At 42.8% G+C, this 55,384-nt stretch carries 59 protein-coding genes, 2 tRNA genes and 2 rRNA genes; 1 reads left to right on the top strand and 62 read right to left on the bottom strand.

What is annotated here, in order from left to right:
• The 48 genes from LWH95_RS18940 to metG all read right to left on the bottom strand — a co-directional run.
• Positions 1-102: ribosomal RNA gene (locus tag LWH95_RS18940) — 16S ribosomal RNA — on the bottom strand; the annotation flags it as partial.
• Positions 103-409: 307 nt separating this feature from the next.
• On the bottom strand, positions 410-1,909 hold the full coding sequence (gene lysS, locus LWH95_RS18935; protein ID WP_232920150.1) for a lysine--tRNA ligase: 1,500 nt from the start codon (positions 1,907-1,909) through the stop codon (positions 410-412).
• 91 nt (positions 1,910-2,000) lie between these two features.
• Positions 2,001-3,002 (bottom strand): tRNA dihydrouridine synthase DusB, encoded by a 1,002-nt coding sequence (gene dusB / locus LWH95_RS18930; RefSeq protein ID WP_003242073.1) that lies wholly within the window; start codon positions 3,000-3,002, stop codon positions 2,001-2,003.
• Between the two features lie 12 nt (positions 3,003-3,014).
• Positions 3,015-3,233 (bottom strand): helix-turn-helix domain-containing protein, encoded by a 219-nt coding sequence (locus LWH95_RS18925; protein WP_232920149.1) that lies wholly within the window; start codon positions 3,231-3,233, stop codon positions 3,015-3,017.
• Complete coding sequence (gene folK / locus LWH95_RS18920; RefSeq protein WP_232920148.1) at positions 3,185-3,688, bottom strand: 2-amino-4-hydroxy-6-hydroxymethyldihydropteridine diphosphokinase; 504 nt, start codon at positions 3,686-3,688, stop codon at positions 3,185-3,187. The genes LWH95_RS18925 and folK overlap by 49 nt, the downstream gene beginning before the upstream one ends.
• A complete protein-coding gene (gene folB, locus LWH95_RS18915; protein WP_003242079.1) occupies positions 3,685-4,047 on the bottom strand; it encodes a dihydroneopterin aldolase in 363 nt (120 codons plus the stop codon). Before folB ends, folK begins: the two co-directional genes overlap by 4 nt.
• Complete coding sequence (gene folP / locus LWH95_RS18910) at positions 4,040-4,897, bottom strand: dihydropteroate synthase (protein ID WP_133489355.1); 858 nt, start codon at positions 4,895-4,897, stop codon at positions 4,040-4,042. Before folP ends, folB begins: the two co-directional genes overlap by 8 nt.
• Complete coding sequence (gene pabC, locus LWH95_RS18905; protein ID WP_133489386.1) at positions 4,879-5,760, bottom strand: aminodeoxychorismate lyase; 882 nt, start codon at positions 5,758-5,760, stop codon at positions 4,879-4,881. The genes folP and pabC overlap by 19 nt, the downstream gene beginning before the upstream one ends.
• Positions 5,760-6,344 (bottom strand): aminodeoxychorismate/anthranilate synthase component II, encoded by a 585-nt coding sequence (gene pabA / locus LWH95_RS18900; protein ID WP_100276434.1) that lies wholly within the window; start codon positions 6,342-6,344, stop codon positions 5,760-5,762. Before pabA ends, pabC begins: the two co-directional genes overlap by 1 nt.
• Before the next feature lie 13 nt (positions 6,345-6,357).
• A complete protein-coding gene (locus LWH95_RS18895; protein ID WP_060397780.1) occupies positions 6,358-7,770 on the bottom strand; it encodes an anthranilate synthase component I family protein in 1,413 nt (470 codons plus the stop codon).
• 163 nt (positions 7,771-7,933) lie between these two features.
• Positions 7,934-8,860, bottom strand: a complete 927-nt coding sequence (gene cysK / locus LWH95_RS18890) for a cysteine synthase A (RefSeq protein WP_003242091.1) — start codon at positions 8,858-8,860, stop codon at positions 7,934-7,936.
• A 75-nt stretch (positions 8,861-8,935) separates the two neighbouring features.
• Complete coding sequence (locus tag LWH95_RS18885; RefSeq protein ID WP_060397779.1) at positions 8,936-9,829, bottom strand: peptidyl-prolyl cis-trans isomerase; 894 nt, start codon at positions 9,827-9,829, stop codon at positions 8,936-8,938.
• 47 nt (positions 9,830-9,876) lie between these two features.
• On the bottom strand, positions 9,877-10,752 hold the full coding sequence (hslO, locus tag LWH95_RS18880; protein ID WP_003242095.1) for a redox-regulated molecular chaperone HslO: 876 nt from the start codon (positions 10,750-10,752) through the stop codon (positions 9,877-9,879).
• Positions 10,753-10,763: 11 nt separating this feature from the next.
• Positions 10,764-11,540: a type III pantothenate kinase gene (locus tag LWH95_RS18875; protein WP_232920147.1), complete on the bottom strand. Its 777-nt coding sequence runs from the start codon at positions 11,538-11,540 to the stop codon at positions 10,764-10,766.
• Between the two features lie 190 nt (positions 11,541-11,730).
• Complete coding sequence (gene ftsH, locus LWH95_RS18870; RefSeq protein ID WP_003242099.1) at positions 11,731-13,644, bottom strand: ATP-dependent zinc metalloprotease FtsH; 1,914 nt, start codon at positions 13,642-13,644, stop codon at positions 11,731-11,733.
• A 97-nt stretch (positions 13,645-13,741) separates the two neighbouring features.
• Positions 13,742-14,284, bottom strand: a complete 543-nt coding sequence (gene hpt, locus LWH95_RS18865) for a hypoxanthine phosphoribosyltransferase (protein ID WP_003218388.1) — start codon at positions 14,282-14,284, stop codon at positions 13,742-13,744.
• Complete coding sequence (gene tilS / locus LWH95_RS18860) at positions 14,281-15,699, bottom strand: tRNA lysidine(34) synthetase TilS (protein WP_232920146.1); 1,419 nt, start codon at positions 15,697-15,699, stop codon at positions 14,281-14,283. Before tilS ends, hpt begins: the two co-directional genes overlap by 4 nt.
• A 103-nt stretch (positions 15,700-15,802) precedes the next feature.
• On the bottom strand, positions 15,803-16,819 hold the full coding sequence (prkT, locus tag LWH95_RS18855) for a protein kinase domain-containing protein (RefSeq protein WP_232920145.1): 1,017 nt from the start codon (positions 16,817-16,819) through the stop codon (positions 15,803-15,805).
• A complete protein-coding gene (locus tag LWH95_RS18850; RefSeq protein WP_003242107.1) occupies positions 16,785-17,522 on the bottom strand; it encodes a VWA domain-containing protein in 738 nt (245 codons plus the stop codon). Before LWH95_RS18850 ends, prkT begins: the two co-directional genes overlap by 35 nt.
• Before the next feature lie 84 nt (positions 17,523-17,606).
• Positions 17,607-20,090: a stage II sporulation protein E gene (gene spoIIE / locus LWH95_RS18845; RefSeq protein ID WP_232920144.1), complete on the bottom strand. Its 2,484-nt coding sequence runs from the start codon at positions 20,088-20,090 to the stop codon at positions 17,607-17,609.
• Positions 20,091-20,289: 199 nt separating this feature from the next.
• A tRNA-Glu gene (locus tag LWH95_RS18840) sits at positions 20,290-20,361 on the bottom strand.
• Positions 20,362-20,370: 9 nt separating this feature from the next.
• Positions 20,371-20,447, bottom strand: a tRNA-Met gene (locus tag LWH95_RS18835).
• Between the two features lie 168 nt (positions 20,448-20,615).
• Entirely contained in the window at positions 20,616-21,002 is a 387-nt protein-coding gene (locus tag LWH95_RS18830) for a S1 domain-containing RNA-binding protein (RefSeq protein ID WP_003218379.1), read from the bottom strand.
• Between the two features lie 80 nt (positions 21,003-21,082).
• Positions 21,083-21,460 (bottom strand): cell division protein DivIC, encoded by a 378-nt coding sequence (divIC, locus tag LWH95_RS18825; protein WP_003242110.1) that lies wholly within the window; start codon positions 21,458-21,460, stop codon positions 21,083-21,085.
• 17 nt (positions 21,461-21,477) lie between these two features.
• Positions 21,478-22,113 carry a spore cortex biosynthesis protein YabQ gene (gene yabQ, locus LWH95_RS18820; protein WP_003242112.1) on the bottom strand — a complete coding sequence of 212 codons (636 nt, stop codon included), beginning with the start codon at positions 22,111-22,113 and terminating at the stop codon, positions 21,478-21,480.
• Positions 22,110-22,412, bottom strand: coding sequence for a sporulation protein YabP (yabP, locus tag LWH95_RS18815; RefSeq protein ID WP_003242114.1), 303 nt, complete (start codon positions 22,410-22,412; stop codon positions 22,110-22,112). The genes yabQ and yabP overlap by 4 nt, the downstream gene beginning before the upstream one ends.
• Positions 22,413-22,490: 78 nt before the next feature.
• Positions 22,491-22,751: an RNA-binding S4 domain-containing protein gene (locus tag LWH95_RS18810; protein WP_003226716.1), complete on the bottom strand. Its 261-nt coding sequence runs from the start codon at positions 22,749-22,751 to the stop codon at positions 22,491-22,493.
• Positions 22,752-22,753: 2 nt separating this feature from the next.
• Positions 22,754-24,223: a nucleoside triphosphate pyrophosphohydrolase gene (gene mazG / locus LWH95_RS18805; RefSeq protein ID WP_232920143.1), complete on the bottom strand. Its 1,470-nt coding sequence runs from the start codon at positions 24,221-24,223 to the stop codon at positions 22,754-22,756.
• A complete protein-coding gene (locus tag LWH95_RS18800; RefSeq protein ID WP_232920142.1) occupies positions 24,213-25,811 on the bottom strand; it encodes a putative polysaccharide biosynthesis protein in 1,599 nt (532 codons plus the stop codon). The genes mazG and LWH95_RS18800 overlap by 11 nt, the downstream gene beginning before the upstream one ends.
• Positions 25,812-25,994: 183 nt before the next feature.
• On the bottom strand, positions 25,995-26,531 hold the full coding sequence (spoVT, locus tag LWH95_RS18795) for a stage V sporulation protein T (RefSeq protein WP_003218365.1): 537 nt from the start codon (positions 26,529-26,531) through the stop codon (positions 25,995-25,997).
• Positions 26,532-26,667: 136 nt separating this feature from the next.
• Positions 26,668-30,201, bottom strand: coding sequence for a transcription-repair coupling factor (gene mfd / locus LWH95_RS18790; RefSeq protein ID WP_232920141.1), 3,534 nt, complete (start codon positions 30,199-30,201; stop codon positions 26,668-26,670).
• A gap of 69 nt (positions 30,202-30,270) precedes the next feature.
• On the bottom strand, positions 30,271-30,501 hold the full coding sequence (fin, locus tag LWH95_RS18785; protein WP_019257254.1) for an anti-sigma-F factor Fin: 231 nt from the start codon (positions 30,499-30,501) through the stop codon (positions 30,271-30,273).
• A gap of 59 nt (positions 30,502-30,560) precedes the next feature.
• Positions 30,561-31,127, bottom strand: coding sequence for an aminoacyl-tRNA hydrolase (pth, locus tag LWH95_RS18780; protein ID WP_003242126.1), 567 nt, complete (start codon positions 31,125-31,127; stop codon positions 30,561-30,563).
• Positions 31,128-31,233: 106 nt separating this feature from the next.
• On the bottom strand, positions 31,234-31,851 hold the full coding sequence (locus LWH95_RS18775) for a 50S ribosomal protein L25/general stress protein Ctc (RefSeq protein WP_014112303.1): 618 nt from the start codon (positions 31,849-31,851) through the stop codon (positions 31,234-31,236).
• Positions 31,852-31,934: 83 nt separating this feature from the next.
• Positions 31,935-32,888: a ribose-phosphate diphosphokinase gene (locus tag LWH95_RS18770; RefSeq protein WP_003218353.1), complete on the bottom strand. Its 954-nt coding sequence runs from the start codon at positions 32,886-32,888 to the stop codon at positions 31,935-31,937.
• 22 nt (positions 32,889-32,910) lie between these two features.
• Positions 32,911-34,281 carry a bifunctional UDP-N-acetylglucosamine diphosphorylase/glucosamine-1-phosphate N-acetyltransferase GlmU gene (gene glmU / locus LWH95_RS18765; RefSeq protein ID WP_232920140.1) on the bottom strand — a complete coding sequence of 457 codons (1,371 nt, stop codon included), beginning with the start codon at positions 34,279-34,281 and terminating at the stop codon, positions 32,911-32,913.
• Positions 34,282-34,472: 191 nt separating this feature from the next.
• Positions 34,473-34,766 carry a septation regulator SpoVG gene (spoVG, locus tag LWH95_RS18760; RefSeq protein WP_003218346.1) on the bottom strand — a complete coding sequence of 98 codons (294 nt, stop codon included), beginning with the start codon at positions 34,764-34,766 and terminating at the stop codon, positions 34,473-34,475.
• 195 nt (positions 34,767-34,961) lie between these two features.
• On the bottom strand, positions 34,962-35,339 hold the full coding sequence (gene ridA / locus LWH95_RS18755) for a 2-iminobutanoate/2-iminopropanoate deaminase (RefSeq protein ID WP_003226738.1): 378 nt from the start codon (positions 35,337-35,339) through the stop codon (positions 34,962-34,964).
• A complete protein-coding gene (gene purR, locus LWH95_RS18750; RefSeq protein WP_003242134.1) occupies positions 35,336-36,193 on the bottom strand; it encodes a pur operon repressor in 858 nt (285 codons plus the stop codon). Before purR ends, ridA begins: the two co-directional genes overlap by 4 nt.
• A 55-nt stretch (positions 36,194-36,248) precedes the next feature.
• Positions 36,249-37,118 (bottom strand): 4-(cytidine 5'-diphospho)-2-C-methyl-D-erythritol kinase, encoded by an 870-nt coding sequence (gene ispE, locus LWH95_RS18745; RefSeq protein WP_088111678.1) that lies wholly within the window; start codon positions 37,116-37,118, stop codon positions 36,249-36,251.
• A 147-nt stretch (positions 37,119-37,265) separates the two neighbouring features.
• A complete protein-coding gene (locus LWH95_RS18740; RefSeq protein WP_003218333.1) occupies positions 37,266-37,451 on the bottom strand; it encodes a small, acid-soluble spore protein, alpha/beta type in 186 nt (61 codons plus the stop codon).
• 159 nt (positions 37,452-37,610) lie between these two features.
• Positions 37,611-37,871, bottom strand: coding sequence for a biofilm formation stimulator Veg (veg, locus tag LWH95_RS18735; protein ID WP_003218330.1), 261 nt, complete (start codon positions 37,869-37,871; stop codon positions 37,611-37,613).
• Between the two features lie 210 nt (positions 37,872-38,081).
• Entirely contained in the window at positions 38,082-38,954 is an 873-nt protein-coding gene (prtG, locus tag LWH95_RS18730; RefSeq protein ID WP_003242140.1) for a sporulation-specific protease PrtG, read from the bottom strand.
• Between the two features lie 160 nt (positions 38,955-39,114).
• Entirely contained in the window at positions 39,115-39,993 is an 879-nt protein-coding gene (gene rsmA / locus LWH95_RS18725) for a 16S rRNA (adenine(1518)-N(6)/adenine(1519)-N(6))-dimethyltransferase RsmA (RefSeq protein ID WP_232920139.1), read from the bottom strand.
• Entirely contained in the window at positions 39,986-40,546 is a 561-nt protein-coding gene (rnmV, locus tag LWH95_RS18720) for a ribonuclease M5 (protein ID WP_133489371.1), read from the bottom strand. The genes rsmA and rnmV overlap by 8 nt, the downstream gene beginning before the upstream one ends.
• Before the next feature lie 144 nt (positions 40,547-40,690).
• Entirely contained in the window at positions 40,691-42,004 is a 1,314-nt protein-coding gene (locus LWH95_RS18715; RefSeq protein WP_119913293.1) for a ubiquitin-like domain-containing protein, read from the bottom strand.
• A 155-nt stretch (positions 42,005-42,159) separates the two neighbouring features.
• The gene (locus tag LWH95_RS18710) at positions 42,160-42,927 is read right to left on the bottom strand and encodes a TatD family hydrolase (protein WP_084993276.1); all 768 of its coding nucleotides are present in this window, start codon (positions 42,925-42,927) and stop codon (positions 42,160-42,162) included.
• A 78-nt stretch (positions 42,928-43,005) separates the two neighbouring features.
• On the bottom strand, positions 43,006-45,000 hold the full coding sequence (gene metG / locus LWH95_RS18705; protein ID WP_232920138.1) for a methionine--tRNA ligase: 1,995 nt from the start codon (positions 44,998-45,000) through the stop codon (positions 43,006-43,008).
• Positions 45,001-45,494: 494 nt separating this feature from the next.
• Between metG and abrB the strand changes: the two genes are divergently transcribed.
• Positions 45,495-45,785: a transition state genes transcriptional regulator AbrB gene (abrB, locus tag LWH95_RS18700; protein WP_003226760.1), complete on the top strand. Its 291-nt coding sequence runs from the start codon at positions 45,495-45,497 to the stop codon at positions 45,783-45,785.
• Positions 45,786-45,833: 48 nt separating this feature from the next.
• On the opposite strand, the gene rsmI is transcribed toward abrB, so the two are convergent.
• The 14 genes from rsmI to rrf all read right to left on the bottom strand — a co-directional run.
• Entirely contained in the window at positions 45,834-46,712 is an 879-nt protein-coding gene (gene rsmI / locus LWH95_RS18695) for a 16S rRNA (cytidine(1402)-2'-O)-methyltransferase (RefSeq protein ID WP_232920137.1), read from the bottom strand.
• Positions 46,687-46,986 (bottom strand): GIY-YIG nuclease family protein, encoded by a 300-nt coding sequence (locus LWH95_RS18690; RefSeq protein WP_003242154.1) that lies wholly within the window; start codon positions 46,984-46,986, stop codon positions 46,687-46,689. Before LWH95_RS18690 ends, rsmI begins: the two co-directional genes overlap by 26 nt.
• Positions 46,973-47,716 (bottom strand): tRNA1(Val) (adenine(37)-N6)-methyltransferase, encoded by a 744-nt coding sequence (locus tag LWH95_RS18685; protein ID WP_232920136.1) that lies wholly within the window; start codon positions 47,714-47,716, stop codon positions 46,973-46,975. The genes LWH95_RS18690 and LWH95_RS18685 overlap by 14 nt, the downstream gene beginning before the upstream one ends.
• A 58-nt stretch (positions 47,717-47,774) precedes the next feature.
• Positions 47,775-48,134 carry a replication initiation-control protein YabA gene (yabA, locus tag LWH95_RS18680; protein ID WP_003218308.1) on the bottom strand — a complete coding sequence of 120 codons (360 nt, stop codon included), beginning with the start codon at positions 48,132-48,134 and terminating at the stop codon, positions 47,775-47,777.
• 14 nt (positions 48,135-48,148) lie between these two features.
• Positions 48,149-48,976: a competence/sporulation regulator complex protein RicT gene (ricT, locus tag LWH95_RS18675; protein ID WP_003242158.1), complete on the bottom strand. Its 828-nt coding sequence runs from the start codon at positions 48,974-48,976 to the stop codon at positions 48,149-48,151.
• Positions 48,977-48,978: 2 nt separating this feature from the next.
• A complete protein-coding gene (holB, locus tag LWH95_RS18670; protein ID WP_084993281.1) occupies positions 48,979-49,968 on the bottom strand; it encodes a DNA polymerase III subunit delta' in 990 nt (329 codons plus the stop codon).
• 11 nt (positions 49,969-49,979) lie between these two features.
• Positions 49,980-50,420: a YaaR family protein gene (locus LWH95_RS18665; protein WP_003242162.1), complete on the bottom strand. Its 441-nt coding sequence runs from the start codon at positions 50,418-50,420 to the stop codon at positions 49,980-49,982.
• Positions 50,421-50,432: 12 nt separating this feature from the next.
• Positions 50,433-50,762, bottom strand: a complete 330-nt coding sequence (gene darA, locus LWH95_RS18660) for a cyclic di-AMP receptor DarA (RefSeq protein ID WP_003218295.1) — start codon at positions 50,760-50,762, stop codon at positions 50,433-50,435.
• Between the two features lie 74 nt (positions 50,763-50,836).
• Positions 50,837-51,475 carry a dTMP kinase gene (gene tmk, locus LWH95_RS18655; RefSeq protein WP_133489378.1) on the bottom strand — a complete coding sequence of 213 codons (639 nt, stop codon included), beginning with the start codon at positions 51,473-51,475 and terminating at the stop codon, positions 50,837-50,839.
• Positions 51,472-52,914, bottom strand: a complete 1,443-nt coding sequence (locus LWH95_RS18650) for an aminotransferase class I/II-fold pyridoxal phosphate-dependent enzyme (protein ID WP_232920135.1) — start codon at positions 52,912-52,914, stop codon at positions 51,472-51,474. The genes tmk and LWH95_RS18650 overlap by 4 nt, the downstream gene beginning before the upstream one ends.
• 81 nt (positions 52,915-52,995) lie before the next feature.
• The gene (locus tag LWH95_RS18645) at positions 52,996-54,153 is read right to left on the bottom strand and encodes a toxic anion resistance protein (protein WP_232920134.1); all 1,158 of its coding nucleotides are present in this window, start codon (positions 54,151-54,153) and stop codon (positions 52,996-52,998) included.
• 18 nt (positions 54,154-54,171) lie between these two features.
• The gene (locus LWH95_RS18640; RefSeq protein ID WP_232920133.1) at positions 54,172-54,786 is read right to left on the bottom strand and encodes a 5-bromo-4-chloroindolyl phosphate hydrolysis family protein; all 615 of its coding nucleotides are present in this window, start codon (positions 54,784-54,786) and stop codon (positions 54,172-54,174) included.
• Between the two features lie 132 nt (positions 54,787-54,918).
• Complete coding sequence (gene csfB, locus LWH95_RS18635) at positions 54,919-55,113, bottom strand: sigma factor G inhibitor Gin (protein WP_232920132.1); 195 nt, start codon at positions 55,111-55,113, stop codon at positions 54,919-54,921.
• A gap of 178 nt (positions 55,114-55,291) precedes the next feature.
• Positions 55,292-55,384: ribosomal RNA gene (gene rrf, locus LWH95_RS18630) — 5S ribosomal RNA — on the bottom strand; the annotation flags it as partial.

Below are 55,384 nucleotides of genomic sequence, written 5' to 3'. Positions count from 1 at the left end.
GCCGCTAACATCAGGGAGCAAGCTCCCATCTGTCCGCTCGACTTGCATGTATTAGGCACGCCGCCAGCGTTCGTCCTGAGCCAGGATCAAACTCTCCGATAAAGTAGTTTGACTGACTACGCACATCACTGTGCGATTTATTTAAAAATGAATTAACAGGTACGTTTTGTCTTGTTTAGTTTTCAAAGATCATTTTCGTTCACTTCGTTCAAGCGACTTTATTATTATAACTCGATGACTCAGTGAAGTCAATAAATTTTTTGAAGTTCTTTTTTTCGTTATCGCCTTGTTTAGCGGCAACGAATAATAATATACCACCTTGTAAATAATAGTGCAATAGTTTTTTTGAAGAAATACTTAGGAATTTAAAAAGAGCGGCATCCTAGAGAAAGGATGCCGCTCTTCTTTATTAGCGCTGTCTCATTTGCGGGAATAACAGCACATCGCGAATAGAAGGAGCATTCGTCAGCAGCATAACCAGACGGTCGATACCGATGCCTAAGCCTCCTGTTGGCGGCATACCGTATTCTAGAGCTTCAACAAAATCTTCATCCATTAGATGAGCTTCATCGTTACCAGCTTCACGCTCTTTTAATTGCGCTTCAAAGCGTTCTCTTTGATCAACAGGATCATTCAGCTCTGTAAACGCGTTTGCGTGTTCACGGCCAACGATAAACAGTTCAAAACGGTCTGTGAAGCGCGGATCCTCTGGGTTTTTCTTAGCTAGAGGAGAAATTTCTACAGGATGTCCGTAGATAAACGTTGGCTGAATAAGCGTTTCTTCAATTTTTTGTTCGAAGAACTCGTTGATGATATGGCCTACTGTCATTGAGTCTTTAATCTCTACTCCATGTTCTTTTGCATATTCACGCGCCTGCTCAACAGTAACCTCTTCCCAGAAATCAACACCAGTCGCTTCTTTAACTGCGTCAACCATATGGATTCTTTTCCACTCAGGTTTAAGATCGATTTTTTCATCGCCGTATTGGATCGTAGTCATTCCAAGCACTTCTTGGGCGATATGAGCGACAAGGTTTTCAGTTAAGCTCATGATATCTTTATAGTCTGCATACGCTTCATACAACTCAATCATCGTGAATTCAGGGTTATGGCGTGTAGAGACACCTTCATTACGGAAAACACGGCCGATTTCATATACTTTTTCTAAACCGCCGACGATCAGGCGTTTTAGGTGCAGTTCAATGGCAATACGCATATAGAGCGGAATATCTAACGCATTGTGATGGGTGATAAACGGACGTGCAGAAGCCCCCCCGGGAATGCTGTGCATTGTTGGTGTTTCTACTTCTAAGTATCCATGATCATCAAGGTATCTTCTCATAGCTTGAATGATCTTGCTGCGTGTAATGAACGTATGTTTGCTGTCTGGATTTACGATAAGATCCAGGTAGCGCTGACGGTAGCGCTGCTCAACGTCTTTTAAACCATGGTATTTGTCAGGTAGCGGACGTAGCGCTTTTGTCAGCAATTCAAAAGAAGTGGCTTTAACAGACAATTCGCCTACATTTGTTTTGAAGACTTTTCCGGTTACACCGATAAGATCACCGAGGTCAGAAGACTTGAAGATTTCATATTGGTCGTCACCGACACTGTCTTTTCTTACGTAGATTTGGATTTGGCCTTCTAAGTCCTGGAGATGCGCAAAGCCGGCTTTTCCTTTGCCGCGTTTTGTCATCATGCGGCCTGCGATTGTGACTTCAATTGCTTTTTCTTCTAACTCTTCTTTGGTTAGATCTTGATATGCCGAAATAACTTCCTGAGACTGATGAGTTCTTTCAAAACGTGCGCCGAACGGATCAATGCCGTTATCTCTCAGCTGATTCATTTTATCGCGTCTGACTTGCAGCTGGTCGTTCAATTCTTCATGGTTATGCTCTTCTTGACTCATTGTTATCACTCCATTACAGATATTGTTTCATGCAAAAAGCAGAAAAACTGCCAGCGCAAAACTGGCAGTGAGCAGCAAATAGAGGTTAGTATTATCCTACTTTTGCGTCTTGAAGCTCTTTTGCCTCAACTTCAACAGTAAATGCATCTAAAAGCTGTACAAGCTCTTCTCTTGTCTCGCAATGGTTGATTTCATTACGAACCTTTGCATTGCCTTTTACGCCTTTCAGATACCACGCAGCGTGTTTCCTCATTTCTCTTACCGCTACGTTTTCACCCTTTAAGTTAATCAGGCGGTCAAGATGCAGTTTGCATACCGCCATTTTTTCGCGTACTTGCGGCTCTTCTTTTAATTCGCCTGTTTCGAGGTATTGAACCGTACGGTAAATCATCCACGGATTGCCCAGTGCAGCGCGGCCGATCATGACACCGTCTACTCCTGTTTCCTCAAGCATGCGCTTAGCATCCTGCGGCGTCTTGACATCGCCGTTTCCGATAACCGGAATCGATACTGATTGTTTTACTTCTTTGATGATGTCCCAGTTTGCCGTTCCTTCGTACATCTGCACTCTTGTGCGGCCGTGAAGTGCAACTGCTTTTCCGCCCGCACGTTCTACAGCTTGTGCGTTTTTCACTGCAAAAATGTGGTCTTCGTCCCAGCCCATTCTCATTTTCACTGTAACTGGTTTATCAACGGCATCCACTACTGCAGAAACCATTTCATAGATCTTATCTGGATCGAGAAGCCATTTCGCTCCCGCGTCACATTTTGTAATCTTTGGTACAGGACATCCCATGTTAATATCAATAATGTCAGCAGTTGTGTTTTGATCTACAAACTTCGCCGCTTCCACAAGGGTTTCCTTTTTTCCACCGAAAATTTGAAGGCTAAGCGGTTTTTCACGTTCATCAATGTAAAGCATACCCATGGTTTTTGCATTGTTGTAAAGGATCGCTTTATCACTGACCATTTCAGCACATACCAATCCAGCTCCGAATTCCTTGACAGTCAATCTGAATGCTGAGTTGCAGACACCAGCCATTGGGGCAAGCACAACCCGGTTTTTCAATTGAATATCACCGATTTTAAACATTTTTTCCTCCTTTCATTTGTTATATTTTTCTGGCGGCGTTAATTCGTCCGCGCTTATATTTAAAACATCTGCTACACCTTGAATAATGGCAGCTGACGGCAATCGGTTTCCGCGTTCGATTTCACCGAGAATAGAAACTGATATACCTAATGCTTTTGCAAATCCTTCTTGAGTATAACCTTTCAGCTTTCTGAATGCACGAATTCGTCTACCCCAGATTTCTGCTTCCATACTCTTACACCTTCTTGGTCGGTTTCCGCACTTGTTGCCTCTTTTTCAACCTGCGGGCAAATCTCCGCAAGCGGCACAAGGACAAACAAACGCTCATACATTCTCGGATGCGGAACAATTAGTTGCTCTGTTTCAATATTTTCACGATTAAACAGCAAAATGTCAAGGTCTGCCGTCCGCGGTCCCCATCTCACTTCCCTTGTTCTGCCTAATTCATTTTCTATATGCTGCGTCAGTTCAAGGAGTTCAAAAGGATTCAGCGACGTCTTGATTTCAACAGCCATATTCAAAAATTCATTTTGGTCCTCGTATCCGACCGGGTCAGTTTCGTAAATGGACGACACTTTAGTGACTGTCACCGCATCATGCTGGTGCAGTAATGCCACTGCTTGCCTTAAATACGTTTCTCTATCTCCAATGTTAGATCCGAGTGCGATATAAGCTATGTTGTTCATGATTTTTTTCTCGTGATTTCGATTGCTACTGATTTATAGTGTCCGGGAATTGGCGGGTCAGGCTTAATCACTTTCACAGTACATTGCTGCACCGGCTGAAATTTCTTGAGCACAGTGTCGGCAATACGTTCCGCCAGCGTTTCCACCAATTTCACAGGCTCCCCTTCTACGATATCTTTACATACGTGATAGAGCTCAGCATAGTTAATCGTTTGCTCAAGGTCGTCTGTTTGTCCGGCTTTACTTAAATCCAACTCAGCGGTTAAATCAACTTTAAACCGCTGTCCAAGCTTATTTTCTTCTTTGAACACACCGTGGTATCCGTAAAACTCCATGCCTTCTACATAGACTTTATCCATGGTGCACCCCTCCCTTATTCAGCATCGCGTCCATCATTTTGGCCATTCTGGCAATTTGTTTTACGTCATGGACCCTGACAATGTCACAGCCTTTTTGAATGCCGAGACACACGGTCGCACCTGTGCCCTCAGCCCGCTCTTCAGGCGGAAGATCCAGAACACGTCCGATGAATCTTTTTCGGGAGGTTGCCAGAAGAACCGGATATCCCAGTCCGCTGAAAATCTCAAGTTTGTTCATCACTGCCAAATTATCGTGATAGGTTTTCGCGAACCCGATACCGGGGTCAAGGATAATGTTCTTCTCCTCTACTCCGGCCTCAACAGCGATTTTTACACTCTTCATTAAGTCCGACAGCATATCCGGCAATAAGTCATTGTAATTTCTCTCTGGACGGTTATGCATGAGAACAATTGGAACATTGTGTTCGGCTGCAACGGAAGCCATCTTAGGATCATGTTTCGCTCCCCAAATATCATTGATAATGGATGCGCCGGCTTTCACAGCTTCATCTGCTACAGAAGCCTTGTACGTATCTACAGAAATCGGGACGCCTAATTCTTTTGTGATCCGCTCAATTACCGGAATCACTCTGGACATCTCCTCATCCTCTGACACATACTCAGCGCCAGGCCTTGTCGATTCTCCTCCGATATCAATGATATGGGCGCCGTCATCGATCATCTCTTTCGCGTGCAGCAGCGCCTTGTCCAAGCTGTCATATTTTCCGCCGTCTGAGAAAGAGTCAGGCGTTACGTTTAAAATCCCCATCACCAATGTCTTCTCTTTATATGATAAAGCGCTGGGCTTGGTGTGGATTACTTGTGTTTGGTCTATCGTGTGCTGCGCCATTCTCTTCCTCCCTTTTCATGAATCATGTTCTTTATTTCTTTTTTGTATAGCGTTTGAAGAGCAGAGGCTGCTTCTCCGCTTTGGCCTGCATAGTTTACTGCTTCTATTTTAGTAAACGGGATGATCTCAAGAACCGAGTTCGTCATCCACGCTTCGTCAGCTGTCAAAAGAGCTTCGAGCTCGTATCGGCCCATTTTGAGTTCCAGTCCTATTTTCTTTGCATTTTCCATGACAAAACGTCTCGTGACACCGTCCAGAATGCCGGTGTCGAGCGATGGAGTATAGATGCAGCTGCCTTTTCTCCAGAAAACATTTGATATGATGCCCTCCGCAACAGCTCCATCCTCAGTTAAGAAAATCCCTTCGACACCCGGATCATTTCCGATTTCCCGTTTCGCATACATATTATTTAAATAATGATGAGATTTTAATCGGAACGGCCCCTCTGGTGTGTTTCTCGGTATCGATAATACCTTTCCTTCTTTTTGCAAAGGAAGACTTTCTGGTTTCAGCTGGTTCACAAAGCATAAAACAGTCGGCTTATCGTATGTCTGGGCGACAAAGCCTTTATCGCTGATTCCTGCTGATATGTCCAGCCTGATGCGCGCATTACCATCCTTTATATCATTCAGCCAAAGCAGCTTGTCCAGCATCTCGAGGATCTCATCCTTTGAAACAGTATATTCGATTTGCAGATCCTTAAGCGCACGTTCAAGCCTTTCTATATGCCAATCAAGCAAAAATGGGCAGCCTTCGTAGAGCCTGAAGGTTTCAAAAACACCGATCCCATATAAAAATCCATGGTCAAAAGGAGAAAGAACTGCATCTTTCTCCTCTATATACCGGCCGTTAACATATATCATCACGCAATAGCTTCCTTGCGGTATGTCTCAATGAAATTTCTGAGCATTTCTTTCCCAAAGGAGGTCATAATAGACTCTGGGTGAAATTGCACGCCCTCTATCGGGAGGTCATTGTGGCGAATGGCCATGATTTCTCCTTCTTTCGTTTGTGCTGTTACTGTAAAACAGCTTGGCAGCGTCTCAGGTTTTACGATCAGCGAGTGGTAACGAGTCGCGACAAGGGGATTTTTCAGTCCTTCGAAGATCGTCTTGCCGTCATGCTCGATATCAGAGGTTTTCCCGTGCATAAGCCGCTCTGCCCTAACGACGTCACCGCCAAACACTTGTGCGATGGACTGATGTCCGAGGCATACACCAAAAATGGGAATTTTGCCTGCGAAATGTTTAATTGCTTCAAGGCTGATCCCTGCCTCATCAGGACTGCATGGTCCAGGTGATATCATCAGAAAATCCGGAGAAAGCTGTTCGATTTCTTCGATCGTGATGTCGTCATTGCGTTTCACAATCAGTTCTTCCCCAAGCTCGCCCAAATACTGTACCAAGTTGTACGTGAATGAATCGTAGTTATCAATCATTAAAATCATTTCTCCGCTCACCTCATCTAATTTTTGTCTCTTCTTTGCTCAGCTCTAACGCCTTTTGCATCGCAAAAGCTTTTTTGAATGATTCTCTGTATTCGTGCTTTGGAACAGAATCAATCACAACTCCTGCGCCGGACTGCATAAATGCCTGCCCCCCGGTTGCATAAATGGTTCGAATAACGATATTAAACTGCAGATCGTGATTAAATCCAAACCACCCTATAGATCCAGTATAAAGCCCGCGGCGTGTCGGCTCAAGTTCTTCTATAATTTCCATTGTTCTTACTTTGGGAGCACCTGTAATGGTTCCTCCGGGAAATACAGCATGAATAATATCTACAGCATCATACCCATCCTGCAATTCACCTTGGACGTTAGACACAATGTGCATCACATGCGAGTATTTTTCAATTGCCATGAATTCGTTCACGCGTACAGACCCGTAACGTGATACTCTTCCCAGATCATTTCGCTCAAGGTCAACCAGCATGACATGTTCAGCGCGTTCTTTTTCATTGTGGATCAATTCGTTTGCGAGCGCCTCGTCTTCTTCATCAGTTTTCCCTCTGGAACGGGTGCCTGCAATCGGTCTCGTCTCTAATCGTTTGCCCTTTTTACTGACAAGAAGTTCAGGCGATCCGCAAATGATTTGGAAATCAGGTGTTTCTAAATAAGCCATATACGGAGAAGGATTTACTTCTCTCAGGGTTTTGTAAATTTGATATGGATGGGCAGACAGTGACTGTGACTGTCTTAATGATAGATTGACTTGAAACACATCGCCGCTGGCAATGTATTGTTTGATTTTCTCTACAGCTTGTGAGAATCCGTCCTCAGTAAATGGTGCCGCGAAGGAACCTTCTGTTTCATGCTTCATCTCTCTCGAAGGGACAGCAGGAAGCTCAGTCAGCCACATCCGCTCAAGCTCAGATAGCTTCACCTCCGCAGATTCCTGATCAGAACCATTAACATGAGTAATCAGCCACAGAGTCTCTTCTTGATGGTCATAAACTGCTATATCATCAAAAACAAGAAAATAAATATCCGGTGTTTCCAGATCATCTAATGAGAGCATTTTAAAGTTTTCAATGTAACGTGCGTAATCATAGCTGAGAAAACCGATTGCCCCGCCTTGAAAATCCGGAAGCTCATGATCTGTTTCTGTTTCCAGCGTTTTAAACCAGCTGTGGAAGGCACGTAATGGATCACCTTCTTGAAACAGCATCTCATCACCATGCTTAATAGTGGTGATTCCGTCTTTTCCTTTTACAGTCGCAATTGGATCAAGACCGGCTATAGTGTATCTGCCGCCTCTTGCACTTTCAAGCAGTACATGCTGTTTTTTGGATTGCGCAAGTTTCTCAAATTGTTGTAAGAATGAATCTTTTTGAAAAGGTACTTTTTTGCCTGCCGGTCTGCGTTGTGCCATTTATATCATTCCTCTATTTTCTTTTTTGCTTGTTTTTTATTGTAAAGCAATCTTGTTAGTGAAAAAAGTGAATTTCTCTTCCAAGAATAACATTCGTCGCAGACACGGCATATTTGATGCACGAATATAAAAAAACTCCCGGCGGACCGGGAGTTTTGCTTTTTTAATCGAATTGATACAGCGGCGTGCTCAGATAACGTTCGCCGTTACTTGGAATGATGGCCAAAACTTTTTTGCCTTTTCCGAGTTTTTTCGCTACTTGAAGAGCAGCATAAATTGCCGCACCTGATGAGATGCCTCCGAGAATTCCTTCTTCACGTGCAGCTCTGCGCGCATATTCAAATGCTTCTTCATTCTTCACAGGGAAGATTTCATCGTATACTTCAGTGTTTAAGATGTCCGGCACAAATCCAGCTCCGATTCCCTGAATTTTGTGGGGGCCTGGTTTTCCTCCTGCAAGCACTGGAGAGTCTGACGGTTCAACAGCGTATATTTTGATAGAAGGGTATGCTTCCTTCAGAACTTCGCCCGCTCCTGTAATCGTTCCGCCTGTTCCGATCCCGGCTACAAATGCATCAACCTGGTCATCACCGAATTGCTCAACGATTTCTTTACCCGTTGTTTGGCGGTGAATTTCCGGGTTAGAAGGGTTGTTAAACTGCTGAGGCACAAAGTATCCGTGCTTTTCAGCAAGCTCTTCCGCTTTCTTAATGGCGCCTTTCATGCCTTCCGCACCAGGAGTCAGCACAAGCTCAGCACCGTACGCGCGAAGAAGGTTGCGGCGCTCCATGCTCATTGTATCAGGCATAACCAAAATGGCTTTTAATCCTTTAGCAGCTGCAACCATCGCAAGCCCGATTCCAGTATTTCCGCTTGTCGGTTCAATGATTGTATCACCGGCTTTTAATTTTCCTTCTTTTTCAGCGGCTTCAATCATGGCTAAACCGATACGGTCTTTTACACTGCTTCCAGGGTTCATGTATTCAAGCTTTAGATATACATCCGCACTGTTTTCATCTGCAAGGCGATTTAATTTAACGATTGGCGTATTCCCAATTAATTCAGTAATGGAGTTTGCTACACGTACCATTCTCGACACCTCAATTTCCGACTATTTGTATTGGTATTATGTATATAATCTATCAATTTCAAAATTTTTTGTCAATCACTTAGTACTTTTTTCCCCATAAAACCAAGATACATCGGCTTCTTTCCAAAGCGTTTTGACTGTAGCTTTATCGCCTAACTGATCCATTGCGATTTGCCGTCTGATCTGATCCTTTACTTCAGCATATGAGAATGTCCTTGCCTTTAGCTTTTCTTTCAGCTGAATCACGGCATATCCGTTACTGACCTTTATCGGTTCTTCAGACCATTCATCCTCATTGAGTGTTTTTGCTTCTTCAATGTATGCTGACGGAATGTTGTCTGATGCTTCTGTGACAAAACCTAAATCTCCACCATATGGCGATGTATATCTGTCTGTAGACCTTTCCGCTGCGACAGCTTCAAAGCTTGAGCCGCCTTCAAGTTCTTTCAAGACTTCTCTCGCTTCTTCTTCATCTTTTACAACAATGTGCCGAATTCGATACGAATCATCAAACTGATACAGTTCTTTATTTTTATTATAGAATGATTTCATTTCACTGTTTGAGATATCAATATCCCTTGTTAACAACTCTTCAAGGAGGATATTATAACGAATTTGGTCTTTCCACTCCTTCTCAGTTGTATGTTCGTCTTCGTAAAAAGAATTGTTGACCGCTTTAATCAGCAAAAACTCACGATCAATTTCGCTTTTAGACACTTTGAGATCGTTCTTTTTGGCGAGCTGCTCAACGACTCGGACATTGATCATATCTTCAAGTGTCGACTTTCCATATTGATCTTCCATTTCTTTCAGCCATTCTTCTCTTGTCACGCTTTTGCCTCCGATCGTCGCAATAGACTCACCGGACGGCGATGCGCCTGCCTGGGATTTCGTCAGCGTATATGCAACAGCAATACAGCAAACCAACAGCGCCCCTAAAATAACGGTCCAGATTGTTCTTGATTTCAAACCTGCTTTCAGCCCCTTTTCTCAAATTAAAAAACCCGCTAAAGAGCTTAGCGGGTAGTTTGGTCACGAAGCCCTTCCAGCTCTTCTTTTGTAAATAAGTACTTTTCATTACAAAAATGGCATACTGCTTCGGCTTGTCCATCTTCTTCTATCATATCTTGAATTTCTTTTTTGCCTAGTCCTAAAATGGCTGTTTCGAAACGTTCTTTTGAACAAGGACAATGGAACCTAACAGGCATCGTTTCCAAAATCTCTGGCTTCTCGCCTAGAACTTCTTCTAGAATTTCTTCTGGTGTAAGCCCTTTTTGGATGAGCTTAGAAATCGGCTCTACTTGAGATAGACGCTGTTCAATTTTTGTGATCGTTTCATCATCTGTTCCCGGCATAAGCTGAATAATAAAGCCTCCTGCCGCAAGAATGGTATTGTCAGGATTCACGAGCACACCTACGCCCACCGATGAAGGAACCTGCTCCGAAGACACAAGATAGTAGGTGAAATCATCGCCCAATTCTCCTGAAACAATTTCTACTTGTCCTGTGAAGAACTCGCGCAACCCTAAATCTTTTACGACACTTAACGTTCCGCTTGTACCAACGGCACGTCTGACATCAAGCTTGCCTTGTTCATTTAAATCAAAATGAACTTGCGGGTTAGAGACGTATGCTCTGACTTCCCCTTTTGCATTGGCATCAGCCACAATTGCTCCTATCGGACCTCCGCCTTCGATTTTCACTGTCAGCTTATCATCGCCCTTCAGCATAGCGCCGAGCATAAGCGAAGCTGTCATTGTGCGGCCCAGTGCAGCGGATGCTGTCGGCCACGTACCATGGCGTCTTTGTCCCTCACTTACCATATCAGTTGTTCTCGCTGCATAAGCGCGAACTTTTCCGTCATACGCAAGTGCTTTTACTAAATAATCCATTACAAAACCTCCTATACACTTCCTACGCGGTTTCGTTCATAAATCAATTCCAGCCCTTTTAGGGTTAAGAATGGATCAACGATGTCTATACAATCTGATTCGTTTGCAATGAGCGGCGCAAGGCCTCCTGTCGCAATGACCTTTGGTTCCTGTTTCGCCTGCCATTTCATTCGCTTGACGATTCCTTCCACTTGACCGACATAGCCAAATAAAATTCCAGATTGCATCGCGCTTACAGTGTTTTTTCCGATAATATTGTCAGGCCGGGTGATTTCAATACGCGGAAGCTTTGCCGCACGCGAGTAAAGCGCCTCTGTCGAAATCGTAATCCCAGGAGCAATCGCTCCGCCCATGTATTGTTTGTTTTCATCAATATAGCAGTATGTTGTGGCAGTTCCGAAATCGACAACAATTAACGGATTGCCGTATAAGTGTATCGCAGCGACAGCATTTACGATTCTGTCCGCTCCCACTTCTTTCGGATTGTCATATTTTATATTTAAACCGGTTTTCATACCCGGACCGACAATTTGCGGTTCGATATGAAAGTATTTTGTGCACATTCTTTCTAATGCAAACATAATTGGCGGCACTACTGATGAAATAATAATGCCATTTATCTGTTCAAACATGAGCCCAGAGTGCTCGAACAAAGAGCGTAAAATCATCCCAAACTCATCTTCTGTTTTATGCCTGCTTGTTTCTATACGCCAGTGATATTCTAATTTTCCCTCATGATATACACCAAGTACAGTATTGGTGTTCCCCACATCAATAACCAGTAACAACCTCTATCACCACTTTTGAATAGTTTCTCTATATTACTTTTACAAACATTCTACAATACCATACACGATCAGCGGCTCATTTGTAAACAAATCGATACCAGAATTGGATGATCGCAAAAGCGGCTGCTGAGGCATGATTTACACAAAAAAACTGCCAGCGTCAGCCGGCAGTTTTTAGATAGAAAGCGAATTACTCTTTTGTATCGTCTTTCTTTTCTTCCGTTTTTGTCAGAATGTTTACTTTCACATCATCGTTCTTTTCATCATCAGAGAAATTACGTTCAGGCAATGTTCCGTGATCAACAAGGTGTTTGATTTGTTCAGCGTCAAGTGTTTCAACTTTCAGAAGCGTTTGAGCAATCAATTCAAGCTTGTCACGATTTTCAGTCAGGATTTGTTTCGCACGCTCATAACATTCTTTGATGATGCGCTGAATTTCCTGATCAATCTCGTAAGCGATTTGATCACTATAGTTTTGTTCATTGTTGAAATCACGGCCTAAGAATACCTGACCACCCTGAGACTGTCCAAATTGCAACGGTCCCAGTTTTTCTGACATACCGAATTCTGTAACCATTCGTCTTGCAATATTCGTCGCACGCTGGAAGTCATTGTGCGCTCCTGTGCTGACTTCACCGAAGATAATTTCTTCAGCGACACGTCCGCCCAAGAGACCGACAATTTTATCAAGCAGCTCCGGCTTTGTTTGGAAGTAACGGTCTTCTCTTGGAAGCATAACTGCATAACCGCCAGCCTGGCCCCGAGGAACAATCGTTACTTTATGAACCATATCAGCCTCATCTAAAACGAGTCCGATAACGGTGTGTCCGCCTTCGTGATAAGCCACGATATTGCGTTCTTTCTTGGAGATGACGCGGCTCTTCTTAGCAGGTCCGGCAATGACACGGTCCGTCGCTTCGTCAATATCACGCGCATCGATTTTTTTCTTGTTTTGACGAGCCGCCACAAGAGCAGCTTCATTCAATAGATTTTCTAAGTCCGCGCCTGAGAAGCCTGGTGTTCTCATGGCAATTGATTTCAGGTTAACCGTTTCATCCAGCGGTTTGTTTCTCGCATGGACTTTCAATACAGCTTCACGGCCAATGACATCTGGGCGGTCCACTGTGATTTGACGGTCAAAACGTCCCGGACGAAGTAAGGCTGGGTCCAAGATGTCCGCACGGTTCGTCGCAGCAATGATGATGATTCCTTCATTGGCGCTGAATCCGTCCATTTCAACAAGCAATTGGTTAAGCGTCTGTTCACGTTCATCGTGTCCGCCGCCGAGACCCGCTCCACGCTGGCGTCCGACTGCGTCAATTTCGTCAATGAAGATCAAACAAGGCGCATTCTTTTTCGCATTTTCAAACAAGTCACGTACACGGGAAGCACCGACACCTACAAACATCTCAACGAAATCAGATCCGCTGATGCTGAAGAAAGGAACGCCAGCTTCACCTGCACAAGCTTTTGCCAGCAATGTTTTACCGGTACCCGGAGGTCCGACTAAAAGCACGCCTTTAGGTATTCTTGCGCCAAGCTCGGCAAACTTGCGGGGATCTTTCAGAAACTCAACAACTTCAACGAGTTCTTGCTTTTCTTCGTCAGCCCCTGCAACGTCTTTAAATTTGACGCGTTTCTTTTCCTCTGTATACAGCTTCGCCTTGCTCTTACCAAAGTTCATGACACGGCTGCCGCCGCCTTGAGCCTGATTGAGCAGGAAGAAAAACAGAATAAAGATAATGACAAAAGGGATGATGGTCGTCAGGAACGTCACCCATCCGCTTGTTTCTTGAGCGGGCTCAACCTTTACGTCTGTCTTTTTCAAAGCATTAAATATCTGGTCTGCTCCCTTTCCTTCAGGAACATGAGTCAAAAAGTATTGATCTTTGTCGTAATTTTTCAGCTGTCCTTTTACCTCATAAACACCTCTGACAGGCTGAACCGATACGCTATCAACTTTCCCGTCATCCAGGTTTTTGATAAACGTACTGTACGACATATTTTCTGTTTTCGGATTTGAGGTCTGGAAGTAGCTCACAACCCCGATTACTACTAATAAAATAAGTAAATAAAAAATGGTATTACGGAAGACCCGATTCATTCCTTACCTCCTCCCACAGTAAGCACAACTATGTTCAATAGTACCATAGAAAATCATTCCAATACAAACAATAACCATCTCGGAAGCAGGCTGCCGATCAGCTTTCATAAACTGCCGGTTTTAACACTCCGATATAAGGCAGATTGCGATAGCGTTCAGCATAATCAAGTCCGTAACCCACTACAAACGCGTCAGGAACTTCAAAGCCTACAAAGTCCGCTTTGATGTCTGCTTTTCTTCCGCTCGGTTTATCCAAAAGGGTAACAATCTTAATTGATTTTGCTTTACGGTATCGGAAGAGCTCTACTAGATAACTTAAGGTTAACCCACTGTCGATGATATCTTCAATAATTAAGATGTCCCGGCCCTCTACAGATGTATCCAAATCTTTAATGATTTTTACTTCTCCAGAAGAAACCGTAGAATTTCCGTAGCTTGATACATCCATGAAATCCATTTCCAAATATGTATCAATATGCTTGATAAGATCCGCCATAAAAGGAAGTGCTCCTTTTAACACACCGATTGCCAACGGAAATGTATCTTGATACTCGCTCGTTAATTCTGTGCCTAACTCTTTTACTTTCTCTTGTATCTCTTCCTCTGAGATCAGTACTTTCTCGATATCATGTTTCATCATGATTTTGCTTGCCCCCTACACTTTTCATGCTGTCTATATTGTAATACAATGCGGTCGCTGTTTGGAATCACAAGATCTTCAAAAATTGATTTTTTCAAGCCCGGTATCCAGATAATTTCACCGCTTGCGTCCGTTACAATCGGCCAGTTGTCTCTTTCTCGGAGAGGCAATTTCTTATCAATAAATATATCCTTTACCTTTTTCGAGCCGTTCATCCCTTTTAGTTTGATCCGGTCTCCAGCTTTTCTTGTCCGGATCGTTAAGGGAAATCGCACCTTTTTTTCACTTGTAATAAAAACAGCATTCCCATGTTCTTCAGGCAAATCCGCATAATGCTTTGCCTCTATCAGAAATCCATTGGGGAGCACTGCCGTTTCATCAGCAGCTCCGCTTATTTGGTATTCAAAGGGAACATTTTTGCACTGCCATTGTTCAAATGTAAACAAACATGTCTGATATGATTTGACCACCTTCAGCCCTTTCGGAAAGTCCAATACTCCTGAAGGACTGCCCTTTTCCGCCCAATCAAGAAACTGCTGAATATGATGAGCTGAAAAGGATGATGGAACGTTTTCATAAAGATAGTTTAATATTAGTTGAACTCCTCTTCTTTGTAAAGGCATCGGGAGGGCAAGCAATTGAGAGGAATTGATTTCAACTGATGTATTAGACTGGCTTGTGATTACTTTATTCATTTCGTCTTTCGTTAATGACTGTAAGAATTGCTCATCTTCCGTCAGTGCCTCACTCACTTTCTGAAACCTTTTATGCACATCCGGTGATTCCTGTTTCAAAAATGGTAGCACTGTTTTTCTGAACCTGTTTCTTGTGTAATCATCTTTAGCGTTGCTTTCATCCGTCCGGTAGCTCAAGCCGTTTTCACGGCAATAGTGAAGGATCTCTTCCTTTGTAATGGTTAAGAACGGCCTGATGATCCGTCCTGTCCCAAAACGTCTGACCGGCTGCATTCCTGCAAGTCCTGCTCCAAGCGTGCCCTTAGCCAGTCTCATAAGCATCGTTTCAACTTGGTCATCACCATGATGCGCAAGCGCCAGATAGTCCGCTTGATGCTTCAACATGATTTCCTCAAAAAACTGATAGCGGCAATCACGTGCTGCAGCCTGCTTATTGAGACCTTTTTCCTCTGCATAAGCGGTTACATTGATTTGAGCCGTTTCACATGCGAGCTGTTCAGCCTTACAATAAGCTTGGACAAAACGCATGTCCTCCTCGGATTCCGTGCCCCTGAACTGATGGTCAACGTGAGCCGCGATAATATTTGCTGAACGGCCGCATAACGTATGCAGCGCGTGAAGAAGAGCCATTGAGTCCGGACCGCCGGAAACGCCTACAATGATTGTCGCCCCTTTTAATGCAAGATGATGTTTGCTAAAAAAATCTTTGACACTTTTCACAATGTCCTCCTCACAATGAGCAGGTATTTTAAAGATATTCATATCCTATCACTTTCAATCCTTCCAAGCAAAGAAGAAGCATAGGCTTTGCAGTTTGTGCCATTCAGATTAAGAAAAAGATAATGTAGGCGAAATAAAGCGCTAAAACGCTGATCACGATAAGTGTTGTTTCAAATAATCCGCCCGACTTAGCCGCCTTTTGTTTAGGGGTGTATCGCGTCTTCGTTACTTTTCCCTGGCGCGGTTTCTGCTGTCTTTGTCCTGTAGCAGGCTGCGGTGGTGCTTTTGCAGCTTGTTTTCTTTGTGCTGCCTTTTGCCCCGCGTCGAGCATATCCTTCTTCATTTCATCTGCAGATTGATAATCTCCGTTCAATGCTGACAAAAGCACTTTTTTATACTTTTGCAGCAGCGGGTTTCCTTCGATTAGAGACCTAAGCTGTTCCTTAGGCTGGTTTGTTTTCTTGAATTCTTTTTTATGCACACTGTTGATCATAATCATGGCAACTGCGAACAGATCGTAGGATGGCTCTGCTTTTCTTGTTCCATACCCCCAATAGCCTCTGTCGTAAAACTCCGTATACTCTTTTATCGCCCGACCTTCCTTTGTCGTGCCGCCTACATCAATGCAGCGGATTCTTGCAGGCGGACCGGTTACAATCAGATTATCAGGTTTAAGATCGCCGAATATCCATCCTTGCTGGTGAAGTACCGATAAGCTGGATAACAGCTGAATCATCAATACCGGTATCCATTCTGCTCCTTTATCACTGACATACTTCAAAAGCAGCGGGCCTTTTATGTATTCCATTGCATAAAATGAAACTTTCGTATTGGCACTGGGAATATAGGCATCATCCGTATCAAAAAAAGAAGGCCCCATCGTAACGGACTGGGCCTTTGAGAAAGATTTCAAGACATTCACTTCAGAAGTAATAGACAGGCTGTCATCACTCACCTTTAAGGCAACATGTCCATCTGATGCTTCTGCCAAATACACAATTCCATTGGCCCCTTTTCCAAGCTGTTTACGCAATGTATAAGTGTTTCCATTCCACTTGCCTTTGATTGTCGTACCCGGCTTGAGGCTACATGCCAAACTCGTCAAAGCGTCGTTCATCATCTGCCAGCATGCTCCTTCTTGAGCGGATTTTTTCAAATTGCATTGTCGCTTCACGTATCGCCGGACCTGTTGGCGTGATGCCGCCTGTCGAAAGCTTTGCAAAGAGAGTGGAAAGAGATTGCAGCTTCGGTGTCCAGTTCAGCACAAGCTCGACCTCTTGTTTTTTCCCGGGAAATATACACATTGCAAATTCGTTATTCCCGATTCGGGAATTGAGGCTGACAGACAAATCAATCAGCGCCTCTTTTACTGTAGGGAGCTTAGGCGCCATACTTGCGCTTGTATCAACAAGAACCAAAACCTGAAGATGCACCGTTTCTCCAAGCTCGTCTACCACTTCCATGACTTCGCCGCGCTTTTCCGGAGAAAGCTCCTCCATTTCCACATTCTTTCCGAGAATTTGTTTCAGCTCTTGATTGACTACCCCTTGTAAGGTTTGCGTCATTGCTTTTTTTGTTACCATTTGAACGGTTTGCGAAAGCTGAGATGCATAGACGACCTGATGCACGCCGCCTCCGGCAAGCGCAATTCCTTCGACTTCCTTCATTGCCTCAGGGTCAATTTGGTTTTCTTCCATTATACCTATGACATTTACAGTAATCCCCTGCTCTTTAGCAAAAGCAGCCATTGCAAGCGGGTCTTCCCCATGATTCGAGCAGCCATCCGTTATCAGCAAAATTTGATTTAAATGTCCGTTATTCACATTCATTCCTCCTGGAGAATACGAGGATTCTCAGATTCCTATATTCCCATCTTCGCCAGAAGAAATTTGATTTATACGGAAGCGTTATGAAATTTCTTGTTTAGTTTGAAAGATTGCCGGAACAGGAATGGATGCCCACTTCGGTGTGTTATGGTCAAGCCGGACGACAACAACTGTCATGTCATCTTCAATTTGGCCGGATCTCGTGCGGATGACTTCCTCCATGAGCAAATCAGCAATCTCCTGCGGGTCATTTGTTTTTAATCCTTTCATTTTACGTTTCATCCATAAGTCATGATTTTCTACATGCTTAGGCCCCTCAAAAATGCCGTCACTCATCATAATCAAGAGGTCACCCGCTTTCAGCTGCTCACTCACAACCTCCACATCAAATTCATTTATAATACCGATTGGCAGATTGCTCGCCTGAACTTTCATTACCTGGTCTCCCCGTTTGATAAAGCTAGGCGTCGATCCGACTTTCAAAAATTTACAGCTGGCATCTTGAAGATCGATAATAGATAGGTCAAGCGTGGAATATATCTCATCAGTTGTCCTTAGGGACAGTATACTGTTGATCGTTTTAATTGCTATTTTTTCATCAATCCCCGATTCAAGGATTTTCTCAAGAAGCTTGATCGTTTCATTGCTTTCGAAGTGCGCCCTTGCGCCATTGCCCATTCCGTCACTGATTGCCGCAGCATATTTTCTGGCTCCTAGCTCCATCATGCTGTAGCTGTCGCCCGAGACAAGGCCGCCGCCCTTTGCAGCGTGAGCCGCACCTGTAGACACCCTGTATGATTTGGTTGACCCAAAGGCAACATGACTATATCCACTCGGATGCGGAGAGTGCTGTTCAGCTTTCACAAGAATTTGTTCTTCGAGAATGTCAGAAAGCATAGGGGCAATGATTTTTTCACTTTCTCCATGTCCGCTGAACGGAATGGTCATTTCGATATCGATATTTCCTTGTTCAAGACTATATATCTCTACATGCTGAATCTCGATTCCGAAATGCTGAAGGGCCTCTATGATTTGCTCTTCCTGCAGAAAGTGCTGTTCTCGCTCTCTTTTTATTTCCCGAGAAAAGTCTGCCATGACTTCAGAAACACCCAAAAGCTGTTCAGCAACAAGACGCCTGCTGTCTTGGACTTTTTTCTTGAGCGTCAAATGAGCATGATGATGTGCGAGTTCATCCTCAATCAGCTCTTCAACCTGCTTTGATTTAGAGCAATGCTGATGAAACTCTTTTTTCAGCCTTCGGTTTGATGCATATTCTTTTTCTTCTGTTTCAAGCATAACTTGTTTCATTAAGTCATATGTTTTATCAAAGTTCTGTACCCAGCACCTGTTTTTCTTGTAGCACGTCTGACAGGAATGCTCCGTGATCTTGCTTAAAAACAGATCAACTTCGCTGTCATCTGTCTGTTCGTCTGATGCTTGATAAAAGGTTGCAAAGCTTTCAGACAGCGCGTGAAATACATTGGAGAACTGGTCTACTTTCTGAGCAGTGACATCTCTGATTTTCCTTGCATATTGCTGCTGCTCTTGAAGATGCTCCACAGTTCCCGGAATATATCTCGCCACTTTTTTAGTAATTGATTGAGGTGTAAGCAAAAACAGGCCGACTGCGATTAATGACTCATAGAGCGTTGTCATCAGACCGGCAGAGCCTTCACCGTACAAAGAAATAAGAAGTGATCCAACAATCAGACCGATTGCTGCGCCCGCTTTTTTCCCTTCCTTCAGTAAACCGCCTAATAAACCGGAAAAAGCGAGCAAACTCATTTGATAAAGATTTCCGATATTCGCCAAACCAAGAATCAGACCGGTCACGACACCAACTGTACAGCCAATGCTTGCTCCGCCAATAAAGGAAAAACTCAGTACAACATAACGAGCCAGTATATGCTCTGCCTGCATCCCTTGGTAGGACAAGCCCGCAAGCCCCGTCAATACGGAAGCAATAAGTATCATAAAGCAAATGATTTCTTCTATTTTTAAAGATTGTTTTACTTTTTTCACAGTAAAAATCGGAAGGCTCTGAAGGAAAATCAGCGTCAAAATAAAGGATAGTCCGGCTTCTACAACAGCCATCACATAATCATAGGTTGTAAACGTGCCATTTTGAGCGTAAACAAACCCAGCTCTTGCTGCAGCCATGGAAAAAAACACGACAATCGGGAGTGCTTTCACGCGATCGTCGGTGATGAAGGCAGCCACTTTAGAAAATACGAAGAATGCCAGCAATGCCGCTAGTATGAGCAATGAGTGCTTCGGAGAAATGGTCAGCGCACCTGCAAGCACAGCCAAAACCGCATAAAGCGCCTTGTCTCTTCTGATGAGGAGCATTGCTCCAAAGAAAGGAAGTGCGAAAGGAAGCACCTCGGATAATATGAAAGCCCGTCCAAGCAAAAATCCGATGACGACATAAATGAATCCTTTATAGAAAAACAGTGAATGCAAATGATGAGTCACCAGCTTCGTGCCCCTGTTAAAAAACGATTGGAGTTTTTCCAAAGCTTGTCCCGCCATTGGCCCGTTCACTCTTCTTTCTGCTTTTTCCATTCCTCTCATCTCCCACCTGTTATATTCGTTGCCTGTCATTATAGCGAAAGCATAGATAGGATTTTGTCAAAAGAAGGTAACAATACCAAAGAAATCTTCGACGGTTTCTGCCTTGATATTCGGTTATCAAAAGAATTTCTGGAATGTTGTCTAAAAATGAAAAAAATCGGCTTCTGCAAGAGAAACCGATTTTTTAGGATGACCCGTACGGGATTCGAACCCGTGTTACCGCCGTGAAAGGGCGGTGTCTTAACCGCTTGACCAACGGGCCAAACAAATATGGTAGCGGCGGAGGGGATCGAACCCCCGACCTCACGGGTATGAACCGTACGCTCTAGCCAGCTGAGCTACACCGCCATATTGTTTGGTGCTTCTAAGCACAAGTTATATAATACAAAGGTTTGTCCTTTTCGTCAACAGAAACTTTAATGTTATAATTTTCTGACTTTTAAAGCGAAAGAGGATAACAAAAAAAGCATCCGTCGGGATGAACGGATGCTTCATTTATTTATAGAAAGCAGCAAGTTATCCTCTTCTTGCTCCGCGCCCTCCACGTTTTGATTCCGTATTGCGTTTTAAAGATGACAAGCGATCTTCGCTGTCTTTTAAAAACTTATTCATTTTCTGTTCAAAAGATTCTTTCGGACGGAAATCATTTCTAGGTCTGGCTTGCGGACGGTCTTTAGCTTTTTTAATAGATAAACCAATTTTCCCGTCTTTTTCAACGTTGATGACTTTCACTTCAACTTGGTCGCCGACTTTTAAGTGATCGTTAATGTCTTTGACATAGTTATCAGCTACCTCACTGATGTGAACGAGACCGGTTGAGCCTCCAGGCAATTCAACAAATGCTCCAAAATTTGTAATACCTGTTATTTTCCCTTGCAACTTGCTGCCAACTTCAATCGACATAAAAAAAGTGCTCCTCCTTAGGCTTATAAAAAGATCGTTTGCTTAATTATACCTAAATAAAAATTTAAGTGTCAACAAGGCTACTTGCTCTTCTTCTCCACATTGAAGATAATTTCTCCGTCTCCAGACATGAATAAGTCCCTTCTGGCAAGCTCTGTGACGTAATCCTCATCCTTCAATTTGGATATTTCTTCTTTTAAATCTGCTTGTTTTGTCTTTAAACTTTTCAGTTCTTTTTCAAGCTGTTCCTTCTTTTCTTCTTTTGCGCTAAGGGAAGATGTTTGGGACCATACAGAGCTTGCCAGCACAATTGCCGTCAGGAATACTAGGGCGCCGAATACAGTCAACCGTCTGTACAGCCCTTTGCGTCTTCTTTTCTTCAGCTGATTCTGCCGCTCTACTTGTTCTTTATAGTCGTTTTGTATTTCAGTTATCGTTCGTTCTCTGGAAAAATTCAAACCAGACGGTCCTCCTTTCATCTCTTCAAAAAACGTGTAATGGTCGTTCTTATGGTTACCAATAGTTTCTTCTTCTTTTTGAGAAATCCTGCACCTTTTTCAAAATAACGTCTAAAAGTTAGACGCATCTTTTCAGGAAGAAGTTTCAAACATTGTTTTGCGATAAAACGGATCGGAAAACACAGAACCATGGCTATTTTATATAGACACAACAAGAGAAAAACGATCAAGCGGTATATTTTCTTTACTAAAAACGCCGCCAGCCAGATGATCGCTCCGCATGTCCACACAATAGGACGAAATAACACGTGCTGAACGAGTTTTTTGAAGAATTGATAAACAGAAACAACAAGGTAAATGCCGAATTTCAGTATTTTTATATAGATTCGTTTGCAAAGGCTCTGATACGTCGCAACGCCCAGCAGAACCGCTAAAAAGATGTAAAGCCTGAATTCTCCCTCATTTACATGAAGCAAGACATAAAAGAAAAGCAGCCCTTGCACAATCCAGAAAAGAATATCATGAATAAATAATAGCCATCTGGCTGTTTTGGCACGAATGACAAAGAGCCGGTATGTATCAAGCGACGCCCCAAGCCAGAGGCCCATACCGGACATCGCCAGCATTGTATAGAATTGTGTCGTCAGCGTCATTTAAACAACTTGCTAAAAAACCCTTTAGCTTTATCCCCTTGTTGTTCATCTAAGTACACTAAATCAAATACCCTGCCTTTAATGGAAACAATCCCTTTTTCCACATCTAAATTTTTCATCTGCAGGTTTTGGCCTCTGACTGAGAGCATTCCCATCACAGTTTCCAGCAGGAATTCTTCATTATCAAAGCTCTCCACTTGCTTAACCCCAGAAATATCTAAATGCTTCCGGCCTTTCATTGTCACATCATGCTGTTCCGGAACAGACGAAGAACCTTTTTGCTCATAATATGAATTCATCTATTCAGCCCCCATATCCTCGATACTTTTAGCATTATTACTGCATTGTATGAGGCGGGGGATTTTTTTAGAACAAGCCTATTCGCCGAGTTTTTCTTCCTTTAGGATCGTATACATGTTTGCAGCTTCTTCTTTTTTCGTCGTGTCTTTCAACTCATTGACTTGAACCGTTACAAGCTTTTGGCCGAAGCGGACCGTTAGTTCATCCCCCGGTTTTACGTCAGAGCTTGCTTTAGCCTGGTTTCCGTTAATAGAGATGCGTCCCTGGTCAGCTACTTCCTTTGCTAGTGTACGTCGTTTAATCAGCCGTGATACTTTCAAAAATTTATCTAATCTCATATTTATGATCTCCTCTCAGTTTCTTTTGCTTCATTCCACAGTTTGTCCATGTCCTCAAGAGACATATCAGCCAGCTCGATTCCCTTTTCCTTTGCTGTTTTCTCAATATGCGAGAACCGTCTCCGGAATTTGTCATTGGTCATGGCCAGCGCTTCCTCCGGTTCTATTTTGTAGAAGCGGGCTACATTCACAAGTGCGAACAAAATGTCGCCAAACTCAGCCTTGAGATTGTGTTCATGAGGATCTTCAGAAACCTCAGAAGAAAATTCCTTCATTTCCTCGCTTACTTTTTCCCAAATATCGCTGACGTCTTCCCAGTCAAAACCTACCTTCGCTGCTTTTTTCTGCAGTTTAGCAGCTTTTGAAAGAGCTGGAAGGGTTTTCGGCACGCTGTCTAATAAGGATGCTTCGGATGTATTTTTTTCGGCTTTTTTTATGTCTTCCCAATTTGCCAAAACATCGTTTTCATCCTGAACCTTAACATCTTTAAACACATGGGGATGTCTTCGGACCATTTTTTCACTGATACCTTTTATAACATCATCAATTGTGAAATAACCTTCATCTTCGCCAATCTGCGCGTGGAGTAAGACCTGAAGCAAAACGTCGCCAAGCTCTTCGATCATATGGTCTGTGTCTTCTTCGTCAATTGCTTCAAGAAGTTCATAACACTCTTCAATCATGTACTGTTTTAATGACTGATGCGTCTGCTTTTTGTCCCACGGACATCCATTAGGCCCGCGAAGCTCTCTGATGATGCTTCGGAACGCGGAGAATTCGTGATAAAGCAGCTTCTCTTCTTTAATCGGCGGAATATACACACTTGTTAAGTTATTCAAGGCGACATTGCGGTCCAGCTCGAATAAAGGCACTGTCCGGATCTCCTCGTCACGGCTTCCAGCCGCTGTCACGATCACAACCTCATAATCATCAGGCAGCTTCTCCATCAATGTCAGCTTGACTTCAGAAGCCGTCATTTGGTCGTAAACCTGACATATGATCAGGTGGTGTCTGAGCTCAAGCTCATCCGCGGACAATGTGCCGGCATCCACAAATTGAAAGCCTTCAATCGGGTCGATTTGCAAGGCATTGAATGTGGCATCAAGAAAACTTTGTCCTCCCGCGACTTTTACTTGGACGTTTTTCTCTTTCTGCCGCTCCGTCAGCAGCTGTACTGTTTTTTCCGCGACAAAAGGGTGTCCCGGTACAGCATAAACCACGTCCTCACGCTGTGCCTCTTCAAAGAGGATATTTGCAATTTCTTCATATACCTCATCGAACTGGTCATGTTTCTCATATATATCATCAAAAAAACGGATGTTCTTTGTTTCTTTTTCAAGCTCCTGAATTAAGGGATGATCCTTGGTTCTGACATACAGCGTATCTGCCTTCGTCAGCAGCTTATGTATACCAATTGTCAATTGGTCCATGTCTCCGGCACCAAGTCCGACGACTGTAATATTACCCGCCATTTTGTTCTCTCCTTCTCATGAATTTGCTTAACTTGCTGCCAAAAGGCACACTGTTCAGCTCTTCATCTGTAAATATTCCTAATTTCATCATACAATAAATAAACACCGCGCCACCAATGGCGACAGCAGAAAGACTTTCAATCGCAGCCGCTCCTCTTCCTGCTGCAGGATACAAGAAAGTCCAGAGACGCATATACGCAAGCAAGACAGCCGACATCAAAAGGGCACATCCAATAATCGGAATCATAACGGCTCTTAGCTTATCGAGCCATTCCTTTTGCCGAAGCTGATACAAGTTAAGCCCGGCGACAGCAGCAAAGGAAGCCGCTGTTGCAAGTGATGCACCTTCAATCCCATAGTGCGGAACCAAAAGGGTGTTTAACACCCATTTCACAGCAACGCCTGCGCCCACCGCTATCGCAGGAAAAACTGTGTATCCCGCCCCCTGCAAAACTGCGGCTGCCGTGACTGCCAGAGATGCAAACAAAATGGAGCAGCTAAATACTTGTAACGCAGCTGTCCCTTCACCATTTTGAAACAGCATGATATTGACCGGCTCAAGAATGCAAATTAATCCAGCCGACGCGCCTGTACCCAATACAAGACATAGTTTTAAAGAAGACGTGACTTTTTCTTTCATGATCTTCAGCTCTTTGTTCTTTACGGCCTTAGAAATATACGGAACGAGTGACGTTGCAATGCTCACTGCGAAAACTGAACCAAGCTGCAGCAAGGGCTGCCCCCGATCATAAATCCCCTTTAGGCGTTTCGCTTCTTCGCTCGCCTCACCGTCCGAAAGCAAAGAATATAAATTCAAAGCATCGACAAGCTGGATAAACAAAAGCAGCAAACTACTTACACAAATTGTAACCGAATATAAAAGCAGTTTTTTCATTAGTTCTTTTGTTGTTAGGACATTTTCATTTTGCGTTTCCGTTTGTTTGTCTCTTTTCACTTTAAACCAAAAAAATCCAAGTATCATCAACGCAATGAAACTCCCGGCAAGAGACCCGGAAGCAGCTGCCGCTCCCGCAGTATAAAGCGAGGCTCCCTTTTTGACGAGCCAAAATGATAATCCCAAGAGCACCGCAACCCGCAGAAACTGCTCTGTCATCTGCGATAAAGCTGACGGGAGCATATCGTACCGCCCTTGAAACCCGCCTCTAAGCAACGCGACAAACGGGAACAGCAGAAATGCAAACGCAGTGACTTGAATTAACACGGCGAGATGTGAGTCTCCCATAAAAAGTGCGATTGGAACAGCACCCATATATAAGCACAGAAATAATAAAACACCAATGAAAGACAAAAACAACGCTGACATTTTTAATATGGTGTGATGGCTTTTTTCACTGTAATCATTCATCAGTTTCGAAATAATGACCGGAAATCCTGATGTTGACAGCATGACCGCAATACCAAGAAAGGGATAAACCTGCTGATATATATAAAATCCAACATCGCCGACAATGTTTTGAAACGGGACTCTGTACACGGCGCTTAATATTTTTGAGATAACGCCTGCCAGAATTAAAACAAATGCCCCCTGCCAAATCCAATGCCGTTTGACGCCTATTGAATCGTCCATCCAAAAGCTCCTTCCCAACGTCAGGGGCAATACGGTTCACGTATTACCGCGGCACAAATAAAAACGAGGTTATTATACCACATCCCAACCCTTGGAATCCTTTTTGGGCATGCATGAAAAAAAGAACAGCATCCCAAGGAGAGCTGTTCTTTTCATACCTATTTTCGATAAAAGGAATAAGACCTACTGTTCCATTTGACGCGCCAAAAATCCAGCTGCTGTCTCAACGGCTTTATGCTCTACTTCGCCCATTGTCTGATCCTTTGAAAAGATAACCACGGCGCCTATCGGATCGCCATTCGCCACAATCGGGCCGACAGTATAAGAATTCATGTCCTCATCTATGCCATTCACAAGCTGTACTGATTTCGCATCACTCTCAAGCACGGAACTGCGCTGATCCATTGTTCTTTCCAGCATTTCGCTGATCGACTTGTTTAAGTAGTCTTTTTTTGAGCTGCCAGACACGGCAATATATACGTCACGGTCACAAATAAGCACTGAATGCCCGAGACTGTCATAAAGGGCGTCTGCATACTCCTTTGCAAAGTCTCCAAGCTCACTGATCGGAGAGTACTTTTTCAAAATCACTTCTCCGTCACGATCTACAAAAATCTCAAGCGGATCGCCTTCCCTGATTCTTAGAGTTCTGCGAATTTCTTTAGGAATCACGACCCGTCCTAAGTCATCAATACGACGTACGATACCGGTTGCTTTCATCTCTGGTGCCTCTCTTTCATTTGATGGTATATACATGTGGGAAAGACCTAAAGCAAGTCACTTTATGTACCTTCCGCCTCGCTTGAAATTAGTATCCGTAACATCAAATGTAATATACACCAGAGAGTAACAAAATTTACGTTGATGAAATGGTTTGCTTTTTCACATCTTTTAAGCCCTTCAGCATGCCCAGCACGGTTTCGAGCCATTCATCGGCACTTCGGCCTTTCGTCTGTATGGAGATTTTGAGTTTTTTTCCTTCCATTCCCAGTCCGATTTGTCTTCCATATTTATTGCCGAGCTCAAACAGCTTCTGGCCGTCAATTTCAGCACTTGCTTCTTCTGAAATTGTCAATCTGACAGCATCTTTATCCTGCTTAATCAGCTCAACACGTTCATACTTCGCATAAACCTTCATTTCTGCAACAGTAAACAAGTATTCGACTTCTTTTGGATAGTTTCCAAACCGGTCGATCATTTCGTCTTGAAGTTCATTCTTCTCTTCGATTGTAGCCACAGACCTGAAGCGTTTATACATATCAATTTTCTGTTTGCCGTCTTGAATATATGTTTCCGGAATATATGCATCAAGCTCAACATCAATTTCTGTTTCAAACTGCTCCGTCTTCGCTGTGTCTCCTTTACGCTCTTCAATGGCCTCCTTCAGCATTTGTGAATAGAGGTCAAATCCGACCGAATCGATGAAGCCATGCTGCTGGGCGCCAAGAAGATTCCCGGCTCCGCGAATCGTTAAGTCACGCATTGCGATTTTAAAACCGGAACCAAGCTCTGTGAATTCTTTAATGGCCTGCAGCCTTTTTTCAGCCACTTCTGTCAGCACTTTATCCCTGCGGTACGTGAAGTACGCATACGCCACACGATTAGATCGGCCGACGCGTCCCCGCAGCTGATAAAGCTGAGAAAGACCCATCTTGTCGGCATCAAATACGATCAGCGTATTGACGTTCGGAATGTCAACGCCTGTTTCAATAATGGTTGTGCTGACGAGAACGTCTGATTCTCCTTCAAGGAAACTTAGCATAACGGTTTCTAATTCGTTTTCTGTCATTTTCCCGTGCGCATACGCTACCTTTGCGTCAGGGACAAGCATTGAGATCTCATCCGCCTTCCGCTCGATATCCTCTACCCGGTTGTACAAGAAATAGACCTGGCCTCCGCGTGCAAGCTCACGTTCAATCGCCTCTCTGACAAGGGCCCCGTTGTATTCCACAACATATGTCTGTACGGGGAATCGGTTTTCCGGCGGAGTCTCGATGACTGAAAGGTCCCTTACGCCAAGCATAGACATATGCAGCGTACGCGGAATCGGCGTCGCTGTTAAAGTTAATACATCAACATTGGCTTTGATCTGTTTGATCTTTTCTTTATGGGTTACACCAAAACGCTGCTCTTCATCAATGATGAGGAGTCCTAAGTCTTTATACACGACATCTTTTGACAGCAGCCGGTGCGTCCCGATGACGATATCAACAGTCCCGTTTTTCAATCCTTTGATTGTTTCGTTCGCTTCTTTTCTCGTTCTGAATCTGCTGAGCAGGCCGATATTAATCGGATAGTCCTGGAAGCGCTCTTTAATGGTTTCATAGTGCTGCTGTGCCAAAATTGTTGTCGGAACGAGCAGAGCTACCTGCTTTCCGTCACCGATCGCCTTAAACGCGGCACGTATGGCAACCTCTGTTTTACCGTAGCCTACATCTCCGCATAGCAAGCGGTCCATCGGACGTTCTCTTTCCATGTCCTTTTTGATTTCGTGAATGGAACGGAGCTGATCCTCGGTTTCTTGATAAGGGAACGCCGATTCAAATTCACGCTGCATTTCATGGTCAGGAGAAAACGCATAGCCCTTGCTCGCTTCCCTTTCGGCATACAGCTTAATTAAATCATCAGCAATATCCTGAACGGATGTCTCTACTTTTTTCTTGACCCGTTTCCATTCGCTACCGCCTAATTTATAAAGCTTCGGCTCTTTTCCTTCGGAGCCGACATATTTTTGCACCTGGTCAATTTGTTCTACAGGGACGTAAAGCTTGTCGCTTCCCTGATAATGAATGTTTAAATAGTCTTTGTGGATCCCATTGATTTCAAGGGTTTCAATTCCTAAATACTTTCCGATCCCGTGATTAATATGAACGACATAATCACCGATTTGAAGCTCGGAATAGCTTTTAATGCGCTCTGCATTTGTAAGCTTCTGTTTTCGAGGCTTCTTTTTCACACGGTTTTTGAACAGTTCTTCTTCCGTAATAACGGCAAGCTTCATTAACGGCAGCTCAAATCCCGATTGGAGCTCGCCTTCCATGATATAGACCTGTCCCTGAACAAGCGCTTTTTTGCTGTCTGTCATGGCGGCTTCGATTTCATAATCAGCGAGAACAGAAGATAATCTCTGTGTACGTTCCTTGTTGGCTCCTAAGAATACAACGGTGAAGTTGGATTTTTTAAAGCGTTCCATTTCACCCGCCAGCACATTCATTTGGCCATGGAAACTCTGCATTTGTCTGCTTGACACATTGACGATATTTTGCGGACTCGTGTGGTGTACATGCCGCAAAAATAAAGAATAGTACAGCAGAGGGCGTTTTTGCTCAGCCACTATTTTTTGGAAGCTGAATGACAAACTGATGTCATGCAAAATCTTCCCTTCCTCGAGAAGGTTTGTTATGAACTCCGCTTCTTCTTTTTGAAGCTGTTCTTCCATCTCATGAATCCGGCTGACTTCATCCAAAATCAGAAGTGTATTATCAGGTGTATAATCTAGTAAACTAGCAGGCTTTTCATAGAAATATGAGAGATACTTCACCAGCTCCTGATCTGTCTGGCCTTCAGACAAGCGTTCTTTGTCGTGAGAAATATTCGTGTGAAGGATTTCTTTTTGCTTGTCGAGCTTTAATTTTTTCAGGCTTGCGGCAAGACCTTCATCCATTTTTTCCATCGCCCGCGCTTTTTCTTTAGGTCTGATAATCAATTCCTTCGCAGGACCGATATTGATCGAGGTAAGCGTCTCAATTGACCGCTGATCATCTGAGTTAAAGCTGCGGATTGAATCAACTTCGGTGTCAAAAAGTTCAATTCTCACCGGATGCTCTGAAGTCAGCGGGTAAATGTCAATGATTCCTCCGCGAATACTGAATTCCCCGGGTGCAGAAACCATATCAGACCGCTCATATCCTACCTCTACCAGCCGTGATGCAAGCTGATCAGGTTCGATATCATAGCCCACTTGAATGAGCATTTGGCTGTTTTTCCACACCTCTACAGGCGGCAGCATTCTTCTGATTGCAGCTACAGGAGCAACGACAATTGGCGCTTCTCCATTCGTTAATCTATTAATGACATCTAATCGCTGCGCCCGCAATTCAGGGCTTGCGACTGCGATTTCTGATGAAATAAGTTCATTGACGGGGTACAAAAGGACAGACCGATCCTCTAGAAGTGCAGTCAGATCATCCGTTACTTTCTGGGCTTGATATAAGTTATGGGTGATTAGAAAGATAGGCTTATTCGTTTCATTAGCCAGGGCAGAAGTAAAAACAGAACGCGCGGAACCCGACAGACCCGCGAGCAGCTGTTCCTTCAGCCCCTCGTGTAAACCGTTGATGATGGATTTAAAGTCATCGCTTTCTTTTATAAAGGTTTGAATGTTGTCCATATGGCCCCTCCTCTCTGTTTCCTGTGAGAACAGAAAAACGCTTTGGTCTAGTGTCTACACCAAAGCTTTTTATTGAATAAATGTGTGATGTTCGTGGTAATGCGGATTTCGGTCAAGCGCCTCTTGGCAATCTTCACATATCGTCAAAACATGGACATCTCCATTATCTTTATAAGAAATCATATCGTTTCTTTCCTCGTTTGTTAAGTGCTGAAATCCGAGTGAGTCAGTCGATACCATGGAAGATTCAAGACTGCCTACTTTCACTCCGCAATGACGACAATAATAATGCAAAGCCATACAAGGGACCTCCTGATGAAAAAGTCATTTTGGTGTAGTATGGACTTTGTTGATTCATTTTATACCTTCGCGTTAAATTCGTTCATGACTTCTAAAAACGGTTTGCTCAGAGAAGCTTCACAAGCCTTCACAGATTTATCGACCGCTCCGTCAATCTCAGGTGCCTCCTCCTTGGTGAAGGAGCCCAACACATAATCAACGACCTTCATGCCGTTTACAGGCCGGCCGATTCCGATGCGTATGCGGTCAAACTCGGATGTTCCAAGATGCTGAATCAGTGATTTGATGCCATTGTGCCCTCCAGCGCTTCCTTTCGTTCTTAAACGGATCTTGCCAGTCGGAAGATCAAGATCGTCGTAAATGACTGTCAAATCTTCATTATCGACATCATAATAGTCCATTAAAGGCCGCAAACATTCTCCTGATAAATTCATATATGTAAGCGGTTTAACAAGTAGAACCTTTTTGCCGGAAACAAATCCGGTTCCGTATAATCCGTTAAATTTATTTTGATTCAGCTCAATATTCCATTCCTTCGCAAGCTGATCTATCACCATAAATCCGACATTATGCCGTGTATTTTCATAGTTCTTCCCGGGGTTTCCGAGACCGGCAATTACAAGCATGGCGAATCCTCCCTTAGTCACATAAACTCCCGCCTGCATAGCGGGCTATAATTCTTCTCATTCTAGCACAAAAGACGTAACCTCGGGAGGGTTACGCCTTAAGCTATTATTGTTCTTTGTTTTCACCTTCAGGCTGAGCATCGGCAGATTCCTCTTCATCTATCTCAGCTGCTTCCTGCTGCTGCGGAGGAAGGATAGAAGCTACGACCTCATCTGATTCATGATTAAAGGAGTAGTCACCGCCAGCAGGCAAATCCGCAATAGTCAGTACTTCATTTACATCGAGGTTTGAAATATCAGCCTCAATCGTTTGCGGAATGGCTTTTGGCTTAGCCTTTACAGTAAGTGCATACAGCGGCTGCTGCAATACGCCTCCGTTTTTCACTCCAATGGCTTCTCCGGTCAGATGAATCGGAACTTCCACCTCAATGTCTTCACTCATATTGACAACTTGAAAGTCAGCATGAGTGATTTCATTTTTCAGCGGGTCCGTTTGCAGGTCTGTTACCATGACAGAATGTTTTTCTCCGCTGACGTCAAGCGTGATGACTGTATTTTTACCTTCGTCCCTCAGCGTTTTGATCAGCTCCACACTGTCTAATGATACAGGTTTGTTTCCCGTGTCTTTCCCATATATGATACCTGGAACATGTCCTGAAGTACGGATATTCCGAAGAGACGAACGAGTAAAGTCCGTTCTTTCTTTTGCCGTTAAAGTTGCCATATTCAGCACCATCCTATTATCGTTTTATTGTCCTATTACAAACAATACCCATAACGATAAGGATTTAAACCTCAAATATCGGTTTAGCTGAACAGATAGCTGACTGATTGCTGCTCATGAACGCGAATAATCGCTTCAGCCAGAAGCGGTCCGACTGAAAGCTGCTTGAACCGTTCAATTTTCTTTTCTTCAGGAAGCTTGATGCTGTTTGTCACAACAAGCTCTTTAATTGTTGAATTATTAATCCGTTCAACAGCAGGGCCTGATAGTACAGGGTGTGTACAGCATGCATATACTTCTTTCGCCCCGTTTTCAACGAGCGCATTAGCAGCAAGTGTAATGGTACCTGCAGTATCAATAATGTCATCGATCAGGATAGCGGTCTTCCCTTCGATATTACCAACAATATTCATGACTTCCGCCACGTTTGGACGCGGACGGCGTTTATCGATAATCGCAATCGGCGCTTTTAGTCGGTCAGCCAGTTTGCGGGCGCGTGTCACACCGCCGTGGTCTGGTGAAACAATGACGATATCTTCAAGGTTTTTGCCTTCAAAATATTCTCCTAAAATCGGAACACCCATTAAGTGGTCAATCGGTATATCAAAGAATCCTTGAATTTGCGGCGCATGCAGGTCAAGTGCAATCACACGAGTCGCACCGGCTGTTTCAAGCAGGTTAGCGAAAAGTTTTGCTGTGATTGGCTCACGGGATCTTGCTTTTCTGTCTTGACGCGCATAACCGTAATAAGGAATAACAATGTTAATCGTTTTTGCAGAAGCGCGTTTTAACGCATCTACCATAATCAGCAGTTCCATAATATGCTCGTTAACGGGGTCACTTGTAGACTGGATGATATAACAGTCACATCCGCGAATACTTTCTTCGATATTAATTTGGACTTCCCCATCACTAAATCTTGTGACAGAACATTTCCCTAATTGAACTCCAACTATATCTGCGATTTCTTTTGCAAGCTCTGGATTCGAATTCAAAGAAAAAATCTTTAAATTCTTATCTCCGTATTGATTAGACATGGATAAACCTCCGAATTTAGGATTATTTTTTATGAATATTTTTCACATAATCGTCTTTATTTACTTGTCTCGCTCTGGCAATAGCAAGCGCTTTTCCAGGTACATCTTCCGTAACAGTTGAACCTGCCGCTACATAAGCGCCTTCTCCGACTGTGACAGGGGCAACCAAGTTGGAGTTGCAGCCGATAAACGCGCCGTCTTCAATTTTCGTCAAATATTTATTCTTTCCATCATAATTGACAGTTATTGAACCGCAGCCCAAGTTTACATCTGTGCCTACCTCAGCATCACCGACATAGCTTAAATGAGAAGCCTTGCTTCGGTCTCCGAATCGAGTCTTTTTGATTTCAACAAAATTCCCGATCTTCACTTCATTCCCGATGACAGAATCAGGTCTGATGTGAGCAAAAGGTCCTATGTTCACATCATTCCCCACTTTACTGTGATTGACTACCGATTGTTTAATGACCGTACGGCTGCCAATTGAACTATTCATAATCTCCGTATGAGGGCCGATAATCGTATCTTCTCCGATTTGCACCTCACCTTTAATCACAGTTCCAGGATAAATCACAGTATCGCTTCCGATGACAGCGTCAGGAGAAATATACGTGTTCATCGGGTCAATCAGCGTTACGCCATTTTGCATATGCCTTTTATTAATACGCTCTTTCATAAATTGTTCTGCCTGAGAAAGAGCAACTCTATCATTAACTCCGAGCGTTTCTTGGAAATTACCAGTCTGGTAAGCGGCAACAGTTTCGCCTTCGTTTTTAAGAATCTCTATGACATCCGGCAAATAATACTCGCCTTGAGCATTATCATTAGACACCTGATCAATGGCCCGAAATAGTGCTTCATTATCAAAGCAATACGTGCCGGTATTGATCTCAGTCACAAGACGTTCCTCTTCAGAGGCGTCCTTATGCTCAACGATTTTTTGAACCGCTCCGTTTTCGCCGCGAATAATACGGCCGTATCCGGTTGGATCTTCTGCAACCGCAGTTAAAATCGTAGCTTTCGCTTCTCTTTGTGTATGTTCTTTCAGCATCTGTTCCATTGTCTCTGCTGTTAAAAGCGGCGTATCTCCGCAAATGACAATCGTGACGCCTTTTTCGTCAGCAAGAAATGGCTGTGCCTGTTTTACCGCATGAGCAGTGCCAAGCTGTTCTGCTTGAAGCGCGTACTCGCTTTTATCACTAAGCTGCTTTTTCACTTCTTCCGCACCATGTCCGACAATCGTGACGAGCTTTGATAAAGATAACTTTAAGGCTTCGTCCACGACGTGCTCTACCATAGGCTTACCGCAAACTGGATGAAGGACTTTATAAAGCTTCGATTTCATTCTCGTTCCTTGTCCAGCCGCTAAAACAACTGCAAACCGCTTATCCATTTATTGGCCTCCAATATCCCTTTTATCCATAGAAAAATATATCCTAAATATCTTCTGATTTCAAGGAGACTTCATGAAGTGCAAGAATTTTCTATTGAGTGCAATTAAGTTTGAAAAATCAGAATTAAAAAAGGACTGCCGGCAAAAGGCTTTTGTCAGCCCTTTCAGCAGTCCTTGCTTTTGGTTATTTTTTAAGAAGCTCCAGCTTCTTCGAATTCTAATGCTTCAGTGTCACCCAGACGATGATACTCATTTAACACGGCATCTTGAATCTTTCCTCGTGTGCTTGAATTAATTGGATGAGCAATATCGCGGAACTCTCCATCAGGGGTGCGTTTACTCGGCATCGCAACGAAAAGACCATTGTTTCCATCAATCACACGAATATCATGTACAACAAATTCGTGATCCAGCGTGATGGATGCAATCGCTCTCATGCGACCATCGGTATTCACGCGGCGTAATCTTACGTCAGTAACTTCCACAGTAGTTCACCACCTTTTCCCTATATAAAAGCATTAGTGTATCAATTCCACGATTTTTTCCGAAATCCTGCTCGTTTTTAAAATATTTTTTGAAAAAATAGGATATAGTTACACAATTAGGTCATAACGCTTTTATTTCGGGCATAAGGTAAATAAAAAAGTGATTCCGAGCTCACCCAGAATCACTTTTTCTTATTATTTTACCAATGCAATAACTTCGATCTCGACCAGCGCGTCCTTCGGGAGTCTCGCGACTTCAACACAGGATCTCGCCGGTTTGTGTGTGTCAAAATATTGTCCGTACACTTCGTTTACTTCCGCAAACTGTTCCATGTCCGCGATAAATACAGTTGCTTTTACAACTGTTTCAAAAGAAGCACCTGCTTCTTCCAGCACCGCTTTTAAGTTGCTGAATACTTGATGAGTCTGCTCCTTAATATCACCGTTCACCATTTCGCCTGAAGGAGTTAAAGGAATTTGGCCTGAGCTGTAAAACATATTATTTACGATAATCCCTTGCGAATAAGGCCCGATTGCCGCTGGGGCATGTTTTGTATGGACTGCTTTTGTCATGATTCTGTCTCTCCATTCTTTAAAAGATTGTCTTTAAAAAAACGCAGAAAATTACCATTCTGAATTTCAATGGACTTCTCTTTCATGTTGATGGTTGAAAGAGTAAGAAGTGACATATATTCATCAACAAGACGTTCATCTACTCCTTCGGCTTCAACCAAGACGCCGATCCCCGCCACATTTGCGTTAAACTCATCCAACAGGTTAATCATACCATTAATTGTGCCGCCTGCTTTCATAAAGTCATCAATAATGAGTACGTTTGAACCCGTTTTCATACTTCTTTTCGCTAGTGACATCGTTTGAATGCGGTTTGAGGAACCTGAGACGTAATTAATGCTGACTGTGGAGCCTTCTGTTACCTTGTTGTCTTTGCGAACGATGACGACAGGGACATTCAGATAGCTCGCAGCTGCGTACGCCAAAGGGATGCCTTTCGTGGCAACGGTCATGACTACATCAATTTCGCGGTCTGCAAACACAGAAGCAAACAGCTTCCCTACCTTGGAGAGTACAGATGGCTTTCCTAAGATATCCGTTAAATATACATAACCGCCCGGAAGGATACGCTCAGGATTTGCCAGCGACTGTCCAAGTGTCTGCACAAACTCTTCAGCTTCAGCCTGCTTCATTTTCGGAATATATTTGACGCCTCCGGCAGCTCCGGGAACAGTAAGCAAAGTACCGATCCCCTGCTGCTCAAAGGTTTGCTTAATAATCGTTAAATCTTCACTGATCGATGATTTTGCAGATTCATACCGCTCAGAAAAAAAGGTTAGCGGTATTAACTCGTGCGGATGGGTTAACAAGTAATTTGTTAAGTCCACCAATCTGCCGCTGCGACGAAACTTCATGAACTTACCCCCAAAATCCGAATATTTTAAGATCAATATAACTTAACATACGGATTTAATCAAGAGCGTTCTGTTCGCCGATCATTCTTACCGCATAAACTTGATCGCAGAAGCCTCTTAACCCGTTATAAATTCTTTGCACCTTCGACTCATACTGAACCAGCCCAAACACTGTCGGGCCGCTCCCGCTCATTAACACGGCATCTGCGCCAAAGCGTTTCATCTGGTTTTTGATCATCGCGACTTCAGGATGCATATCAAGCGTAACAGATTCAAGCACATTGCCTAAACGGCTGCACATCTTTTGAAAACTCTTTTCCTCTATAGCCTCAATCATGCCTTGTACATCCGGATGCTCTACATCATCCAGCTTCAGCTGTCTGTACACCTCAGCAGTTGAAACACCGATTGTCGGCTTTGCTAAAATGACCCAGCAGTGCGGAGGCGTGCTGATATGTTTAATTTTCTCGCCGCGTCCTGTTGCTAGTGCAGTCCCGCCATAGACACAAAATGAAACGTCGGAGCCAATTTCCGCTCCAAGCTCAGCAAGCGTTTCTGCAGAAAGATTTAAATTCCACAGTCTGTTCAGCCCTCTGAGCGTCGCAGCCGCATCACTGCTTCCGCCGGCAAGACCGGCAGCCACCGGAATCACCTTCGTAATCATGATGGAAACTCCCTTTTTCACGTTGTATCTGTCCTTGATCAGCTTGGCAGCCTGATAAGCTAAGTTTCTTTGGTCATCAGGCACAAAACGGTTGTGGGAGGAAACCCTCACTTCATCCTCTGCCAGCTCCGTCAATTCAATCCGATCCGCTAAATCAATCGTCGTCATGATCATTTCGACTTCATGATAGCCATCCGGGCGTTTTCGGGTTACGTCAAGTGACAGATTGATCTTTGCTGGCGCTTTTTCTAAAATACGCATAGCTTTCACCTACTTCTCCATCTAAACATAAGTATGAACATTGTATCACATTTGAAGTACAGGATGAACATATCCATATTGCGGGCCATTATGTATTTATATCCAACACAAAAAACCGGGGAACGGCACGTCCCCCGGGTCACATCCTTATCGGTTATTCTGATTCTGAGCCATTTGCTGTTCGGCGATTTCAATGGCGCGCTTTACCATGTTACCGGCATCGCGAGCCCGAATTTCGCCCCAGCCGCCATTTTTGACTGTATCATAAAAACCAAGGTCTTTAGCCAGCTCATATTTAAACTCATCTGACATAACTCCACGACGTCTGCCCAAACGAAACAACCCCTTTTTTAGAAGTGATAGCCATTCGTGCACGTCACGATAATATGTGACTGTTTTATCTTTTGTTAAATCAGATGGAACTTTCGTTAAAATTACTGGAAACCAAAAAAGGGCAAAACAAAAAGCAGTAAACAAAAGGTTCACTGCCCGTTAAAATGCTACTGAACTTGCGGCGTCATCATTAAATGTCAACTCAACAGTCTCAGTCAAAATATCAGCATAACTGTATGAAACTCTTTCAAACGAGTTCTCGTCTTGATCTAGTTGTATCACAAAAACAGAAGGGTACGTCTCAGCTAAAATGCCCGAACGCTCAATCGTTTTTCGGCGGCCACCGTTTGCTTTTAACGTCAGCCTTTTACCTAAATTCCCATCAAGCGATCTTTTAATATCGGACAACGTCTTCGCCATTGCATCCACCTCACTACATTTATTGTACAACACGAGCCCATTTTTGTCAAATAAAATTTAAATTATATCAACGTTAATAAGACGTTGTCAATAAAATTATTTTGACAAAATTCTATGATTCCTCAATTATTTTCCGCAAGTTTCGGTAAATTATGTATCATTATGTAAAATAAAAAACCCGCATAGATCTTCGATGCGGGTTTTCATCTGTTAATTGGACTTATAAGGCATTCCAATTCTCAGCACTCCTCTTGTTTCAATACCTCCAAGCCCTTTCTCTCTTGTCAGCGTATTACGGAGCACTTCCCATACATTGATTCGTTCCATAAACGGCGTAAAGCTGATTTTCGCGACGATATACACCGGATCAAGCGCATGGATGTTTACTCTTGATGGAGAACTCGCGAAATTTGCCCCCGCTTTTATGAGTGATTCAAAATGGGATTGGCAGGCCCCTGCAAAAATAACAAGCTGATCTAAGTGAGGGATCTTTTTTCGGGCGTTATGAACCGTTTCAACAAAGTGCTTTGAATGTCTGTACGCGTTCAAATCATCAATGCTGCCCTTTTGCTTCGAGTACGCATCATGCCCTGTTACCACCAGGATATCAGGTCGATATTTGTCGAGTAATTCTTCAATAGAAGCAGACATTTTCTTTTCATGGCAATGGATGCCGTAGACCGGCACTCCAATTTTTTTATAGACATTCAGGCATTTTTTCAGATACGCTTCATCACCGTCCAGATGAAGCACCTTGCCCGGCATATGAAAATAATGCTCCTGATGCTGATATTGGCTTGTCGCATAGTACTCCTGCTTTTCTCTGAGCAGCTTATAATCCTGGCGGAGCAATTCGAGCGATTCATTCATTCTGCTCTCATCTTTCTTTTTCCGCATCATCTGCTCATCTTTTTTCACTGCTACCAGATCAGAAAAATCCGCATCAGCAATCAGCCTGACTGCATCGCCATGCAAAATGGCGATTGAATTTCCTTTGCTTGTTTGCTCTATTCCTATAATGCGAAACAAAACATCCATTTGATAAGATTTTCTGGCTACCATATCCCCTATTTGAAATTGCACGTTCCTCACTCCACACATAGACTAAGCCTCATCATGAAAGAAAGAGCCTTGAGAAAGCGCCTTTTTTCGCTGAGTCCAAGTTTTTCTTATCATTGAATTAAAGGTCCTTCTCTAGCCTATGTAGCGGCAGTCCATGTGGTGCGCAAAACAAAAAGCCCTTTTAGAAAAAGGCTTTATACAATCCGTTAGACAGCGCTGCGAACTCCTCAATAGACAGGGATTCACCTCGGCGCTTGCCGTCAATATTTGTTTCTTCCAGCACTTGCTCAATCGTTGATTTTTGTGCTTTTCCTTCAGGCAGGTTGTTGACTAAGTTATTGAGCAGCGTTTTACGGCGCTGAGCAAAGCTTGCCTTGATTAACTGAAAGAAAAAGGCTTCGTTTTCCACGTCCACTGCCGGTCCGTCGCGGAGAATCAGCCGAATGACTGCGGAATCTACGTTAGGCTGAGGAACAAACACGGTTTTCGGAACGATCATCACCGTTTTGGCTTCTGTATAAAATTGCACCGCGATTGAAAGTGAACCGTATTCCTTAGATGAAGGGTCTGCCGCCATGCGCTCAGCCACTTCTTTTTGCAGCATGACCACAATCCCTTTCAGCGGAAGATGTTCTTCAAGCAGTTTCATGATAATCGGCGTTGTCACATAATAAGGAAGGTTGGCTACTACCATGATCTCATCACAGTCTTGAAATTGTTCTTCAATGACCGACTTGACATCAGCCTTTAATACATCCTGATGAATGACAGTGACATTGTCGTAAGGAGATAGCGTATCTTTCAGGATCGGTAATAATCGCTGGTCAATTTCAAATGCCACGACCTTTTTCGCCCGCTTGGCGAGTTGTTCGGTCAAAGCCCCGATTCCCGGGCCGATTTCAATGACACCTGTTTTCTCCGTCACTTCCGCGTGATCGACAATTCTGTCTAAAATGTTCGTATCAATTAAGAAATTCTGTCCTAAGCTCTTTTTAAAAGAAAAACCGTATTTTTTCAGTATCTCTTTCGTTCTAATCGGTGTCGCAATATCTTTATTCATTCTGTTCCTCCCGCATAACGGTATCGAGCGCACTCATAAAATCACTTTTTTTAATTTGAAACATTTGCAGCCGTTTTTGAAGCTGTTTGCCATTTGTATAGCCGATTTTCAACAAATCACCCAATCGCTCACGGCGGCGTTTGGCGGCAGATCCGCCAATCAGTCCGGCATGAATCAGATCCTCAGCTGAAATCTCACTCGGCTGCGCTTCCATCTCTTCGTGCACGTTTTCTAAACATGCCCTAATGCTTTCAATCGATGCGTGCTCCACACCAATTCCCCGCTTGTTTTTAGGTTTGGCAAGATGCTTTGGCAAAAAAGCATGCTTACAGCCGGGTACAGCCTCAGAAATGGTTTTGCGGATCTTCTCTCCCGGGAAGTCCGGATCCGTCAAAATGATGACGCCTCTGGTCTTCTGGGCCAAACGGATTTGGTCAATCACACGATCATCGATGGCTGAACCATTTGTTTCAATTGTGTCTGCATCAACAGCCAATTTGATGCGGGCCGTATCGTCACGCCCCTCGACCACAATGATCTCTTTAATTTTCATTATTTCCTCCAAGGTAAAATAAAAACTTTTGTATATTCATGAAACTTTTTCTAATGTCGAGCGTCTAATAAGCAGAAAATACACTTTGTCTATTATAACGAAAAAAACAGAGGGCGCAAAACCCTCTGAATACATAAGTATATATTAATTTAAGATTTTTATTTTGACTGTTTTATTTCCCCATCGGTACGCCGATGATTTTTCTGGGAAAAAGACGTCTATTTTGTTCCCTTTAATCGCTGAACCAGTATCTGCAGCAATGGCATATCCATAGCCTTCAACGTGAACTTTGGAGCCTAGCGGAATAACATTTGGATCTACAGCGATAACTTTCGCATTCGGATTATTTTTCAAATTGACGCCTGTAGCTGTATGTCCTGAACAACCGCTGCAGCTTGCTGTATAAGCCGTAGATGATACAGTCATAACTTTGCCTGTTGATTCATTGCTGCGGGACACGACTGTTTTTGAATCACCGGAAGCACTGACCTTTTCAATCTTTGGACTGCTTTGCTTTGTGCCGACAGCAACCACCTTATCTTTGCTTTGTTCAGCAGTTTCTTCTTTTACAAGTTCTCTGGACACTTCTTTGCCGTTTTCTTTAACGACTTCGAAATGTTTTTTAAGCTTGCCTTCTTTTCCTTTTTGGACGACCTTTTCTATCCCTTTTTCAAGAGAAGCGTCTTCTTGCTTTTTCACATCGAACGCGATTTTCTCTTCAACTACATCGGTGACCTTTTCGATACGAGTAATTGTAATATCAGCCTTTCCTTTCGTCAGCTTTGCATCTAACGCAGGCTTGATTTTATCTTCGTCTTTTATGTTCATCTTTTGCTGTTTTAAAAAGTCAGCGACCGTAGTCGAAGTCGTCCAGATCTTCTTTTGTTTTCCTGCATCATTCACAGTAACCTGAAATGCGGGTTCTATGTTAATCTTCATGTCTTTAGAAATATCTGTATCTATTGCGGGATCAATTTGATCGTGTTCTTTTACATCAACATCTTTTTCGTCCAGTAATGCACCGACCGTTTTTGCTGTTGACCATAATGTCTTTTCTTCCCCGTTTATTGTAAGCTTCACAGGTTTTGCAGCCTCGTACACAACGTCCATATCTGCTGTTATATTTGTCTGTTTAGCAGGTGTGATCTTGTCTTCGTCTCTTGTCTTTATATCAAGCGTCTCTAAAAGATCACCGACCGTTTTTGCATGTGTGCGTATATGTTTCTTTTTGCCATTGATAGAAACTGAGACTGATTGTTTTGTCAGCTCATGAGCCGCATACGCAGTCCCGCTTCCTGCCAATAGCAAACAAGCAGCAACCAGAATGACTTTGCTTTTGCTAAGCTTTACGGAAAACAGCTTTTTCATTTTTTGTATGATGAAAAACGCCTCCTTCTCCTCGGAGAGATTATATAGAGTATCTAAAAGGCTGTCAACCCTCCCTTCTCTTTCTCCCAAAAGCTCAGTGTCTTCTTCATTATCCTGAAATACAATGAGAAACGGAAGAAAGACTTGTCGACAAACCTATCCTATGAGGAGAAGAAAGCATGTAGAACTTTTATAGAAAAACGCCGTAAGGGACAAGCTCTTACAAAAACCGCTAGCGTTTTTTGTCAGTTTATACGGAAAAGTCTTTTTGCATTTTCAGTCGTGATTGATGCAATCTCTTCGAAGGTCATTCCTTTTAATTCAGCAATTTGCTCTGCCACATATTTCACATAGCTTGGCTCATTTCTTTTCCCGCGAAAAGGATGAGGTGTGAGAAATGGGCAGTCAGTTTCAATCAGCAAACGATCATTTGGTATTTCCTTCACAACTTCCTTCGGCTTCTTCGCATTTTTAAATGTCACCGGTCCCCCAAATGATAAATAAAAATTCATTTTCATGCATTCTCTTGCCACTTCCGCACTTCCTGTAAAGCAGTGCATGATTCCGCCCACGGCTTCTGCGCCTTCCTCTTTCAAAATCGTCACGACATCCTCCGTTGCATCACGGTTATGAATGATAATAGGCAGATTGACCTCTTTTGCTAAGGCGATTTGTTTTCTAAACACCTCTTTTTGAACATCTTTAGGAGATTTATCCCAATGATAATCCAGTCCCATTTCACCTATCGCTACCACTTTTTCATGAGCAGAGAGCTCTTTAATCCATGCTAAATCTTCTTCTGTCATGTCAATCGCGTCAACAGGGTGCCAGCCGATGGCTGCATAAATAAAATCATATTCCTCAATCATTTCCATCGCACGGGTAATGGTCGGTCGGTCAAAACCAACTACGACTATTCGTTCTACTTTTTCAGATTTTGCCCGCTCAATAACCTCTTCCAGATCAGTATCATATTGTTCTGCATTTAAATGTGCATGTGTGTCAAACAACATAAGTGAAAAACTCCTTTCTTGTCGAAACACAAAAGGTGTTCGACGAATTGTTACACGTGAAACACCTTTTGTTTGTCATTATTTAATTCTTGTGCCTTTCGGTAACGACTGATCGATAGATACGACTTTTAATACGCCGTCTGCCTCCCCAGCAAGGATCATACCTTGAGAAAGCTCTCCTCTCAGCTTAACCGGTTTTAGATTTGTTACACATACGAGTTTTTTCCCAACAAGCTCTTCAGGCGTATAATGCTTCGCAATACCGGATACGACTTGGCGTTTTTCAAAACCAAGATCCAGCTGCAGCTTCAATAGTCGATCTGCTTTTTTCACCGGCTCTGCTTCGATAACCTCTGCCACGCGAAGTTCTACATCCATGAATTGATCGATCGCTATTTCAGGTAAGCGATCAACCTCTTGCGGCTCTTCTTCTTTTGTTTCTTCTTTAGCTGGCGCTGAGCCCTGCATTTTCCCTTTGATGTAAGCAATTTCTTCTTCTGCCTCTAAACGAGGGAACAACGGCTCGCCTTTTTGTACTTTTGTATCTTTCAGCTGGCCGAAAGCTGTAATGCTGTCCCAAGCTGTTAAAGCTTCATCAGTAATGCCCAGCTGCTCGAACATTTTTTCCGGTGTCTTTGTTAAGAACGGCTGAAGCAACACAGCTGAAATACGCAATGATTCAGCCAGATGATACATAACTGATTGCAGTTCTTCTTCTTTTGCCGGATCCTTCGCAAGCACCCATGGAGCTGTCTCATCAATGTATTTATTTGTGCGGCTGATGAGCTGCCATAATGTCGAAAGAGCTACCGAGAATTCCATGTTTTCCATTGCTTTCTCGTAAGCCTTCACCGTTTCTTCAGCAACTGACACGAGAGTTTGGTCAAATTCCGTTACGGCGCCTTTGTAAGAACCGATTTGTCCGTCAAAATACTTATTGATCATCGCAACTGTACGGTTCAATAGGTTTCCTAAATCATTCGCTAAATCATAGTTAATCCGCTCAACAAATCCTTCCGGTGTGAAAACACCGTCAGATCCGAACGGCACTTCTCGAAGCAGGTAATAACGAAGTTCGTCTAAACCGTAACGTTCAATTAATGTAACGGGATCTACAACGTTCCCTTTTGATTTCGACATTTTTCCGTCTTTCATTAAAAGCCAGCCATGCGCGAATACTTGCTTCGGCAGCGGCAGATCCAACGCCATCAGCATAATTGGCCAGTAAATGGTATGGAATCGCACAATCTCCTTACCGACTAAATGAACATCGGCAGGCCAATATTTTTGATAAAGCTCATCATTTTCTGTATCATAGCCGAGTGCTGTTAAATAGTTAAATAGCGCGTCGATCCAAACATATACAACGTGCTTTGGATTTTCCGGCACCTTCACGCCCCAGTCAAAAGTGGTACGCGATACAGCCAAATCCTCAAGTCCAGGCTTGATAAAGTTGTTAATCATTTCGTTTTTGCGTGATTCCGGCTGGATGAATGTTGGGTTTTCTTCATAATATTTCAGAAGACGATCCGCGTATTTTCCCATACGGAAGAAATATGATTCCTCTTTGATCAATTCAACTGGGTGTCCGCTGTCAGGGCTTTTTCCGCCGATGACCTCTCCCTTTTCATTCCGCTCGATATCAACCAGCTGAGTTTCCGTGTAGAACGTTTCATCTGGGATACTATACCAGCCTTCATATTCATCAAGATAGATGTCCCCGTTATCAAGAAGCTTTTGAAACACCTTTTCAATCACAACTTTATGCCGTTTTTCAGTTGTACGGATAAAGTCGTCGTTTGAGATTTCAAGCTGTTTCCACAGTTTCTGAATATCTGCCGCTGCGCGATCCACATACTCCTGAGGTGTAATGTTTTCCTGCTCAGCTTTTTGCTGAATCTTTTGTCCATGCTCGTCCGTTCCCGTTAAATAGCGAACATCGAACCCTTTTAATCTTTTGTAGCGTGCCATTGCATCTCCCGCGACTGTCGTATATGCATGGCCGATATGTAATTTTCCGCTCGGATAATAAATCGGTGTTGTAATATAAAATGTATTGTTTTCTTGCGGCATCTTGAAACCTCCCAATCAGAATGTCAAAAAGCTCCCGCCCAAAGGACGAGAGCGGCGATAAGTGCAAATCATATATGATTATTATTTATATTTATCCTTTATCTATGATACCATCTTAGCCTTTAAGATCAAGAATATATACGTATGCCCTGAAAAAGAATAATTAAAATTAAAAATCTTTAATGAAAATAAAAAAAGTCTGTTTATGTCGAATTTTGTCGTATATAATCAAATGAAATAAAAAACCTTGGTTCGAAAGTCTTGATTTAAAAGGAGTTTTAGTAGGATAATAGCTTTATTAAAAATTTATAAAATGCTGTTATTCCAGTAGTTTTCGAGACATTACTGACTATAAGAACTAATTCTTACAATCAATAGTAAACAAAATGATTGACGATTATTGGAAACCTTGTTATGCTATGAAGGTAAGGATTTTGTCGAATAATGACGAAGAAAAATATAATTTAAACAAATAATTATCTCTTGGGAGGAGAATGTTTATGAAATCTACTGGTATTGTACGTAAAGTTGATGAATTAGGACGTGTAGTTATTCCTATCGAATTGCGTCGTACTCTTGGAATCGCAGAAAAAGATGCTCTTGAAATTTATGTTGATGATGAAAAAATCATCCTTAAAAAATATAAACCAAACATGACTTGCCAAGTAACTGGTGAAGTTTCTGATGATAACCTTAAACTTGCAGGCGGTAAATTGGTTCTTAGTAAAGAAGGCGCTGAGCAAATCATCAGCGAAATCCAAAACCAGCTTCAAAACCTTAAATAATCATTTCTTTTACAAAAAACGTTCTTGTTATGACACAAGAACGTTTTTTTATTGCTGAATATGGTAAGCATCGTACACTTCACGCTTTGGAACATTGCGATCGACTGCTGCTTTTTTAATAGCTTCTTTAGAAGTAGCGCCTTTCGAGATGTAATGCTCGACATGGTCTTTCGCGGTGAGGTTTTCCCACCATTGTGCTTCCTCATCTGATTCCTCTGCTTTACTTCCTTCTACGACAAGACAAAACTCACCACGTATCTGGTCCTCGTTTGCCCATTCGATGACTTCGGATATCGAGCCTCTGATAAACTCTTCATATTTCTTAGTGAGTTCACGCGTTACAGCCATTTCCCGATCTCCTAATATCTCTGCCATCGCTGACAAGGTTTCCTTCAATCGGTGAGGCGCTTCATAAAAGATAATTGTTTCTCTCCGTTTTTTAAGAGCTTCTAGTTCCTTCTTCTTTTCTTTTTTCTGTCTGTTAAGAAAACCGTAAAAGAAGAAAGGCTGTGGTACAATTCCTGAAGCGATTAGGGCTGTTAATGCAGCATTTGCTCCCGGCAGCGGAACGACATAACCGCCTAACTCCGTGAAATCCTTCACGATTTCCGCTCCAGGATCAGAAATCGTCGGCAGCCCGGCGTCACTGACAAGGGCAATGTTTTTTCCTGATTTCAGCCATTCAATGATTTTGTGGCCGCTGCTCTCCTTATTATGTTCGTGATAACTAACAAGCGGTGTTTCAATTTCGTATACATGACAAAGCTTTTTTGTTTGTCTCGTATCTTCCGCAGCAATTGCATCCACTGATTTCAGCGTGTCGATCGCCCGGAATGTCATATCCTCTAAATTTCCGATTGGGGTTGGGACCAAATATAGAATCCCCATGTCCGACTTTCCATTAAAGCTCATTTGGCGCCTTAACATATACAGCCTCCTTGCTGTTCCGCTTTTCTTCTATATAAAGCTCTTTTTTCTTTCGAGTCAGTTTTTTGAAATAATATTCCGCCTGCATGGCTTCCCGTTTCGTTGTGAAAGCTTCGGCAAAAATCAATTCAACCGGACGTCTTACTTTTGTATACTTTGCGCCCTTTCCATCATTATGTGTTTTTACTCGTTTCTGCAGATCGTTGGTATACCCGGCATACCAACTATTGTCCTTACATTTCACGACGTAGAAGAAATGGTTATTTGTCTCCATATAAAATGGTCCTGATTTCTTTTGTATATTCATTTTGTTCGTCATAAACGAACAAAGGGGGAAGAATTTTTAAATCCGGACGTCCGCCCTTTATGCCTTCAACCAAGATGGTATTGGCTTCTTTTCCTTGTTTCGGGTAGACAAATTGCACACGCTTCGGTTCGATTTGATAAGCCTTCATCAGTTCAAAAATCTCCAAAAGCCGGCCCGGCCGGTGAACAAGGGCTGCCTTTCCTCCTTGCTTGAGCAGCTTGCTGCTGACTGAAATGACATCCTCCAGTGTGCAGTGAATTTCATGTCTTGCGATTCTGAGATGCTCATTCATATTTTGCTCAGTTTGCTTCGGCGTTTTAAAATACGGCGGATTGCAGGTGACAACATCATATCGATTATGTCCCAGCTTTTCCGGCATGTTTTTCAGATCATCATGTAGGATCTGAATCTGATCCTGCAGCTTATTATACTCCACACTGCGAACAGCCATATCATGAAGTCTTTCTTGAATTTCAACTCCAAGAATGTCTGCTTTTGATCTTGTGCTGAGCAGCAGCGGCACAATGCCATTGCCGGTGCACAAATCAACGATTTTTCCTTTTTGAATCGGAACGTACGCAAATTTGGACAGAAGCACAGCGTCCAATGAAAAAGCAAACACCGTTGGACTTTGTATGATTTTCATGTCCTCTGCGAGCAAATAATCTAATCTTTCATCATCACGTAATGAAACCATCTTCTTATCCTTTCAGTACCTTTGAAAAAGGCTCCCGTCTTATGCGGAAGCCTTTTCCTTATTTTTTATTTAAGAATGACAGACAGAAAAGACAATCTTCTTTTCGAACGCTTCCATAGTGGACATTGCAGATATGAAATCCTTCTTGATACAGACGTGCCAGATTATCATACCCTTCCCCTATATCAGTTTGCTCTGTCTTCTGTGTTTTTGATTCTTTTTTATCAGCTTTGAACTTTTCAATCTGCTGCGTCGTATCGTCCAGCCGTTTGCGCAAATGCTTGTTTTCAAGCTGTAAATGATGATTTTCTTCAATCATCTCACCGATATGCTGCTTCAAATCCCCCAGCTGCCGGTACAGTGAGCCAATTTGTTCTTCTAAGTTAATGACTGTATCAAATAACTCTTTTTTATCCAAGGTTCCACACCTCGTTAATCTGTGGTTTGTGCGGATACGACGCCCTCTTCCAAGAGCTCTTCCCAAGTATATTCTATCACTTTTTCACGGTTTATCAGTTCCACCTGAAGCACCCGTTCCAGAATATTTAGTCCAACGACCTTCGCGGGGCCGTTTGCTGTCGTAATCATTTCTCCAATATCCGGAAGCTGCTCTTTTGCCGTCTCATACTCATCGTTCTCATATTTTAGACAGCACATCAAACGTCCGCAAAGACCTGAAATCTTCGTAGGATTTAAAGACAAGTTCTGATCCTTGGCCATTTTAATGGAAACGGGTTCAAAATCTCCAAGAAACGTTGAACAGCAAAGCATTCTTCCGCAAGGACCGATTCCTCCGAGCATTTTCGCCTCATCCCTTACTCCAATTTGGCGCAGCTCAATTCTTGTTTTAAAGATAGAAGCCAAATCCTTTACAAGCTCTCTAAAGTCTACTCGGCCGTCAGCAGTGAAGTAAAAAATAACTTTATTGCGGTCAAACGTAAATTCGACATCGACCAGCTTCATATCCAAGCCATGTTCAGCCACTTTCTTTTGGCAGATGTCAAATGCTGATAAAGCTTCCTGTTTATTTTCTTCTACGATAAGAAGATCGCGTTCGTCAGCCACACGTATCACTTTTCGAAGGGGCAGCACGACATCATGCTCATCCACCTGTTTATTCGCAATCACGACCTGGCCGTACTCAACGCCTCTGACAGTTTCTACAATTACGCAGCTGTCATGTTCTATATGAAATCCATTTGGATCAAAATAATATATTTTACCCGCTTTCTTAAAGCGGACTCCAATTACATTGTACAAGCTTATCCCTCCTGCAACATTAACACCAAGTGCTCCATTAATCCTTGTACATTCACATTGGAATGAAGCCGTTTCTTTGCTTCTAAAACAGCAAGAATTTGATTCGTAACGCTTTGTTGTGTTGATTGTAGCGCATGCTGTTTTATTGATTGGAATAAGTCTTGATAAATCAATTTATCTTCATTTCCTATTTGGATGGACAACACATCACGATATATCAATAAGAGCATATCAAGACCCATTTCTTGATGGGTTTTTTCTTTGAAAAAGGGCATCCATTGATCTTGAATAAAGAAAAAAGCATGTCCTTTCCGCTGGTGTAGGACTTCATACAATTTTATCACTTTCGCTCTAGACTCTGCAAACTCATCATTTCGACTTAATTCGACTGCTTCCGCTACATTGTTGGTCATGTTGGCCAGAAGCCTTGCCATATGAGGCGAAACGTCCTGTTCGATTAATCTGTCTTCAATTGCTTTAGGCTGCAAAGGCTGAAAAGGAAGGGTTTGGCATCTTGAAATGATGGTATCCAATAACCTTTGGGGCTGCTCAGTGATGAGGATGGCCATTGTGTCTTTATTCGGTTCTTCTAAAAATTTCAGCAGGCTGTTCGCTGCATTTGCTGTCATTTGGTCTGCGTGCGAAATAATATACAACTTTTTATGCGATTCAAGCCCCGTTTTAGAAAACTCTTCTTGCAGCGCTTGAATTTGCGCCTTTTTGATCGACAAACCATCAGGCTGAACAAGATGGAGATCAGGGTGGTTCCCTGACTCTATCCGTTTACAGTTTCGGCAGCTCTCACAAGGCTCCGCGCCGTCCTCCAGGCAAAAAAAGCTTTTCGCAAGAAGCATCGCAGCATCAAGCTTTCCTGTTCCTTTTTTCCCCTCAAACAAATAAGCGTGTGATAATCTGTCCTTCTCAATACTATTATATAAAAGCTTCATTACTCTGGGCTGAAGCTCGGTCATTTCCTTCCAGGATATTGCCATTGTATCACTCTCTATGTGTAAAGGTTAATCAATAAACCTTTTATTTCGCCAATACGCTCCAGCAAATCAATTGCCGGTTTTTCCTGATCCATCATTTCTTCCGTAAGCTGTATCAATTTGTCATCTATTTCTTTCACAAGTCCCAGCGTTCTGCTGTTTCCGTACAGGTCAAAGCTTTTTGACGTTTCATGTGACAGACCGCTGTCTACAGCTTCTTTAACAAAACGTTTCACAAGTCCTTTAAATCTCGCTAAGTCTTTAAAATTCCGGGATTTCGTCAGTCTTTTTCCAAACGCTTCTATATCCGATAACAGCCTGGTGAGCTGATCAAATTTCAATTTGCTGCTTTGGTTTTCCATTGATGTTTTAAACGACGCTGTGATCTCAGATGTTTTCACAGAAGGAAGCTGCTTATTATCTATAAATGTACGTATATCTTTATTAATTTTCACAGTTTCAAATCCTTAAAATTGATGAAATTCATCGACTGGAAGGACAAATACTGTCGCTCCGCCAACTTCAACTTCGACTGGATAAGGGACATATGAATCAGCATTTCCGCCCATTGGAGATACAGGGGCAATCATCTGATCACGTTTCTGTCCGTTTTCTTTAATGAGACTCAATGCTTTATCGACGCGTATATCCTCGACACCAATCATAAACGTTGTATTGCCTGATTTAAGAAATCCTCCCGTCGTCGCAAGCTTTGTGACTCTAAAGTTGTGATCCGTTAAGGTTTTCAAAAGTCTGTTGCTGTCCTGATCCTGTACAACTGCCACTATCAATTTCATCTGTGAAGGCCTCCTTTAGATTGGAAACAACAATGATCTCGTTTACATTATTATATCAACTATTGGGAAACAGGTCACAATTGAATTTTTTTCAACGCTTCATTGATAACCTTTAGAACGTCCTGAACGACGAGATCTTTGGATTGGCTGGCATCAATTGAGTGAAATCTTTTCGGGAATCGCTTCATCAGCTCTTGATAGCCTTCCTGTACCTTTGTATGGAAGCTTAATTTTTCTAAATCGAGCCTGTTTTTCTCCCGCGAGCCGTTTGCGTGAATACGTTTCAGGCCCACTTCCGGATCAATTGAAAAATAAACCGTTACATGGGGCATCATATCTCCGATGGCAAACTCATTAATTGACAGAACCTCATCAATCCCAAGGCCTCTTGCGTATCCTTGGTATGCGAGCGAACTGTCTATGAATCTGTCACAAAGAACCACATGCCCCTGTTCCAATGCTGGTTTTACTTTTTCAACTAAATGCTGGCGTCTTGAAGCTGCATATAAGAGAGCTTCTGTTTTCGGGTCCATTAATGTGTTGTTTTCATTCAGAATAACCTCTCGAATTTGTTCTGCAATATCTATGCCGCCCGGCTCTCGAGTTGCCGTAACCTGAAGGCCTTCTGCTGTCAGTATGCTTTTGATTTCCTGCAGAACAGTCGTTTTTCCCGCACCTTCAGGACCTTCGAATGTAATAAATAAACCGCTCATGATTTCTCCTCTTCTATATAAACAAGTAGTTGTTTCTCTTTGATTTTCATATTCCCTTGAACATGCGTTTTCATGCTGATCAAGCGGCTGAGCTTTTGCACACTTTCTTTCGTCATTCTTTCTCCCGCCATGATCATCGGGATACCCGGAGGATAAGGGATGATATCCTCTGCATTCAGCCGTCCTGCTGCTTCATCAAAGTCCACATATTCTTTCTTGAACGTTTGTAAGACCTTTTTTTGATATGGCAAGACAGTAACAGGCTGCGCTCCCCATTCTGCAGAAACAAACATCTGATCCGGAGGCATTTTTTCAATCTCTTCATCAATGCTTTTAATCGTTTCAGCGTTTATTATGCGTTTTCCTCCCAATGGAAGAACGAGCAGTACTTGATTTTCATCAGCAAGCTCAGTGAATATGTTGGCTCGCTCTAATATGTTTTGCAGCGTATATCCAGAATGGCCCCGTTTTGAACGAATCGTGAGCTTCAACGGATCCATTATCATCCGTGGGTCGGCCGGTTTGACAGCTTCTGCATTTGTAAGTGAATCAAACGTTTGTTTAAGTGATTGTATTCGCTGCAGAATGTCAGAAAGCTTTTGTTCTTCTATAATATGCTCCACATAAGCACGGGCAATGTCTAATGAAGCCATGATCGGATAAGACGGGCTGCTGCTTTGTAATCGGGTTAAATACTCTGCCACCCGATCCCGATCAATTCTGCAGCTGCTGTTGAGATGCAAATAAGAACCCATCGTCATGGCAGGCAGTGTTTTATGAGCCGACTGAACAACAATATCTGCCCCCATTTTTAAAGCTGAGACCGGAAAAGGCTCCCCTAAAACAAAATGTGCGCCATGCGCTTCATCTACCAAAACAGGAATCCCGTAACGATGGGCCTCTGAAATAATTTCGGTCAAATCAGCACTATGCCCGTAATATGTCGGATTGGTCAGCACCAAGCCTTTCGCATCTGGATATGCTGCTAAGGCTTCTTTTATTGTATCAAGAGGAACATGCGTAGGCACATGCAACGCTGCATCAATGTCAGGTGCAAGATAAACCGGCTCAGCACCGGCCAAATCAACAGCATGAAATACAGATTTATGACAGTTTCTTTGAACCAAAATTGTATCGCCCGGTTCACAAACAGATAAAATCATTGCTAAGTTCCCGACAGTCGTACCATTCACCAGAAAAAAACTTTCCGCCGATCCATATAATTGACTGACAAGCTCTTGAGCCTCCTTAATCACCCCAGTAGGATGATGGAGATCGTCCAACCCTGCCAGTTCAGTTACATCAATGGTGAGAAGCGGATTGAATATCGACTTAGCGTCATCAAAAAAGACATCTCCATTGTGATGTCCCGGAACATGAAATGAATGAGAATTTCTTCTCGCATGCTGAATCAATGCTTTATATAAAGGTGTGTTCATTAAAACAATCCTTTGAATGTGTCTTCTTATACTTTATTATATCGTGCCTCTCACAGAACTTAAAGCTAGACTTACTGGTAACTATCTTTCCTTTATTGTAAGCAGCTTTTGCTTCAGATCGCCTTCCATCATCATGAGCTCTTCTTCTGCCTGACGGCGTTTGATTCGTCCTTCTTCTTGTATCGTCAGCGTTTCTTCAAGCGTGCTGATTAAGCTTTCCTGCACCTTTTTTAAAGTATCGATATCAACAAGGCCTCGTTCATTCGCCCGCACAGTTTCAATTGTATTGGTTTTCAACAGCTCAGCGTTTTTCAGTAAAAGCTCGTTGGTTGTATCAGCTACTTTTTGCTGTGCATCTACTGCATTGCGCTGCCTTAAAAGCGTCAGCGCAATCGCTACTTGGTTTTTCCAAAGCGGAATCGCTGTCACAATGGATGACTGGATTTTTTCAGCTAACGCTTGGTTTGTATTCTGAATCAGCCTGATTTGCGGAGCGCTTTGGATTGTAATTTGCCTGCTCAGAAGCAAATCGTGCACCCTTTTATCTAACCGGTCAGCAAATTGAAGCAAATCGTTTACTTCTTGAACGGCTATTTGGTTGTGCTCACTTGATTCGGCCTGTTGCTTCAGTTCAGGAATCGTTTTTGTTCTTAATTCCTCCAGCTTCAGATCCCCTGCAGCAATATAAACATTCAGCGCGGTGAAATACTCTTTGTTTTTTTCATATAACTGCTCTAACAGCTTATTGTCACTGATTAAAGCATTTTTAGAATGCTCCAGCTTCAAGCTGATTCTGTCTATCTGTACACTTGTCTTTTGATATTTAGACAGCACCTCCTGAAGAGAATTCGATACTCTTCCAAACATGCGCGCCAAAAAACCCTTTTTCTTGGACTGAAGATCATCAGGATTTACCTGCTCCAGCTTTTTCATCAGCTCTCCAAGAATTTCGCCAATTTCTCCGACATCCTTCTTATGAACATGATCAATCATGGTATGAGAAAAATTCAGCAGCTTAGACTGAGCTTGAGAGCCGTATAAAACAATGCTCTGCATGTTTTTATGATCGATCTGTCCAGCGAGCTGAATTGCCTTTTCCTTGTTTTCCTCAGGAAGAACATCAACAAGACGTACTTGCTGTTTCTCTGCTTTTACAGCCTCTGCCTTGGGTATCTCTATATCGCCAAAAGGGTCTGCCAATAATTCATCTATATGAAGGTCGCTTTGATCTCGGTTCATCGCTCTTACCCTCTTCCATTATTTCTTTAATGAATGCTTTGCTGCATCTAATTCAAATTGCAGGTCATCAATTTCATCACCCATTACTTGAGTTAAATCCTCCTCTACACGCTTTGTCAACTCAGCAAGTGTGATACGCGCCTCACTCAACGACATCGACAGTTCTTTGCTTTTTTTTGGATGAGATGATAGAAAGGCATACTTCTCTGTCAATTCAACAATCGAATCGAGAGTTTGATAAAAAAAGCGCTCGGCCTGATAAAACCGTTTTGGCTCTTTTTTGGTGAGAATATAAATCCTTCTGACAAGTCTCAGCATTTCTGCATTTTGTTTAAACGTTTGTATGCTCTTTGCCTGAAACAAAGCTTTCCGGAGGCGTATGATTTTCAGCCTTGCTTCCTCGAGATTTTTCTTAATGTAAGCATATTCTCTTCCTGTCAGCGCATGCTTTTTAAGAAACAACCGTCTGGTGTTCCAAATGCCAGCTGTATATACGACCACTCCTGAAGCGAGCCCATAAACAAAAGATAAAAAAAGCGACTGATTTAAACCGAAAAAGCTCAATATCCCTATGAAAACAAAAGTCGCACTGCTTGTTAAACTCCATATCAAAAAGTGAAGAAATCTCTGCATGAGATAATCGACTCCTGTGTATATACTCAGTTTTAATATTATTATCTACTACGTTCAATCCCTAAACAAGTTTCATCTTCTTTTTATTAACTCATTCCTTATGAAAGAATACAAAAAAAGACCTTTTCAGGTCTAAGAATATAATGGCGGTGTATGAATGCTCTTTAGTTTTTTCACGTAAAAGGCATAGTCAGGATCGGAAGTTGATGTAGAAATTACTTTTCTCTCACAATCTAAGCATATAAATTTCGTATAAAGATGAATGCCTCTACTCTTCACTTGATCACAAATCACACATGTATGATTAGGTTTAACTGTTTCGTCCATCGTCCCCACCTCCGTACAATTAGCCTTCCCTTAAACCGGATATTGTATACACTATTTAGATCTTTTCGAAACTTGGAATCAGTATATGGACTATATAAGCTGTCGGTGTTTGTATTTGTTTGATTTTATCGATCTTGAATACACAAAAAACCCAGCTCAATGAGCTGGGTTTTACCTTGCTTGGCGGCGTCCTACTCTCACAGGGGGAAACCCCCGACTACCATCGGCGCTGAAGAGCTTAACTTCCGTGTTCGGTATGGGAACGGGTGTG

Source organism: Bacillus sp. G16 (assembly GCF_021282335.1).
GTDB classification, from domain to species: Bacteria; Bacillota; Bacilli; order Bacillales; family Bacillaceae; genus Bacillus; species Bacillus inaquosorum.
This window is presented reverse-complemented; position numbering and strand designations above follow the sequence as displayed.

What these genes read in the sequence shown, in the direction of transcription:
- LWH95_RS18650 (WP_232920135.1), bottom strand. Translation starts at nt 52,914, where the DNA reads ATGAACACACCTTTATATAAAGCATTGATTCAGCATGCGAGAAGAAAT.
- folP (WP_133489355.1), bottom strand. Translation starts at nt 4,897, where the DNA reads ATGGCGCAGCACACGATAGACCAAACACAAGTAATCCACACCAAGCCC.
- pth (WP_003242126.1), bottom strand. Translation starts at nt 31,127, where the DNA reads ATGCTTGTAATTGCCGGTCTCGGAAACCCCGGGAAGAACTATGAAAAT.
- LWH95_RS18770 (WP_003218353.1), bottom strand. Translation starts at nt 32,888, where the DNA reads ATGTCTAATCAATACGGAGATAAGAATTTAAAGATTTTTTCTTTGAAT.
- holB (WP_084993281.1), bottom strand. Translation starts at nt 49,968, where the DNA reads ATGGCAATATCCTGGAAGGAAATGACCGAGCTTCAGCCCAGAGTAATG.
- abrB (WP_003226760.1), top strand. Translation starts at nt 45,495, where the DNA reads ATGTTTATGAAATCTACTGGTATTGTACGTAAAGTTGATGAATTAGGA.
- LWH95_RS18830 (WP_003218379.1), bottom strand. Translation starts at nt 21,002, where the DNA reads ATGTCGATTGAAGTTGGCAGCAAGTTGCAAGGGAAAATAACAGGTATT.
- LWH95_RS18810 (WP_003226716.1), bottom strand. Translation starts at nt 22,751, where the DNA reads ATGAGATTAGATAAATTTTTGAAAGTATCACGGCTGATTAAACGACGT.
- dusB (WP_003242073.1), bottom strand. Translation starts at nt 3,002, where the DNA reads ATGTTTAAAATCGGTGATATTCAATTGAAAAACCGGGTTGTGCTTGCC.
- yabQ (WP_003242112.1), bottom strand. Translation starts at nt 22,113, where the DNA reads ATGACGCTGACGACACAATTCTATACAATGCTGGCGATGTCCGGTATG.
- LWH95_RS18775 (WP_014112303.1), bottom strand. Translation starts at nt 31,851, where the DNA reads ATGGCAACTTTAACGGCAAAAGAAAGAACGGACTTTACTCGTTCGTCT.
- ftsH (WP_003242099.1), bottom strand. Translation starts at nt 13,644, where the DNA reads ATGAATCGGGTCTTCCGTAATACCATTTTTTATTTACTTATTTTATTA.
- LWH95_RS18645 (WP_232920134.1), bottom strand. Translation starts at nt 54,153, where the DNA reads ATGAACCGAGATCAAAGCGACCTTCATATAGATGAATTATTGGCAGAC.
- rsmI (WP_232920137.1), bottom strand. Translation starts at nt 46,712, where the DNA reads ATGTTAAGGCGCCAAATGAGCTTTAATGGAAAGTCGGACATGGGGATT.
- fin (WP_019257254.1), bottom strand. Translation starts at nt 30,501, where the DNA reads ATGGCTTTGCATTATTATTGTCGTCATTGCGGAGTGAAAGTAGGCAGT.
- glmU (WP_232920140.1), bottom strand. Translation starts at nt 34,281, where the DNA reads ATGGATAAGCGGTTTGCAGTTGTTTTAGCGGCTGGACAAGGAACGAGA.
- ispE (WP_088111678.1), bottom strand. Translation starts at nt 37,118, where the DNA reads ATGCGTATTTTAGAAAAAGCGCCAGCAAAGATCAATCTGTCACTTGAC.
- csfB (WP_232920132.1), bottom strand. Translation starts at nt 55,113, where the DNA reads ATGGACGAAACAGTTAAACCTAATCATACATGTGTGATTTGTGATCAA.
- ridA (WP_003226738.1), bottom strand. Translation starts at nt 35,339, where the DNA reads ATGACAAAAGCAGTCCATACAAAACATGCCCCAGCGGCAATCGGGCCT.
- LWH95_RS18640 (WP_232920133.1), bottom strand. Translation starts at nt 54,786, where the DNA reads ATGCAGAGATTTCTTCACTTTTTGATATGGAGTTTAACAAGCAGTGCG.
- LWH95_RS18685 (WP_232920136.1), bottom strand. Translation starts at nt 47,716, where the DNA reads ATGGTTTCATTACGTGATGATGAAAGATTAGATTATTTGCTCGCAGAG.
- hslO (WP_003242095.1), bottom strand. Translation starts at nt 10,752, where the DNA reads ATGGATTATTTAGTAAAAGCACTTGCGTATGACGGAAAAGTTCGCGCT.
- LWH95_RS18690 (WP_003242154.1), bottom strand. Translation starts at nt 46,986, where the DNA reads ATGGAGACAAATAACCATTTCTTCTACGTCGTGAAATGTAAGGACAAT.
- LWH95_RS18800 (WP_232920142.1), bottom strand. Translation starts at nt 25,811, where the DNA reads ATGGACGATTCAATAGGCGTCAAACGGCATTGGATTTGGCAGGGGGCA.
- yabP (WP_003242114.1), bottom strand. Translation starts at nt 22,412, where the DNA reads ATGAATTCATATTATGAGCAAAAAGGTTCTTCGTCTGTTCCGGAACAG.
- lysS (WP_232920150.1), bottom strand. Translation starts at nt 1,909, where the DNA reads ATGAGTCAAGAAGAGCATAACCATGAAGAATTGAACGACCAGCTGCAA.
- mfd (WP_232920141.1), bottom strand. Translation starts at nt 30,201, where the DNA reads ATGGACAACATTCAAACCTTTATAAAAGAAAGCGATGACTTTAAATCC.
- spoIIE (WP_232920144.1), bottom strand. Translation starts at nt 20,090, where the DNA reads ATGGAAAAAGCAGAAAGAAGAGTGAACGGGCCAATGGCGGGACAAGCT.
- tmk (WP_133489378.1), bottom strand. Translation starts at nt 51,475, where the DNA reads ATGAGCGGTTTATTTATTACATTCGAAGGTCCTGAAGGTGCGGGAAAA.
- mazG (WP_232920143.1), bottom strand. Translation starts at nt 24,223, where the DNA reads ATGGCGGGTAATATTACAGTCGTCGGACTTGGTGCCGGAGACATGGAC.
- pabA (WP_100276434.1), bottom strand. Translation starts at nt 6,344, where the DNA reads ATGATTTTAATGATTGATAACTACGATTCATTCACGTACAACTTGGTA.
- prkT (WP_232920145.1), bottom strand. Translation starts at nt 16,819, where the DNA reads ATGATGAACGACGCTTTGACGAGTTTGGCATGTAGCCTCAAGCCGGGT.
- darA (WP_003218295.1), bottom strand. Translation starts at nt 50,762, where the DNA reads ATGAAATTGATAGTGGCAGTTGTACAGGATCAGGACAGCAACAGACTT.
- purR (WP_003242134.1), bottom strand. Translation starts at nt 36,193, where the DNA reads ATGAAGTTTCGTCGCAGCGGCAGATTGGTGGACTTAACAAATTACTTG.
- pabC (WP_133489386.1), bottom strand. Translation starts at nt 5,760, where the DNA reads ATGATATATGTTAACGGCCGGTATATAGAGGAGAAAGATGCAGTTCTT.
- cysK (WP_003242091.1), bottom strand. Translation starts at nt 8,860, where the DNA reads ATGGTACGTGTAGCAAACTCCATTACTGAATTAATTGGGAATACGCCA.
- veg (WP_003218330.1), bottom strand. Translation starts at nt 37,871, where the DNA reads ATGGCGAAGACGTTGTCCGATATTAAAAGATCGCTTGATGGGAATTTA.
- folK (WP_232920148.1), bottom strand. Translation starts at nt 3,688, where the DNA reads ATGAACAACATAGCTTATATCGCACTCGGATCTAACATTGGAGATAGA.
- folB (WP_003242079.1), bottom strand. Translation starts at nt 4,047, where the DNA reads ATGGATAAAGTCTATGTAGAAGGCATGGAGTTTTACGGATACCACGGT.
- rsmA (WP_232920139.1), bottom strand. Translation starts at nt 39,993, where the DNA reads ATGAATAAAGATATTGCGACACCGATTAGAACGAAAGAGATACTGAAA.
- rnmV (WP_133489371.1), bottom strand. Translation starts at nt 40,546, where the DNA reads ATGAAAATTAAAGAGATCATTGTGGTCGAGGGGCGTGACGATACGGCC.
- LWH95_RS18925 (WP_232920149.1), bottom strand. Translation starts at nt 3,233, where the DNA reads ATGGAAGCAGAAATCTGGGGTAGACGAATTCGTGCATTCAGAAAGCTG.
- LWH95_RS18710 (WP_084993276.1), bottom strand. Translation starts at nt 42,927, where the DNA reads ATGTTGTTTGACACACATGCACATTTAAATGCAGAACAATATGATACT.
- spoVT (WP_003218365.1), bottom strand. Translation starts at nt 26,531, where the DNA reads ATGAAAGCAACCGGTATCGTACGTCGTATTGATGACTTAGGACGGGTC.
- hpt (WP_003218388.1), bottom strand. Translation starts at nt 14,284, where the DNA reads ATGATGAAACATGATATCGAGAAAGTACTGATCTCAGAGGAAGAGATA.
- metG (WP_232920138.1), bottom strand. Translation starts at nt 45,000, where the DNA reads ATGCCGCAAGAAAACAATACATTTTATATTACAACACCGATTTATTAT.
- LWH95_RS18895 (WP_060397780.1), bottom strand. Translation starts at nt 7,770, where the DNA reads ATGGCACAACGCAGACCGGCAGGCAAAAAAGTACCTTTTCAAAAAGAT.